We start from the raw sequence: 57,348 nt of genomic DNA, 5'->3' as shown, positions 1-57,348 counted from the left end.
GACAGGAGCAATGCTTTGATTTGCGGGTTGTCGGCCGTTTCGCGATTAACCTCGCGCTCGCCGCTGCGCAACGCTTGTTCCATCGAACTCTCTTGTGGCGTACGCTGTAGCGCTTCGGCGAAACAACCGACGCTGCCATTAATGCGGGCAGTATAGAGTGCGATAAGCCCGGCGAGCTGTTTATTCGGCGTCGCTCTGGTCAGCTTGTCGCAAATTTCGCCCAGTTCATTTAATTGCAAATGTTCATGTGCCAGCAGCGGGGCGAGCAGGCGCAGTTCCGGCAGCGGTTGCCAGTGAGCCAGCGACTCCATCTGCGGGGCGTTAGCAATGCGCAAATCCACGGCATCAATAGCGGGCTGCCATGTGATACTGGCATTAGCGAACAGCGAAGCATCGGCTTCCTGTTGTATCTCCATGCCTGGGATGACACGCACAGGCTGGCCGAGCACGGCCTGCAACATCGCCAGCACACGGGCCTGGAAAGCGACAAAGCCGATAATTTGCGTGATCACCACCACGTCATACTGCGTTAAACCGACATCTTCTAGCTGCTGCCGCGCACGGGAGTCAATCACTGACGGTGAAGCCGCAAGCTGGCGGGCATATTGCGTGATTTGCGCCAGCCGGTAGTTACTCTCCCGTGAAGAATCCGGGCCAGGTAGCGGTGCGAGTCGCGCTGCATAGTGGTTGCATAACCGTTGAATACCAAAAACCTGCGCCACGGTAAGCGCAGTGCTGAGGCGATCGTAGGTGCTGAAGGTGCGCAGGCGATTAACCGCCACGCGTTGCGGAAAGAGCAGGGCGTAGAGCTTGCGGGCGGGTGTCACAATACCGTCAAGACTGGCTGCCTGGTCTTCAGGCAGGGCGATATCGAGCAGGAAAGGGTCATTTACCGTGGCGGCTTCGGGAACCAGCGGTAGCGCCTGCGCACGGCTGGCACTCGACTGAGTCTCATGGTACCAGTGGTTTTTGCCTTCTGTCCGGCGTCGTTCCATGGTCGTTCCTTGGTCTGAAAGTGGCGATCCGGATTCGACGTCAAGTCTATACGCCGGATCTTTTTTGCTGCTTTATCCTGGCGCATGGTAAGTGAGGGATGAAAGATTGTTAGGTGATAATTAATATCAGAATGGCATATCGAAGGAAAAGCCCCTTCAGAAGAAGGGGCGAGGGGAAATTATTTTATTTCCAGTTCGTTCATCGCAGCGATGTTAAAGCCACCGTCTACGTGAACCACTTCACCGGAGATACCGGCTGAGAGATCAGAGCACAGGAACGCAGCGGAGTTACCCACGTCCTCGATGGTCACAGTGCGGCGAATCGGGGTAACCGCTTCGCAATGCGCCAGCATTTTACGGAAGTCTTTAATACCGGACGCCGCCAGCGTACGGATCGGACCTGCGGAAATACCGTTAACACGAACGCCTTCCGGCCCCATGGCATTCGCCATGTAACGCACGTTCGCTTCAAGAGAGGCTTTAGCCAGACCCATTACGTTATAGTTAGGGATAGCACGCTCAGCGCCCAGGTAGGAGAGCGTCAGCAGCGCTGAGCCCGGATTCAGCATCTGGCGGCAGGCCTTAGCCATTGCAACGAAGCTATAGGAGCTGATGTCGTGTGCGATTTTAAAACCTTCGCGGGTTACCGCGTTGACGTAGTCGCCGTCCAGCTGGTCACCCGGCGCGAAGCCAATAGAGTGAACGAAACCGTCAAATTTCGGCCAGACTTTCGTCAGGTCCGCAAACAGGGCGTCGATACTCTCATCCTTAGCAACATCACATTCCAGAACAATGCTGGAACCCAGCTGGGCGGCAAACTCTTCAACACGGCCTTTCAGCTTGTCGTTCTGGTAGGTGAATGCCAGCTCAGCGCCTTCGCGATGCATTGCCTGTGCGATGCCGTATGCGATGGAGAGTTTGCTGGCGACGCCAGTAACCAGAATGCGCTTACCGGAAAGAAAACCCATAGCTTTAATCCTTATATTCATTGTTGTGGCGAACGTCCTCTTCGTGGGGCGCTCGTCGTTAAAACGCGGCGATTCTATCATGAGTCGCCGAATGAGTTAATCCGACCACTGAATCTCGTCAATCAGCGGTCTTTGCGCCAGGCATCAGCGGTTAATGCTTCGCCAAAATGCCCGGCGATCAAACGTTTCGTTAAATCATGCAGCGGAGAGGCAAGCACATCTGCGGTGCTGCCACGCTCCACCACTTCGCCCTGATGCATGACCAGCACCTGGTCACTAATGTGCTTCATCATCCCGATATGTTGGGTGACATAGATATAAGAGATACCCTGTTTTTCCTGCAATTCCAGCATCAGATTAATTAACTGCGAACGCATCGACATATCCAGCGAGGCCAGTGCTTCATCGGCGATGATCACTTTCGGCCGCAGGATCAGCGCCCGCGCCAGGCCAAGGCGCTGTTTTTGACCTGGAGCCAGCATGTGTGGGTAGTAGCTGACATGATCCGGCAACAAACCCACCATATGCAGCGTTTCCAGAATGCGTTTTTGTCGTGCTTCCGGCTCCAGCTCCGTGTTCAGCCGCAGCGGGAAATCAAGAATTTGCGACAACCGCTGGCGTGGGTTAAGCGATGTTGTGGGATCCTGAAAAATCATGCGAATGCGCTGGCTACGGAAAGTATAGTCACCGTAATGCAGTGGCTGATCGTCAATCACCAGCTCGCCAGAGGAGGGTTCCACCATGCCCGCCAGCATTTTCGCCAGCGTCGATTTTCCGGAACCGTTCTCGCCGATAATCGCCAGCGTCTGCTTTTCACGCAGGGTAAAACTTAACGGCTTAACCGCTTCCACGGTTTGGCGACGGAACCAGCCTGTACGGTAGCGGAAGGTTTTGCTCAGGTTACGCACTTCAAGCAAGGTCTCAACCATCATTCGCTCTCCATATTCAGCGGGAAGTGGCAGGCATAAAGATGGTTTCTCGCACCGGTCAGACGCGGTGTTTCGACGCATTTGCGTTGCGCATATGGACAGCGCGGCCCGAGGCGGCAACCAATCGGCAGTTGCTCAAGCAGTGGAATAGCGCCGGGCATCGTATTGAGACGGCTTTTATGCGGCATCGCGCTGCCAAAATCCGGGATCGCGCGGATCAGCGCCTGCGTATAAGGATGGTGCGGCGTGACCACCAGCTCCTCGCTGGGCGCGGTTTCCACCGTTTGCCCGCAATACATCACATTAATGCGGTCTGCCCATTTGCTCAGCATTTGTAAATCGTGGCTGATCAGCATAATGGTGGTGTTGTTGTTCTGGTTAAGACGGTCGAGCAGGCGGAAGATCTGCGCCTGGGTGGTGGGTTCCATCGCGTTTGTTGGTTCGTCAGCAATAAGCAGGCGCGGCTGGTTAGCCAGCGCGATGGCGATCATCACTTTCTGACACTCGCCTTCGGTCAGCTCATAAGGGAAACTGCGCATCGCATCTTCGTGATCTTTAATCCCGACGCGGTGCAACAGCTCGATAGCCCGGCGTTTACGCCAGCCAAAGCGCTGCCACCAGCGGCCTTTCCACGTCCAGCCGGGAATGTTTTGCATCAACTGCTTACCGATACGCTCTGAGGGATCGAGACAGGATTGCGGCTCCTGGAAAATCATCGACACGTTATGGCCGAGCAGCTTGCGGCGTTCGCGCGCCGAAAGACGCAGCAGGTCGATATCGTCAAAGCGCATACGATCGGCGGTGACGCGCCAGTTATCTTTGGTGACGCCGCAAATCGCTTTCGCGATCAGGCTCTTACCCGAACCGGATTCGCCCACCAGACCGCGAATTTCACCTTCTGCAAGCGTCATGCTGATGCGATCGACAGCTTTAACCCAATCATCGCCGGTTTTCACTTCAATGGTCAGATTGCGGATATCAAGAAGTGGCATTATTCGACTCCTGCCGCGATCGCACGACGGATCCCGTCGCCGAGGATGTTAACCAGCAGCACGCTGATCATAATGGCCGCGCCCGGTAGCATCACAGCCCACGGCGCAACATAAATCAGTTCCAGCGCATCGCCGAGCATTGCGCCCCATTCCGGTGAGGGAAGCTGAGCGCCGAGATCGAGAAAGCCCAGCGCAGCGATATCCAGAATCGCCATCGACAGCGCACGGGTGATTTCCGTCACCATCCCGGCGGTAATATTGGGCAGCACGGCGTACCAAAGGATATTGATTGTTGACGCGCCATCAAGCCGGGCGGCCACCACATACTCTTTCTCCAGTTCGTCATGCACCATGCTGTAGACCGAACGCACCATGCGCGGCAGCAGCGCCAGCCAGACGGCGAACATCGCATGAGTAAGATGTGGGCCGGCAAACGCCACTACAATAATGGCCAGCAGCAGTGTCGGTAGTGATAACAGCGCATCGAGAATATGGTTCAGCACGGCTGAGCGTAACCCGTGCGTGGCGCCCGCAAAAATGCCGAGCACAAGCCCGCACAGCGTGGCGGCCAGCGTGACGATAAATGCAGCGCCAACGGTTGGCGCTGCACCGCTCAACAGACGACTCAGTACATCACGACCCAGATCGTCTGTGCCGAGGAAAAACGACACATCGCCATAGCGCGACCATGATGGCGGTAAAAGCTGATAACCAAGAAACTGCTGATCGATGCCATACGGCGCGAACCAGTGGCCAAAAATACACAGCAGCACCAGCGCGCCGCAGCCATACAGGCCGATCATCGCGGTGGTATCGCCATAAAATTTACGCCAGGCTGTGCGCAGTGTACCGGGCGGGCGTTTTTCGCTGTAAACGCTATCGTAAGGCATACCATTCCTTATGTTTCAACGGGTTAGCTAGCGCACCCAAAATATCCGACAGCACGTTGACAATAATGACCAGCGAGCCAATCACCATCACGCCGGCTGAAATCACCGCATAATCTTGCTGGCGAATGGCATTAATCAACCAGCGTCCAAGACCCGGCCAACTGAACACCATTTCTGTGATCATTGCCAGCGTCAGCATGGTGGAAAATTGCAGCCCAAGACGCGGGATCACCGGCGGCAGGGCATTATGCAGCACATGGCGGCGCAAAATCGTTACGCGTGAAAGACCGCGCGTCGCTGCTGCTTTAATGTAGTTTTTATCGAACACATCAATGGTACTGATTCGCATCAGGCGGATCACTTCCGTCGTTGGCGCTACCGCGAGCGTCATTACCGGCAATACCAGATGGCGCAGAGCGCTTATCATCATCTCATCGCGCCACGGCGAGTCCGAAAGCCAGGCATCAATCAGCGAGAATCCGGTCACTGTTTTTACCTGATAGAGCAGGTCAAAGCGTCCGGACACCGGCAACCAACCAAGGTTGAGCGAAAAGAAAAGCGTTAGCAGTAGCGCCAGCCAGAACACCGGGATGGAAAAACCGAGCAGCGCAATGGCGCTGATCAGCGAATCCTGCCACTTACTACGCATCACCCCGGCGAGCATCCCTACCGGGATACCGATCACCAGCGCGGAACCAAAAGCCAGCAGGCAGAGTTCCATGGTGGCGGGGAACACCTCTTTTAACTGTTCCGAAATAAGTTGGCCGTTAATGCTTGATACGCCAAAATCCCAGTGCAACAGACCGTTAAACCAGAACACCCATGCGTTCCACAATGAGGCACCCTGTAGCGGTGCGTGGGGAGTGAAATAGCTCAGACTGAAGCCGACAAACGTCAGCAAAAAGAGGGTCACCAACAGCAGCAACAGACGACGCAAAGTAAAGATAATCATGGCTTCGACACCTCTTGTTTATCCCGCGAGACCCCGGCAAAAGAGGCGCTGCCAAACGGACTCAGCACCAGTCCTTTAATATCATAGCGATACGCCTGCAAACGCAGTGAGGAAGCCAGCGGCAGCACCGGCAATTCGCGGGCGAGGATCTGCTGGGCTTCATCATAATTATCAATTCGCGCAGCAAGTTGCTGTGACGCAAGCGCTTTTTGCAACACATCGTCGAATTCATGATTACACCAGTGCGCAAAGTTGGTCTGCGAGTTTATTGCTGCACAACTCAGCAGCGGGCGGAAGAAACTATCAGGATCGTTACTGTCTGTCGCCCAGCCTGTGAGCGTTAAATCATGATTCATATCCATCAATCGCGCTTCCTGGAAGCGGCCTTCGACCGGCATGATCACCACTTTAACGCCGACTTGCGCCATATCGGCCTGGATAAGCTCGGCGGTTTTCAGCGGGCTTGGGTTCCAGGGCTGTGAGCTGGCGGGCACCCACAGTTGTAATGTGAGATTTTCCAGCCCCAGCGCTTTTAGCTGTTCGCGCGCCTGAACCGGATCGTACCCGGTTATTTTGGCTTCATTATCATAAGCCCAGGAGGCGCGGGGCAGAATTGACGCTGCCGTTTCCGCTGTGCCGTAGTAGATAGACTGCATCAGGCGTTGGTTATTGATCGACAGCGCCAGCGCGTGCCGTACTTGCGGGTTATCCAGTGGCGGTTTGTTGGTATTAAACGCCAGATAGGCGATATTCATCCCTGGACGCAGCGTCAGGCGCAGCCGTGGATCGTCCCGCAGAATGGTCAATTGACTGGCGGCTGGCCACGCCAGTACATCACACTCGCCGGTCAGTAATTTTGATAAACGGCCCGTTCCGCCGGAGCCTAAATCGACAACCACCTGTTGCATCAGCGGCTTACCGCGCCAGAATTTTTGGTGACGTTGTAACCGAATGTATTGCCCGGCACGATACTCATCAAGCTGATAGGGGCCAGTGCCGATCGGCTGGCGATCGATAAGTTCTTGTCGATCTTTTTTCGCCAGTTCGTCAGCGTATTCTGCTGACATCACGGAGGCATAATGCGTCGCCAGATGCCATAAAAACGAGGCATCTGGTTTTTTCAGGCGAAACTCGACGGTGCGGTTGTCCAGCTTGCGCACGCTGTCGACGGAATCGGCAAATTGCAAACTGTCGAAGTACGGGAAACTATCACCGTTGACGTTATGCCAGGGATGATTACGGTTGAAAATGCGCTGAAAGGTAAACACTACGTCATCGGCATTTAATGCGCGGTGCGGTGTGAACCAGGAGGTGGTCTGAAAGGCAACGTTATCGCGCAGACGAAAACGGTAAGTTGCGCCGTTATCCAGCACTTCCCAGCTTTCCGCCAGCTCCGGCACCAGCCGGTAAGTGTAAGGATCGACGTCCAGCAAGCGATCGTAGAGTTGCGCGGCCAGCGTATCAACAATCAAACCGCTGCTGGCTTTCTGTGGGTTAAAGGTATTGACCTGGCCATTAACGCAATAAACAAAACCGCTGTCGCGAATATCCGCCAGCGGAGCAGGCGTACCTGCCGCATGGGCGATGCCTGCGATCAGGTTTGCGATCAACAGCAGAGAAGAGAGAACCGGACGCATGATTTATTCAACGTGTTTAAATTCATGAACAAAGTGTATCGCACTTGCTATGGCTTCGTACAAATGTCTGCAATCGACTGCTGTTATTGTCGACGATTTCAGCTTATTTGATGCTTTTTCAGCAGCGCACGTAACTGGTGATAGGTCAGCCCCAGCAATTCCGCCGCGCGTTTTTGGTTAAATTTCGCCTGTTGCAGACTCTGCTGTAATAGTTGCTTTTCCTGCTGGTGCTGAAATTGACGCAGATCCAGCGGCAGGGAGACAGGGGTCTTCTCCTCAACCTTCGGCGCGCTCAACGTACGGTTAAACGGATCAAGAATGATGGTATCAAGCGGCTCATCACTGCGCCCATGGCGATATACTGAACGCTCCACCACGTTTTTCAACTCGCGAATATTTCCGGGCCAGGTGTAATGCATCAGCACATCGCGGGCATGATCGGTAAAACCGGGAAACAGTGGCAATTTAAGTTCCCGACACATCTGAATGGCAAAGTGATCGGCCATCAGCATGATATCGCTCTGTCGCTGCCGTAGCGGCGGCAATAGCACCACGTCAAAAGCCAGCCTGTCGAGCAGATCGGCGCGGAAGATGCCGTCCTGCACCATTTGCGGCAGGTCGGCATTGGTAGCGCAGACCAGCCGCACATTCACCTGCAAAGGCTGGCTACCACCCACGCGTTCGAGTTCACCATATTCAATGACCCGCAGGAGTTTTTCCTGTACCAGCATCGGTGCGGTGGCCAGTTCGTCGAGAAACAGTGTTCCGCCATCGGCACGCTCAAAGCGACCAGGATGGCGTTTTTGTGCTCCGGTAAAGGCGCCAGCTTCGTGGCCGAACAATTCGGAATCCAGCAGATTTTCATTCAGCGCCGCGCAGTTAAGTGAGATAAAAGGTCCTTGCCAGCGCGAGGAGAGAAAATGCAGGCGGTTTGCAATCAACTCTTTACCGGTGCCACGCTCGCCGATGATCAGTACCGGTTTATCGATCGGCGCAAGGCGCGAAACCTGTTCCAGCACCTCGATAAAGCTATTGGCCTCACCGAGCAGGTTATCCTTGTATTCTGACATGATGAAATTCGCCATTAGTTGGTTTTATTAACCACTCTAAATGAAAAAATTGCTGTGGTAAAATTATTCAAATCATTAAAAATCAATTAAATAAAAAGCTGGCACGAAGATTGTAATAACAGGGCTATGTAGTCATGTAGCAGGGCCACGCCCGATAACAGAAATAGGAAGAGGAACTGATTATGGGTATTTTTTCTCGTTTTGCCGACATCGTGAACGCCAACATTAACTCGCTGCTGGAAAAGGCGGAAGATCCGCAGAAACTGGTGCGCCTGATGATTCAGGAGATGGAAGATACGCTGGTTGAAGTGCGTTCAACTTCTGCGCGCGCGCTGGCAGAAAAAAAACAGCTGACGCGCCGCATCGAGCAGGCCACCGCCCAGCAGGATGAGTGGCAGGAGAAAGCTGAACTGGCGCTGCGTAAAGATAAAGACGATCTGGCGCGTGCGGCGCTGATCGAAAAACAGAAAGTTACCGCGCTGATTGAGACCCTGGGCCAGGAAGTGACCTTGGTGGATGAAAGTCTGGCACGGATGAAAAAAGAGATTGGCGAGCTGGAAAACAAACTCAGCGAAACCCGTGCTCGTCAGCAGGCGCTTACCCTTCGCCACCAGGCGGCCAGCTCCTCGCGCGATGTGCGCCGTCAACTGGACAGCGGCAAACTGGATGAGGCGATGGCGCGTTTTGAATCTTTCGAACGTCGTATCGATCAGATGGAAGCGGAAGCCGAAAGCCACGGCTTTGGTAAACAAAAATCGCTGGATCAGCAATTTGCCGAGCTGCGTGCGGATGACGAAATCAGCGAGCAATTGGCGCAACTGAAAGCCAAAATGAAACAGGACAACCAATAATAAATAAGGCGGTATCAGAAGATACCGCTTCACTTGCTGTAAGGAGTACACATGAGCACGCTTTTTCTGGCTATACCCCTGACGCTATTCATCCTGTTTGTTCTGCCCGTCTGGTTATGGCTGCATTACAACAATCGCCAGCGCGGCGATCTGAATCAGAACGAGCAGCAGCGGCTCCAGCAACTTTCCGCCGAAGCCGTGCGAATGCGCGAACGTATTCAGGCGCTGGAAGATATTCTTGATGCTGAACACCCGAACTGGAGGGAGCGCTGATGGCAACGTTAGATCTGAACAAAAAATTATGGCGTATCCCGCAGCGCGGCAAACTGGGCGGCGTCTGCGCCGGCATTGCGCAATATCTGGATGTCAAAGTCAAAGTGGTGCGTATCCTGGCGATCCTGGCAATGTTTTTCGGCCTGTTTTTCTTTGTCGTCGCCGCCTATATCGTGCTGTTCTTTGTTCTCGATCCGCTGCCGGATAATTACGCGGAAGAGGAAAGCGTCCCCTCCAGCAGCGAACTGCTCGATACTGTCGATGCTCAATTGGCTGAAGGGGAATATCGCCTGCGTCAGATGGAACGCTATGTCACTTCCGATAGCTTCTCGCTGCGCAGCCGTTTCCGTCAGCTATAAGAGGTAAATCATGAATCGTCACTGGCAACAGGCACGCCAGCATGTCAAACCGGGGTTGAAATTCGCCGGTAAGCTGGTTTTGTTCACCGCGCTGCGTTATGGCCCGGCGGGCGTGGCCGGTTGGGCGGTTAAATCTGTTGCCCGCCGTCCGGCCCGAGTACTGCTGGCATTTGCGCTGGAACCGTTACTGAAACGTGCAGCGGATAAATTTTCTCGCCGCTTTATGGCCGAGAGGCATGTAAAATAAGTGATTTATGGCTTCACCCTAAGGGCAATGCTGCATGGCGATGGACCGATTTAAGAACGAACTGAATGCGCTGGTGAACCGCGGCATGGACAGGCATTTGCGCCTCGCGGTTACCGGCCTGAGCCGCAGTGGTAAAACCGCGTTTATCACGGCGCTGGTCAATCAACTTCTTACCCTGCATGCTGGTGCGCGATTGCCGCTGTTGAGCGCTGTGCGCGAAGAACGGTTGCTGGGCGTGAAACGCGTCCCCCAGCGCGACTTTGGCATTCCCCGTTTCACCTACGATGAAGGGCTGGCCCAGCTTTATGGAATGCCGCCTGCCTGGCCGACGCCAACGCGCGGGGTCAGCGAGATTCGTCTGGCACTGCGTTTCCGCTCGAATGATTCGCTTCTGCGCCATTTCAAAGAGACCTCCACGCTCTATCTGGAAATTGTCGATTATCCCGGCGAATGGCTGCTGGATTTACCGATGCTGGCGCAGGACTACCTGAGCTGGTCGCGGCAGATGACAGGGCTGTTACAGGGGCAACGCGAGGCGTGGTCGCAAAAATGGCGCGCGTTGTGCGCCGATCTTGATCCACTTGCGCCAGCCGATGAGAACCGTCTGGCGGAGATTGCTGCGGCATGGACGGACTATCTGCATCAGTGCAAACGTGAAGGTCTGCATTTTATTCAGCCAGGGCGCTTTGTTCTACCGGGCGATATGGCGGGCGCACCCGCGTTGCAATTCTTCCCATGGCCGGATGTCGATGGCGAGACGAAACTGGCGCAGGCCGATAAACACACCAATGCCGGGATGCTGCGCGAGCGCTACAACTATTACTGTGAGCATGTGGTGAAGGGCTTCTACAAACATCACTTTTTGAAGTTCGATCGCCAGATTGTGCTGGTGGATTGTCTGCAACCGCTGAACAACGGCCCGCAAGCGTTCAATGATATGCGGCTGGCACTGACCCAACTGATGCAAAGTTTCCATTATGGCCAGCGCACGCTGTTCCGCCGTCTGTTTTCGCCAGTGATCGATAAATTGCTGTTTGCTGCCACCAAATCCGACCATGTGACACTCGATCAGCACGCCAATATGGTGTCGTTGCTGCAACAGCTAATTCAGGATGCCTGGCAGAATGCGGCCTTTGAAGGTATCAGCATGGATTGCATGGGGCTGGCATCGGTACAGGCCACGCAGAGCGGCATCATTGAGGTTAATGGCGAGAAAATCCCGGCCTTGCGCGGGCATCGTCTGAGTGACGGTACGCCATTAACCTTTTATCCGGGCGAAGTGCCCGCGCGACTGCCGGGGCAGGCGTTCTGGGATAAACAGGGTTTCAGTTTCGAAGCTTTTCGTCCGCAGGCGATGGATGTGGATACGCCGCTACCGCATATTCGCCTCGACGCCGCGCTGGAGTTTTTAATTGGAGATAAATTGCGATGAGCGAGCCGCTAAAGCCAAGAATCGATTTCGCCGGGCCGCTGGAAGCAGAAACCGACGTGCAGTTTAAAGGCGCGCAAACTTTTGACGCGCATCAGGCGGAGAAATTCTCGCCACTCATCGCTGACGATTTGCCTGCTGAGGGGCAGGCGGAAGCTGTAGTGGAATCCGTGCTGCGCCCGAAGCGCAGCCTGTGGCGCAAAATGGTCAGCGCCGGGCTGGCGTTGTTTGGCGTGAGCATTATCGGTCAGGGTGTGCAATGGACGATGAACGCCTGGCAGACCCAGGACTGGGTCGCGCTCGGCGGCTGTGCGGCTGGCGCGCTGATCATCGGCGCTGGTGTTGGTTCGGTCGCCAGTGAATGGCGGCGGCTCTGGCATTTGCGGCAGCGAGCACAGGAGCGCGATGAGGCCCGTGATTTGCTGCACAGTCATGCCACAGGGAAAGGCCGCGCGTTTTGCGAAAAACTGGCACAACAGGCTGGCATTGATCATGCACATCCGGCAATGCAGCGTTGGTATGCCGCCATTCACGAAACGCAAAGCGATCGTGAAATTGTCAGCCTCTACGCTCACCTGGTACAACCGGTGCTGGATGCGCAGGCCCGGCGTGAAATCAGCCGCTCGGCGGCCGAATCCACATTGATGATCGCGGTCAGCCCGCTGGCGCTGGTGGATATGGCGTTTATTGCCTGGCGCAATCTACGGCTGATCAATCGCATCGCCACGCTTTATGGTATCGAACTGGGTTATTACAGTCGCTTACGGTTGTTCCGCCTGGTACTGCTGAATATTGCCTTTGCCGGTGCCAGCGAACTGGTACGCGAAGTGGGGATGGACTGGGTATCACAGGATCTTGCGGCGCGGCTTTCTGCACGCGCCGCACAGGGAATTGGCGCCGGGCTGCTGACGGCGCGTCTGGGAATTAAGGCAATGGAATTGTGCCGCCCTTTGCCGTGGCTGGATGACGATAAACCCCGGCTCGGCGATTTTCGTCGCCAGTTGATTAGCCAACTCAAAGAGACCTTGCAAAAGCGGCCTGCGGAATAAAAAACAGCGTTGCGCGCTTATCTTTACAGCGTAATGCCGCTATTTCCGGCAGGCTGTCAATATTTCTTGACAGACATCTTCCTGCCAGCAAGGAAGTGTCTTATCATCCTTTTATTACGTGAATGAAAAGGGTGGTTATTCCCATGCGTCTTGAAGTCTTTTGCGAGGATCGTCTTGGTCTGGCACGTGAATTGCTCGATTTACTGGTGCTGCGCGGTATTGATTTGCGCGGTATTGAAATTGACCCGGTCGGGCGCATTTACCTCAATTTCGCCGCGCTTCAGTTCGATACATTCAGTAGCCTGATGGCAGAAATTCGCCGTATTCCCGGCGTTACTGACGTTCGTACCGTATTGTGGATGCCTTCTGAACGTGAGCACCGCGCCCTTAGCGCACTGCTGGAAGCACTGCCGGAGCCGGTACTGTCGCTGGACATGAAAAGTAAAATTGAGCTGGCGAACCCGGCCAGTTGCCAGCTTTTCACGCAGGATATCGACAAATTACGCAACCACAATGCTGCGCAACTGATCCCCGGTTTTAACTTTCAGCGCTGGCTGGAGGGGAACCCGCATAACTCCCATAGCGAACATGTGGTGATCGGCGGACAAAACTTCCTGATGGAAATTACCCCGGTTCATCTGGAAGGGGAAACCGGCGAACCAATGCTGACCGGTGCTGTTGTTATGCTGCGTTCCACCGTGCGCATGGGGCGGCAGTTACAGAATATCAGTCCACAGGATATCAGCGCCTTCAGCCAGATTGTTGCTGCCAGCCAGAAGATGAAGCATGTTGTCGAGCAGGCACGCAAACTGGCGACGCTGACGGCACCGCTGTTGATTACCGGCGATACCGGCACAGGGAAAGATTTGCTGGCGCATGCCTGTCACCTTGCCAGCCCGCGAGCGATGAAGCCATATCTGGCGCTGAACTGTGCATCGATCCCGGAAGAATCGGTCGAGAGCGAACTTTTCGGTCATGCGCCGGAAGGGAAAAAAGGCTTTTTTGAACAGGCTAACGGCGGCTCGGTGCTGCTGGATGAAATTGGCGAAATGTCTCCGCGTATGCAGGTCAAACTGCTGCGTTTCCTCAACGATGGTACCTTCCGCCGCGTTGGTGAAGATCATGAAGTGCATGTTGATGTCAGAGTGATTTGCGCCACGCAACGTAATCTGGTGGAGCTGGTACAAAAGGGGTTATTTCGCGAGGATCTCTATTATCGTCTGAATGTCCTGACACTAAATTTGCCGCCGCTGCGCGAACGTCCGCAGGACATCATGCCGCTGACGGAACTGTTTGTCGCCCGTTTCGCCGATGAGCAGGGCGTACCGCGGCCGAAATTATCGCAGGATTTACCGCCGTTGCTAAACCGCTATAGCTGGCCGGGCAACGTCCGTCAGTTGAAAAACGCCATTTATCGGGCATTAACGCAACTGGAAGGTTATGAACTGCGCGCGCAGGATATTATGTTGCCGGATTACGATGCGGCAGCGGTGGTGGTAGATGAGGATGCAATGGAAGGTTCGCTGGATGAGATCACCAGCCGTTTTGAACGTTCGGTACTGACGCAACTTTATCGCAACTACCCCAGTACGCGTAAACTGGCGCGCAGGCTTGGTGTATCGCACACGGCGATTGCCAATAAGTTGCGGGAATATGGTTTAAGCCAGAAGAAAAGTGAAGAGTAAAGAAAACCCGGCAGCGTGCGCTGCCGGGCTGAAATATCAAGCTTTCAGTACGTCAAGTGCCGCGGTGTAATCCGGCTCAGTGGTAATTTCATTGACCAACTGGCTGAAGATAACCTTATCGTTTTCATCAAGCACCACAACAGCGCGTGCTGCCAGACCTTTCAGTGCGCCTTCAGAAATACCCACGCCGTAGCTTTCCAGGAAATCAGCGTTACGCAGCGTTGATAGCGTAACCACATTGCTCAGGCCTTCTGCGCCACAGAAGCGGGATTGCGCAAACGGCAGATCGGCAGAAATGCATAACACCACGGTGTTGTTAATTTCAGTTGCTAACTGATTGAATTTGCGCACAGAAGCTGCACACACACCGGTATCAATGCTCGGGAAAATGTTCAGGACTTTGCGTTTGCCCGAGAACTGAGAGAGAGAGACGTCAGACAGGTCTTTAGCCACAAGCGTAAACGGTTTGGCTTGTGCGCCAACCTGCGGGATTGCGCCTGCAACGGCAACCGGATTGCCCTGAAAATGAACGAGTTGTGACATAATATTTTCCTGTTTACATATAATTAACGTCGTGGCTAGTGTATGCCATCCGCTGAGATCACGGCAAACCAATTTTCATATCTATACTGGTTTACATTGCGGCAGAGGAGAGAGGAATGCGCAACGTTAAAGTTTACGAGGAAACCTGGCCGCTGCACACTCCGTTCGTGATCTCGCGCAGCGCCCGTAGCGAAGCTCGCGTGGTGGTGGTTGAACTGGAAGAAGATGGCATTAAAGCCTCGGGTGAATGTACACCGTATCCGCGTTACGGTGAGAGCGAAGCGTCAGTCATGGCGCAGATACTGACTATTGTGCCGCAACTGGAAAACAGACTCAGCCGCGAGGAACTGCAAACCCTCTTGCCGCCCGGTGCTGCGCGAAACGCTGTGGATTCTGCGCTCTGGGATCTGGCAGCGCGCAAAGCGAACCAGACCCTGACACATTATGCAGGCGTTACATTGCCGCAAAGCATCACCACGGCGCAGACTGTGGTGATCGGCACACCGGAGCAGATGGCGGCCAGCGCGGCGGCGCTCAGCGAGAAGGGCGCTCAGTTGCTGAAAGTGAAGCTTGACGATCACTTGATCAGTGAGCGGCTGGTGGCGATCCGCTCCGCAGCGCCCGCTGCGACACTGATTGTTGATGCTAACGAGTCCTGGCATGCCGAAGGTCTTGCGGCGCGCTGCCAGCTACTGGCGGATTTAGGCGTGGCGATGCTGGAACAACCGCTTCCGGCCGGGGACGATGAGATGCTGGCCAACTTTATCCACCCGTTGCCTATTTGCGCTGATGAGAGTTGCCATACGCGGGAAAGTCTGGCGTCATTGCATGGGCGTTATGAGATGGTCAACATTAAGCTGGATAAAACCGGCGGTCTGACGGAAGCGCTGGCCCTGGCCGACGAGGCCGCAAAGCAGGGTTTTGCGCTGATGTTGGGCTGCATGATCTGCACGTCCCGCGCCATCAGCGCGGCATTACCGTTGGCAAACCGTGTGCGCTACGCCGATTTGGATGGCCCGACGTGGCTGGCGGTGGACGTCGAACCGGCGCTGCACTTTACTACCGGCACACTTCATCTTTGAGGATCCCAGTGTAGTAATTCTGTCACCGCCGCGAGGTACTTTTCGCTCGCTTCGTCGGTGGAGATCGGCGGAAACTCAACGGTGATGCAGTGCAGACCGATATCCGCGCACCAGCTTCCAAAAGAGCCGGGCGTGTCGTAACCGACACTGGTGACCAGCGGCAGAGATAACGCGCTGGACAACCAGTGGCCAAGCACACTTTCCTGCGGATCTTCCACACATGCCAGCGGATCATGGAACGTCACGACCCATGCCGGGTGAATGCGATGAATCAACTGGCACAATGCCTGCGTTTCCGGTTCTGAACCGGGCGCATCACCGGTCAGTAGCACCACATCCCGTTCATCGGCGGCGCTGTTCCAGCGGTAAACCGTTTCACCTGCTTTCCAGTTGGCAGCGGGAAAATTCCGGTTGAGATCGACGCCATTGGCGTTCGCGCGTAGTCCAAGCTGGCAACCGTCCGGATTGACCGCCAGGATCACATGATGATGGCGCAGATCGGCCTTCAGCGTGCGCAAGGCGCAGGAAAGCGTGACGATCGAGGAATTTTCGTCGCCGTGCGTCCCGGCGATGATCAAACCGCTTTCGCGCGTGGCGACTGGTGCCGGGAACCAGATCAGCGGTGCGCCAAGCAGTGAGCGGCCATACTCTTCACTTCCGGGGGCAAAACGACCCCGCTGCGGACGTGGACGGGTGAAAGTCATAAGCTTCCTCTGTTCTGGTGTTTGCTTACAGCAAGTGTTGAGCAAAAAATCGGTGCGAGGCTAATCTTGCCACGGGGGTTAAATTACTGTCCATCATCAATTTTTTGACTGACCACGTTTGCATTCCGCTATGTTAAAACAAATAATTACATTTCTATTGCCGGGAAATGACATATCAAAAGGGGATCCTATGACGCATCAAGTCTCCACGCTGTGCTGCGCGCTCTGGCTGTGCGGTTTTTCTTCTGCATCGTTTGCTGCTGACGTTCCTCCAGGCACGCAACTGGCGGAAACGCAGGAAGTTGTGCGTCATCTGAAAGACGAACCTGCTTCGCTGGATCCAGCGAAAGCCGTTGGACTACCGGAAATTCAGGTACTGCGCGACCTGTTCGAAGGACTGGTGAATCAGGACGAGAAGGGCAACATTATTCCCGGCGTCGCCAGCAAATGGCAGAGCAATGATAACCGCATTTGGATTTTTACCCTGCGCGACAATGCCCGCTGGTCTGATGGATCTCCGGTAACCGCAGAGGATTTCGTTTATAGCTGGCAGCGTCTGGTGGATCCGAAAACGACCTCGCCTTTTGCCAGCTTTGCGGCGCTGGCGGGTGTGGCCAATGCGCAGGATATTACCGGAGGTAAAGCGACACCGGATAAGCTTGGCGTCAGCGCGGTGGATGCGCACACATTGCGGGTGCAACTTTCCCGCCCCGTACCGTGGTTCCCGAGTCTTGCGGCCAGTTTCGCGTTCTATCCAGTACAAAAAGCGAACGTTGAGAGCGGCGCACAGTGGACACGTCCGGGTCAGCTGGTCGGTAACGGCGCGTTTGTGCTGAGCGATCGTGTGGTGAACGAAAAGTTGGTGCTCAACCGCAACAAGCATTACTGGGATGACGGCAAAACCGTGATCGATAAGGTGACGTTTATACCCATCAACCAGGAGTCTGCTGCCACCAAACGTTATCTGGCGAATGGTGTCGACATTACCGAATCTTTCCCGAAAAACCTTTATCAGAAATTGTTGAAAGATATCCCGGGGCAGGTCTACACGCCGCCGCAATTGGGCACTTATTACTACGCATTTAATACGCAAAAAGGCCCAACGTCCGATCCCCGCGTACGCCTGGCGCTGAGTATGACCATTGACCGTCGGGTGATAGCGCAAAAAGTGCTGGGTACCGGCGAGAAACCCGCATGGCGGTTAACGCCGGATGTGACCGCAGGTTTCACCCCGGAACGTTCACCATTTGAATCGATGAGTCAGGCAGAGCTGGACGCGCAGGCGAAAATGCTGTTGCAGGCGGCAGGCTACGGCCCGCAGCGGCCACTTAAACTTCGGTTGCTGTATAACAGTTCGGAAAATCATCAGAAGATTGCTATCGCGGTGGCCTCAATGTGGCGACAGAGCCTGGGCGCTGATGTGACGTTGCAAAACCAGGAGTGGAAAACCTATGTCGACAGCCGTAACAGCGGCAATTTTGATGTGATCCGCGCCTCATGGGTCGGGGATTACAACGAACCATCCACGTTTCTGTCGATACTGACATCGGGAAGCAGCAGCAATATTTCGCGCTTCAATGATGAAAGCTATGACAAAGTTATTACACAGGCGGCGCAGGAAGCCAGCGCTAAGGTGCGGAATAGGGATTACAACGCGGCGGAGCATCTCATTGCCGAAAAAGCGCCGATTGCGCCGATTTATCAGTACACCAATGGGCGCTTGATTAAGCCGTGGCTGAAGGGGTACCCGATTAACAACCCGGAAGATGTGGCATACAGCCGCACGTTATACATTATTAAGCATTGATAAAAAAATCCCCTTACGTCACGGGAAGTAAGGGGAAACTCATTGATTACGGAATAATCCCTGTCTTAGCAGGAATGTTAAAAATTTTACTTAAGGAATGTGAAGGCACTATGAAGGAAATGTGGAACATCACGAAAATGTGAATGACCGTTCTCGGTGTGGCTCTTTTTTGTATGGCCGTCCAGAGTGGCATTTTTCACGGGTAAACCCGGCTCTTTTACGATTATGGTCAAAAAACAGGCAGTATTGGGTGATATAATAGTCGGGTGTTTACTACCTCAGAGGACATTATGGAGACTGAATTAGACCCGACCCAACTGGCTATCGAATATCTGCGTCGCGATCGTAGCGCGATGACACCAGCCGAGTACCTCAAAAAACTCAAACGACTCCGGCTGGAGTTTGCGGATCTGCTGACGCTATCGCATACAGAATTGAAAGAAGAGATCTATTTTGCCTGGCGGTTGGGCATTCATTAATGCCGTAATCACGACACAGCGCCCGAAAGAGGGCGCTTTTTTTGCCTCCGTTCAGGCAGCCTGCACCCGGTTACGGCCGTTATTTTTTGCGCGATAAAGCGCTTCATCAACGCGACGGAACAGGGTATCGAGGCTTTCATTTGGCAAATGGTGCGCAACGCCGATACTCACAGTAACGCCAGGCAGACCGGGCATGGCGATATTCGCTATTGCCATGCGGATGGCTTCCGCCTCGTCCAGGGCGGCATCCAGGCGGGTATCCGGCAACAACAGTAAAAACTCTTCGCCGCCCCAGCGAAAGACATAATCACCACTGTGGCTGTTGGCTTCCAGCGTATGTGCAAGTTCGACCAGCACTTCATCCCCGCACTGATGACCGAAATGATCGTTAATATGTTTGAAGTGATCCGCATCGACCAGCATGACGCAAAAATCGATCACGGTTGGCAGAACATATTCTGCCAGATGATAAAACTGACGGCGGTTCAAAAGCCCGGTGAGGGTATCGCGGTGCGCAGCGTATTCCAGCTCCTGCTCAAGCCGCTTCTGTTCGTTAATATCATGAACAATGCATAACATAAGCCGTTTGCCGTATATCTCAACTGGCCCAGAGTAGGTTTGTACATGTCGCGTTGAGCCATCAGCCAACCGATGAATAAAATTGAGCGGCTTATGCCCACCGGGCAGATTGGCGATTTCTGACATTACCGGCAAGACATTGCGCCCCATGGTGTTAATTTCCCATGTGTGTTTCTGGCACATTTTTTTATGATCGTAACCATAAAAGCGCAGAGCGGCGAGATTGGCATCCACGATCAGGCCATCGCGGGCGGGATCGATAAGCAGCATTGGGGCTGATGTCGTATAGAAAAAACGGGCGTAGAAGCCTTGCTTGCGCGACCGGTAAATGGATGAACGGCTGGCCTTGAGCGCGGCGGCAGTAGTGCTACCGGAAATGCCTTCGAAAATGAGCACTTCGCCGACAGTTTCAAGCTTGCACAGAACGGCACGGCAACTGATCGTACTCTCTTCACCGAAAGGGCAAATACTCCAGATTTCGACCACATCTTCCTGATTTTGCAGGCAGGGTAAATACATTGAGAGACTTTTTTGTGCAACGGCAGAAAAGCGGCCACTGCGCATTGCATTCAATGAACGACCCGCAGCCAGCTTCTGCGCCTGTGTGTTAGAAAATAGCAACGTTTCCGTGTCAGGAGAGACCACCCAAACTGGCGTGGCGAGGAGATTCAGCGCATCCAGGTTATATTTAAGCATGGCTACTCCATTTATCGCGCAGATTGCAATGTCACCGCTCACTAAACGTTGCGGCAATTTACTAACTTTATTGCAACCCACTTGAAATGTAGAGTCTTATGCAGGTTTTTTTTGTGACGGCTCTGAACATTCCAGTGACAACGAAAGGATTATGTTTAACCAGTGCTGAAATCTTCTCGACTGGTTACGGATGGGCAAACAGAAGGCCCTGTAAAATAAGCACAGCCCATCAGGCAGAGTCCATATTGATGAGCAACACATTCTGTTCTGCTCAATGTGCAGTTTCCCGGCGGCATGTCGGCAACACACGTCGGTAACTGCGCGAAAGTGGCGGTTTGGCGTAATCAGGAAAATGACTGACACTCCTTCTGAAGATATCCGCACTGAATAACAAGGGCCGGGGAAACGGGTTATTAATGTGCAGTTTGCGTGAATTTGTTAACAAATTCAGCGTGATGGTTGCTTAAGATTTTCATCCAGCTAGACTGACAGCAATACCTTGCTGATTTTGGAGGCGCTGTGGAAGTATTAAAAGGCTCCGGGGTGAATGTCCCGGATGCAGTTTTTGCCTTGCGGCTGGATGGAAAAGGCGGCGTTAAGCCGCTCGAAGACGATGACATTATTACTGAGCAAACACCGTGCTGGGTGCATCTGAATTACACCAATCGGGAGAGTGCGCAGTGGCTGGCCTCAACACCATTGCTGCCGAACAGCGTCCGTGATGCGCTTTCCGGCGAAAGTACGCGTCCGCGTGTCAACCGGCTGGGTGAGGGAACACTAATTACGCTGCGCTGTATTAACGGTAGTACCGATGAACGCCCTGACCAGCTAGTGGCCATGCGGTTATATATGGATTCACAGATGATTGTCTCCACGCGTCTGCGTAAAGTCATGGCGCTGGATGATGTGTTCAGGGATCTGGAAGAGGGATCCGGTCCGACGGATAGCGGATCCTGGCTGGTGGATGTTTGCGATGCATTGACCGATCACGCCAGCGAATTTATTGAATCATTGCACGACCGGATTATCGATCTGGAAGATAACCTGCTTGAGCAGCAAATCCCGCAGCGGGGAATTCTGGCGTTGCTGCGCAAACAGTTAATCGTTATGCGCCGTTATATGGCACCGCAGCGGGATGTCTTTTCCCGGCTTGCCAGTGAGCGTCTGGCGTGGATGAGCGACGATCAGCGCCGTCGGATGCAGGATATCGCCGATCGCCTTGGGCGCGGCCTGGATGAGATCGATGCCTGTATTGCGCGTACGGCAGTGATGACGGATGAGATTACCCAGGTGATGCAGGAGTCGCTGGCACGACGCACTTATACCATGTCGTTGATGGCAATGGTCTTTCTGCCCAGTACCTTTCTTACCGGCTTGTTTGGCGTCAATCTGGGCGGCATTCCAGGAGGTGGCTGGCAATTCGGTTTTTGGATCTTCTGCGTGATGTTGGTGGTACTCATTGGCAGTGTTGCATGGTGGTTGCATCGTAGTAACTGGCTGTAAAATTTAACTTTTTTAACATTCTTTGAACATAAAAACGCCAAATAATTTGAGCGAGGTCAATAAACATAATACCTATTCAGGGCAATATTTCTCTCGCAGGTGAATGCAACGTCAAGCGATGGGCGTTGCGCTCCATATTGTCTTACTTCCTTTTTTGAATTACTGCATAGCACAATTGATTCGTACGACGCCGACTTAATGAGTCGGCTTTTTTTTGCCTCTTTTTTACCTGCGTCTACCCTTAACAAGGTATCTCACGTAAAGGAGGCGATGATGGATACACGTAATTCCTCACATCTAAGCGATCCGGTTCCGACCGATCCGATTCCGATTCCGATTCCCGATCCTATCCCACATCCGCAACCGATGCCGGACCCGCCGCCGGATGAAGAACCCATTAAGATGTCGCGTAAACAGGGCAGATCTGAGAGGATACGCGCCTGCTGATCTCAGCCCTTTTATTGCGAGACTTTATTGTGACCGCTTTTTCAACCTTAAATGCTTTGCCCGCCGCCCAGCTCGAGAATCTTAACGATCTGGGCTATCTCTCCATGACTCCCGTCCAGGCCGCTGCACTGCCTGCCATTCTCGCCGGAAAAGATGTCCGCGTGCAGGCAAAAACAGGTAGTGGTAAAACAGCGGCGTTTGGGTTGGGCTTATTGCAACATATTGATGCCAGCCGTTTTCAGACGCAGTCCCTTATTTTATGTCCGACGCGTGAGCTGGCCGATCAGGTCGCCAGCGAGTTACGTCGTCTGGCGCGCTATATGCCCAATATCAAAGTACTGACGCTCTGCGGTGGCCAGCCTTTTGGCACGCAGCGCGATTCATTACAACATGCGCCACACATTATTGTTGCCACGCCGGGGCGTTTGCTCGATCACCTGCAAAAAAACACCGTCACCCTAGATAGTCTGCAAACGCTGGTCATGGACGAAGCCGATCGTATGCTCGACATGGGATTCAGCGAGGCGATTGATGATGTTACCCGTTTTGCTCCAGCCTCACGGCAGACCTTGCTGTTTTCAGCAACCTGGCCGGAAGCGATTGCCGCCATAAGCGGCCGCGTTCAGCGCGATCCGGAAACCATTGAAATCGATAGCGTCGATGCGTTGCCCGCCGTTGAACAGCAGTTCTTTGAGGTATCCCGTCAAGGCAAAGCCGCACTATTGCAAAAGCTCTTAAGCGAGCACCGTCCTGCTTCTTGCGTAGTGTTCTGTAATACCAAAAAAGATTGTCAGGAAGTGTGCGATGCGCTAAACGCCGCAGGGCAGGACGCACTGGCACTGCATGGCGATCTGGAACAGCGCGACCGCGATCAAACGCTGGTACGTTTTGCCAACGGCAGTGCGCGAGTGCTGGTGGCGACCGATGTCGCTGCTCGCGGTCTCGACATTAAATCGCTGGAGCTGGTGGTGAACTACGAGCTGGCATGGGATCCGGAAGTACACGTACACCGTATCGGACGCACTGCGCGCGCGGGTAATAGCGGTCTGGCAATCAGTTTCTGTGCGCCGGAAGAGGCGCAGCGCGCCAATATTCTCGCGGAAATGCTGCAACTGAAGCTGAACTGGTGCAACGCACCGGCTAACGTCAAAGTGGTGCCGCTGGAAGCGGAAATGGCCACGCTGTGCATCGATGGTGGTAAAAAAGCCAAAATCCGTCCTGGGGATGTGCTGGGCGCGCTAACCGGAAATATGGGGCTGGATGGCGCAGACATCGGTAAAATCACCGTACATCCGGCGCATGTTTATGTCGCTGTTCGTCAGAGCGTGGCACGTCAGGCGTGGAAGCAGTTACAGAACGGGAAGATTAAAGGTAAAAGCTGCCGCGTAAGGCTGTTGTAAAACCAGCCTCTCTGCACGCAGCAGAGAGGCTGTGATTTATTTCACTTCAATGACATTAAGACGCAGTTCATCGAGCTGCGCGTCATCTTCTTCCGGCTGCCAGCCAGCCGGTTGCAACGGGATCTCTTCACGGTCGAACGCCAGATCGCCGCCGTTGATCACTTCCGAACCGTGCGTAATGGCTTTAAAATCAAAGAGATTGACGTCACTAAGATGTGACGGTACCACGTTTTGCATGGCACTGAACATGGTTTCGATGCGACCCGGATAACGTTTGTCCCAGTCACGTAGCATATCGGCAATCACCTGGCGTTGCAGGTTCGGTTGCGAACCGCACAGGTTGCACGGAATGATCGGGAAACCTTTCGCTTGTGAAAAACGCTCAATATCTTTTTCACGGCAGTAAGCCAGCGGGCGGATCACTATATGTTTGCCGTCATCGCTCATCAGCTTCGGCGGCATGCCTTTCATTTTTCCGCCGTAGAACATATTCAAAAACAGCGTTTGCAGAATGTCATCACGATGGTGGCCAAGCGCAATCTTGGTCGCGCCCAGTTCGCTCGCTGTACGATAGAGGATCCCGCGACGCAGGCGGGAACAGAGAGAGCAGGTGGTTTTGCCTTCCGGGATCTTCTCTTTCACGATGCCGTAAGTGTTCTCTTCCACGATTTTGTACTCAACGCCAAGCGAATCCAGGTACTGCGGAAGAATATGTTCCGGGAAGCCCGGTTGTTTCTGGTCGAGGTTGACCGCCACCAGCGAAAAATTGACCGGTGCGCTCTGTTGCAGGTTGCGCAGAATTTCCAGCATCGTGTAGCTGTCTTTGCCGCCGGAAAGACAGACCATAATGCGGTCGCCTTCTTCAATCATATTGAAGTCGGCAATGGCTTCGCCAACGTTACGACGCAGACGTTTTTGTAGCTTGTTGAGGTTGTACTGCTCTTTCTTTGTAATCTCTTGTTTCTCGGTCATTATTTCTTTTCTCTGGAAGCATCGGGAGCACGACGTGGGCAAACCAAATCCACAAGGGAAAGCCGATCATTCCCTGTGACAGCCATTACCCCTGTCTATACACCATAAGCAATTTGCGCGTTTTTATGCCCCATCCGGCTGGCAATAAAATACAGATTAGCGCCAGCACTCAAAAGCCAGCAGGCAAAAGTATGCGCGTATGGTACGGATTCCGGCGACGAATGCCAGCGTGTTTTACGAGCGCATTTCATCTCGCCCTTGTACAGGATAAAGAATGATGCGGGAAATGCAGCTTTTGCCGCTGAACCAATGGACGAAATTCGCGATGAAGTTACGGGATGATGTCGCATATTGTTCGCTCCTTGTCGCCAGGGAAAACCGATTATTAACGCAGCCTGCGAAGGGTGCCATGCGAAATCCGGGCGTTTAAAAAGCCACCGGCGCTAACCGGTAGCTTTTAGGCAGTTCGTTTATTCTGTCGGGCTTTTCTCTGTTTTTCCGGCCAGTTGCGCGAGGAAGTCATAGCGCTTTTGCAGGTCGGCGGCAGCATCTTTCCACAGTTGTTCTGCCACTTCTGGCTGCTGCACATTCAGACGACGGAAGCGCTGTTCATTGAGCAGGGTTTCCGCCAGCGCGTCAGACGGCGGACGAGAATCCAGCGCCAGCGGGATTTTACCTTCCTCTTCGCGGCGGGGGTCGTAACGATAGAGCGGCCAGAAGCCAGTGGCGGTCAACTGACGCATTTGATCGTGGCTCAGCGCCAGGTCGTAGCCATGTTCTTCGCACGGACTGTAAGCGATGATCAGCGATGGGCCCGGATAGGCTTCCGCTTCCTGAATGGCTTTCACGGTCTGGTTCAACTGTGCACCAAGGGAAATCTGCGCCACATAAACATGTCCGTACATCATCATGCTGACGCCCAGATCTTTGCGTGTTTTACGTTTACCATGTTCGCCAAATTTGGTCACTGCACCCAGCGGCGTGGCTTTTGATGCCTGGCCGCCGGTGTTGGAGTAGCACTGGGTATCAAGCACCAGAATATTGACGTTTTCGCTCAGACTCATCACATGATCCAACCCTCCGAAACCAATGTCATAGGCCCAGCCATCGCCGCCAATCAGCCAGATCGATTTCTCAACCAGCGCATCGGCATCGGTCAGAAGTTGCCGCGCACCCTCAACATTGGCCAGCGCGTTGCGCAATCCGACAACTTGTTCGCGGCGAACGTCCGGCGTGGCCTCCTGATGAAGTGCAGCAAACAGTTCTGTCGGAATATGGTCGGCAAATTGATTCAGCAGACGCATCACGCGCTGGCGGTGCTGATCGACACTGAGACGGAAGCCCAGACCAAACTCGGCGTTATCTTCAAACAGCGAGTTCGCCCACGCTGGACCGCGCCCGTTGGCGTCTGTGGTATAGGGCGTTGAAGGCAGATTACCGCCGTAAATGGATGAACACCCGGTGGCATTGGCAATCATCATCCGATCACCATACAACTGGGTCAGCAGTTTAATGTACGGCGTTTCACCGCAACCGGAACACGCGCCGGAATATTCAAACAGCGGGGTGATCAGTTGCGAAGTACGGATATCAATGCGTTCCAGCGTGCTGCGGTCGATCTCCGGCAGGCTGAGGAAGAAGTCATAATTCACTTTCTCTTCTTCCACATGTTCAAGGCGCGACATCATATTGATGGCCTTAATGTCCGGGTTCTGACGATCTTTTGCCGGGCAGACTTCAACACACAGGTTACAGCCGGTGCAATCTTCCGGCGCGACCTGTAAGACATATTTCTGTCCGCGCATATCACGGGATTTCACGTCCAGTGAATGGAGCGTATCGGGAGCGTGTTCCATCGCCGCCGGAGAAACCACTTTTGCGCGGATCGCCGAATGCGGGCAGGCGGCGACACAATGGTTACACTGGGTACAGAGATCTTCTTTCCAGATGGGGATCTCTTCAGCAATGTTGCGTTTCTCCCAGCGAGTGGTGCCAACCGGCCAGGTGCCATCCGGTGGCAGGGCGGAGACCGGCAGCGCATCGCCAAGTCCCGCCAGCATGGCGGCGGTGACGGTTTTAACAAAATCCGGCGCCGCATCGGAAACAACCGGCGGGCGGTGCGGGCTTTGCGGGTTGACTGGCCCCAGCGGTACTTCGAACAGTGATTCTCGTGCCAGCGCCAGAGCCTGCCAGTTGCGCTCAACCAGTTCCTGCCCTTTGCTGCTGTAGCTTTTGGCGATCGCACCCTGAAGCTCAGCCAGCGCGCTGTCGCCAGGCAACACATTGGTCAGATGGAAGAACGCCATCTGCATAACGGTGTTAATACGCGCGCCGAGGCTGCATTCGCGGGCGATTTTCGCCGCGTTGACCACAAAGAAACGAGCTTTTTTCTGATTCAGCACCGCCTGAACTTCCTGCGGCAGACGCGACCACACTTCCTCTGCGCTGTAGGGCGTATTGAGAAGAAAAATACCACCCGGTTTCAGCCGTTCGGCCATTTGGTATTTATCGATAAACTGCAACTGATGGCAACCGACAAAATCCGCCTGTGAAATCAGATACGCGGAGTTTATTGGTCTTTCGCTGACGCGCAAATGTGAAACCGTGAGGCCGCCTGCTTTTTTCGAATCATAGACAAAATAACCCTGAGCGTACCACGGTGTGGAGTTACCAATAATCTTGATATTGTTTTTGGTCGCCGAGACGCTGCCATCGCTGCCCAGCCCGTAAAATAGCGCTTCCAGTATCGCATGTGACGGCAGGGTGTTTTCCGGCAGCGGCAGCGAAAGGTTAGTAACATCGTCGTAGATACCGACGGTAAAACGCGGTTTGGGGTTCGCCGTGCGCAGCTCATTGAACACCGCCAGCACGCATTCCGGGCCAAACTCTTTGGATGATAGACCGTAGCGCCCGCCAATCACACGGGGCAGGCTTTCCCGTTTTCCATGATTAAAGGCTTCCGCCAGTGCCGTCATCACATCAAGATAAAGCGGTTCTGCCTGTGCGCCCGGCTCTTTGGTGCGATCGAGCACAGCAACAGTACGCACGCTTTCCGGCAGAACTGCCAGCAGATGCGCGGCGCTAAACGGACGATAGAGGCGAACTTTCAGCACGCCGACTTTCTCGCCTCGCGTCAGCAACTCGTCAACCACCTCTTCGCAGGTACCCACCGCCGACCCCATCAGTACAATTACGCGATCGGCCTGCGGATGGCCGTAGTATTCGAACGGTTTGTAGCTACGCCCGGTGGCTTCGGCAAAATCGTTCATTGCCTGTTCGACGTGAGCGTAGACCGCGTTGTACCAGGGGTTTGTTGCCTCGCGGGACTGGAAGTAAGTGTCCGGGTTAGCCGATGTGCCGCGAATAACCGGATGCTCCGGGTTCAGCGCACGGGCGCGATGTTCGTCAATCTCCTGCTGTGGCAGCAGATTACGGATAGTGTCGTCCGCCAGCGGCGTAATCTTGTTGATTTCGTGCGAAGTACGAAAACCATCAAAAAAGTGAATGAACGGCACGCGGCTTTTCAGCGTGGCAATATGTGAAATCAGCGCGAAATCCTGTGCCTCCTGCACACTACCCGCAGCGAGCATGGCGCAGCCGGTCTGGCGCACCGCCATCACGTCGGAGTGATCACCAAAAATGGAGAGTGCATGGGTCGCTACGGTACGCGCTGCGACGTGCAATACAAAGGGCGTCAGTTGCCCGGCCAGTTTGTATAGCGTCGGGATCATCAGCAGCAGGCCCTGCGATGAGGTAAATGAGGTTGAGAGTGCCCCGGTTTGCAGTGCACCGTGGACGGCTGCAATAGCCCCGGCTTCAGACTGCATTTCAACAACGCGGGGCGTGTCGCCCCAGACATTCTTCAAGCCGTTACCAGCCCAGGCATCAGCCTGCTCAGCCATCGTTGAACTGGGTGTTATGGGATATATGGCGATAACTTCACTGGTACGAAAGGCCACTGAGGCCACTGCGCCATTACCGTCAATCGTGATCATATGGATGCTCTCATTACTTAATTATAAGGTTTACAACAAGCTTGCGCACTGACGCTTTCCATGTGGGGCTGCAGGAAGCAATTTTTAATTGATTGTGTCTGGCTGCTCACCGTGTCTTTATCAAGTATAAACAGCCAGTGAGAAGAGATACTTGATCTGATGTGCCCGGCCGGTATTTATTATGTTAATGAATTTATTGCGTTCCGGCGGATCGGGCTCAGGTTTAGCTTTCTTCATCAGTGCTATGCGTTCGAACGGTTTTTGTCTCTATCTTTCAATGCATTGCACGCCATCAGTCGATCCTTCAAACAAAAAACACATCGCCCATGTTTCTGATAACCGATTCACCGTTACGTGGCACTATCCCAGGAAAATACACTGAAATGCAGCCAGCAATTTTCCCGTAAGTAGCACTCTTTGACTTTGCCGGTGTTCATTCTGTGAGTGAGAGCGGTTACGCCGTTGCGACCAGGGCGCCTGGTACCCGCTACTGGCACCACATAGCGCGTTTGCAGGATGCAACAGATAGCAGCATAATGGTTGATTTTAGCCTCATGATAATTGCAATGTTCGCCGAAATTATCAGGATGCTCTTCTAACATTCGGCGTGGTTTTATTGTTAACGCCAGTTGTATGGCATCTCGCCTCGTGGGTTCGCATAAAATAAAGCTTGCTATAAGTTGGTATGTATGTGCCTAATGAGTGGTTGGTTTGGCCCACAGATGTAATAAAGCGGTTTAGTAAAGCAGTCCTCATCACAAGTGTTATCCATAGATAATTCTTCTTTTTGAGCCTCCTTATCGTTAATAATTTAATTCTGTGCGAAAACCCTTTTCGCCGAAAGGCTCTATGTATTGAGGAAATATTTATGTCTAACAAAATGACTGGTTTGGTAAAATGGTTTAATGAGTCCAAAGGGTTTGGTTTCATCACGCCTGACAATGGCAGCAAAGACGTATTCGTGCATTTTTCGGCCATCCAGAGCGGCGGTTTTAAGACGCTGAATGAAGGGCAAAAAGTAGAATTCACGATTGAAGATGGGCAAAAAGGCCCGTCAGCAGGGAATGTTTTCGCCATATAAATAGAACTCCCTGTCCGTCATTAGCTCAGCATGGTTAGAGCAATGCTTTATTTACAGGAAGTAGAGTCGGGGTTCGAGTCCTTGATGGCGGCCCAATTTTAACAAGATAACCCTGCCATCCTGGTGGGGTTATTTATTTTCAGCGTTTGGTTATATCTGTGCATTGCTCCTGATTCCGAGTTTCTTTATTTAAAGAATGCGTCCTGTGAATTTATTATTACGTTTCAATCCTCGTAATTGTTCATAGCTTCCTGGATACGTTTAAGTATCACATACAGCATTTTACTTTCATTGTTCCACTATGTTTTCGAATGCCAACAACATACGGGTTATGAATGATGAGTAAGTCGTTGAGAACTGCATGGTTTCTACTGTTTCTGTCATTTTGTTCAGTTGCAGGCTATGCAGGTTCTTCTCCTGCCTTGCTTCACGGGCAAAAAAGTAGCTACGTTCGACATTCTTCAGGAGAGGGGGATATTGCCGAGAACCCTGATGAGCACGTCCGTGAATCGACTGAGCAATTCTTCCGCAGGTTCCAGAGTTGAATTCTTCCTGTTCATTAAAAACACGCTATAAGATACCTGCTCACTGAGCAGGTTTTTTTATTTCCGGCGGCGGAAATCTACAACATGAATTCGTACAACCGGAGCCGATACCACCGCCACCAGGGAACCGGCCTGGAAGGCTTCGGAAAGGTCTTGCCGTGAAGATACAAAATGCATTTATTGCCTTCGTCCGGCGATAAAAACGCAAAAAAATGTTTCTGCAGCGCATAAAGATGACTTTCATCTCTCGACGTGTTGCGCTGTGCTGCCTATTATGCTTGGGTTTCGCTTTAATAAAGGGAGAAAAGAGATGCGTTCTGCGTTTGGGGTAGTGTGCGCCGTTTTATTGCTGTCGGCATGCAGTAGCGAACCTGTGCAACAGGCGACGGCTGCTCACGTTGTGCCGGGTATAAAGGCTGCGATGTCTAATCAAGGTCAGGCAAATTGTGCAATGATTGGCGGGTCGTTATCTGCCGCGCGTCAGCTTGACGGTTCGATGGTGGGTATGTGTGCATTGCCGAATGGCAAACGCTGTAGTGAACAGTCGCTTGCCACCGGAAGCTGCGGAAATTACTGAGCGTTAGACACGCGGGTATAAATCAAGGTCTGCGATGCCGTTGCCAGCGTTAACTGGTCGCCGGTCAAATCGATCTGCGCGCCATCATTTAGCATGGCCTGGATAGCATGATCCAGTTCGTTACGTTGCGGATCTGCGCACATCATCATGGTCATGCCCATGTGCTTCACGGTTAATGCGCCGTCAGAGAGTTTGCCCTGGCCCATAAAGCCGTTGCACATTTTGCCAGAGACGCGTAGATCCTTGTCAAAACCTATTTCCGGAACCGGGTTCTGGTCAGATGCCGTCAGTGCTTTGCCGTTAAACGTAGCCAGGACAAAACGCTGGTTAGCCAGTTGCTCCGGTTTAAGGGTATCAGTACGGGAACTGACACAGGCGGAAAGCGCAACGCTCAACGCAATTAAGGGAATAATTTTTTTCATCGCTTCGTCTAAGAATTTTCCATTAAAGGCGGGGGATTCTAACAGGGTTAAGCAGGGTGTCACTGGGTTTTAATCTCAAAACGGCTCCCCTGGCCGGGGAACCGCACAAACCGATTAAAACAGTGTGTTCGGGCAATTTTCACCGTCACGTAACTGGCGCAGGTTTTCCAGCGTGGTCTCAGAAATGCTGGTCAACGCCTCGGCGGTCAGAAATGCCTGGTGGCCGGTAAACAGCACATTATGGCATGCCGACAGGCGGCGGAACACATCGTCCTGAATCACATCATTGGATTTGTCTTCAAAGAACAGATCGCGTTCGTTTTCATACACATCCATGCCAAGCGCACCAATTTTCTGCGTTTTCAGCGCATCAATCGCTGCCTGCGAATCGATCAGACCGCCACGGCTGGTGTTGATGATCATCACACCGTCTTTCATGCGTTCAAACGCGGTGCGGTTCAGTAAATGGAAGTTTTCCGGCGTCAGCGGGCAATGCAGAGAGATAACGTCGGCCTGAGAAAACAGCGTATCAAGATCCACATATTCTACGCCCAGCTCCAGCGCCGCTGCGCTCGGCCAGGGATCAAACGCCAGCAGTCGCATACCGAATCCCTTCAGAATACGCAGCGCCGCAACGCCGATTTTGCCGGTGCCAATCACGCCAGCTGTTTTGCCGTACATCGTAAAACCAGTCAGACCTTCGAGCGAGAAGTTGGCATCACGGGTACGCTGATAAGCTCGGTGAATACGACGGTTGAGTGTCATCATCATACCAATCGCATGTTCTGCCACCGCTTCCGGTGAGTAGGCAGGTACACGCACCACTTGTAGGCCGAGCTCTTTGGCTGCATCAAGATCGACATTGTTGAACCCGGCACAGCGCAGCGCGATAAATTTCACGCCCATTTTTTTCAGTTCTTCCAGTACCGGGCGGCTACCATCATCATTGACGAAAATACAGATACCTTCACAGCCGTTGGCGGTTTTGGCGGTCTTTTCCGTTAACAAAAAGTCAAAAAATTCAAGATCGTAGCCATAATTCTCGTTTACCTGCTGCAAATACTTTTTATCGTATTGCTTTGTGCTATATATCGCGAGCTTCATAAGACTTTCTCCAACGGTTTCCTGTCGGCATTATCACCAATTAAAATTATTAAGTAAACTTTCAAATTTTATTGATAACTACAGGCATGATAAATGTGTCTGCTCTCAGTATAACTGCCAGCAGCGCCGAGAGTATTAGCGCAGTTGCCTGAGAGTGCTGTTGGAGGCCCAGTTAATGATAAAAGCCAGCAGTACGCTGATAATCCATGGAATTTTCGAGTCGTGAAATACATTTGCACTGAGATAATCACCAAACGTGAAACAGGTGAAAATGGTAGCGCCCGCAAACCAGCCGCGGATCAGAGAACCTTTAGTGAACATTCCTTAAACCTATAGCGTAATGATTTCGCAGCAATATCGTCCTCTGTTACTGAAAATGCAACAGCCAGACTATGATTAAAGCGGCTCACGCTTTTAACAGAGTGGTTAAACATGTCACAATATCCGGCAGAATTGGCTTAATCACACGATAAATCAGGATATTAGCTGCCCATGAAGGGTAAATACAAAGCCGCCATCGCACTGGTTTTATTATTGATACTGCTGCCGCTAACGTTGCTGATGACGCTGGCGCAATGGGTGCCGACCATTGCCGGGATCTGGTTGCCTGTTGGTACGCGCATCGCACTGGAAGAGCGTCCGCGCTTTACCCGCCTTTCACTGATTATTCCTGATCTGCGCTACTGGGTTGACGATTGCCAACTGGCGTGGCTCCAGAATGCTGAGCTTACCCGTCCCAGCCGCTGGCAGTTGCACGTGGGCACATTGACGATCAATAGCGCCTGCCTCAATAAGCTTCCTGCAAACGACGCGCCATCAACCGCGCCGCGTACGCTGAGCGAATGGCAATCGATGCTGCCTTACACCTGGCTTACTGTGGATCGGTTAACTGTCTCGCCGTGGCAATCATGGAGCGGCAAACTGTCGCTGGCGCTGACACCTGAAGTTCAGCACTTAAGTTACAACGGTGGGCGCGTGCAGCTTGAGGCCCGTCTGCAAGGGCAGGCGCTAAGCGTTAACCGGCTCGCGTTGCATCTGTTTGATAACCAATCGCCATTCACGCTCGGCGGCGAATTTACGCTGCCCGCAGTCCCAAATGGATGGCCGGTAAATGGCCAGATGCAAAGTACGATCACTTTGCCTCAACAACCCGGTCTGGTGGATGTTGATATGGAGTGGCGCGATAACCAGGGGCAGACGATTGTTATGTCGCGCGATAGCAGCGATCCGTTGCTTGACTTACCCTGGCAGGTGGACGACGAACAGCTCGCTATCAACGATGGTCGTTGGAACTGGCCGTATGCTGGTTTTCCGCTGAGTGGGCATGTAGGCCTGAAGATTGACAACTGGCAGCAGGGGCTGGATAAGGCGCAGATAAGTGGTCGGCTGAACGTGCTGACGCAGGGGAAAGCCGGTAAAGGTAACGCGGTGCTGACAATCGGGCCGGGTCGTCTAAGCATGATCGACAGCGCTATGCCGCTGCAACTGACCGGAGAAGCGAAGCAGGGCGATCTGGTGTTTTACGCCGTATTACCGGCGCAACTGAGCGGCAGTTTTGATGAACCGCAACTGACCTTTACGCCTGGCGCACTGCTGCGTTCGCGCGGGCGGGTAATCGATTCACTGAATATTGATGAGGTGCGCTGGCCGCTGGCGGGCGTAAAACTGACCCGGCAGGGCGTCGATGGGCGTTTGCAGGCTATTCTTCGCGCGCACGACAATGTGATGGGCGATTTTCTCCTGCATCTTGACGGGCAGGCACAGAATTTTTTGCCAGATAATGGCGAGTGGTGCTGGCGTTACTGGGGGGATGGTGATTTTACGCCGATGAATGCGCGCTGGGACGTTGCCGGTCGCGGTCAGTGGCAGGGCAACACCATCACGCTGACCGATCTTTCAACCGGTTTTGATCAACTTCAGTACGGTGCGATGCAAATCAGCGCGCCCCGGCTGGTGCTGGATGCGCCGGTTAAATGGGTACGGGATGAGAAGAAGCCGAAATTCAGCGGCGCGTTGGTGCTGGATGCCGGACAAACAACCTTTAGCGGCGGCAGCCATTTGCCCGCCTCGCAACTTAAATTCAGCGTCGATGGCGCCAATCCCACCGATTTTCAGTTTAAAGGTGCCCTGAGTGCCAATGTCATCGGCCCTGTGCAGGTGAATGGCCGCTGGGACGGCGAAAGATTACGCGGGCAGGCCTGGTGGCCGCGCCAGTCGCTCAGCGTTTTCCAGCCATTGATCCCACCAGACTGGAAGATGAAGCTGCTCGATGGCTCGCTCTACGCTCAGGTGGCGTTTTCTGCGGCGGCCGGGCAAGGTTTTGAAGCTGGCGGGCACGGCGTGCTGAAAAGCGGCAGCGTCTGGACGCCGGATAATGAAATCAGCGGCGTTGATTTTGTGTTGCCATTCCGCTACCGCAATGCTGCCTGGCAACTGGGTACCCGCAGACCGGTATCACTGCGTATTGGCGAAATTGTTAACCAGGTGACAGCCAAAAATATCACCGCTGATTTACAGGGCTCCTGGCCGTGGAGCGAAGAAAACCCGCTCATTTTGAGCGATGTCAGCGTTGATATGCTCGGCGGTAAAGTGACCATGCAGCAATTGCGCATGCCGCAGCACGATCCGGCGCTGGTGCGCATCAACCATATTTCGTCCAGCGAGCTGATAAGCGCGGTGAATCCGAAGCAGTTTGCGCTCTCCGGGCCTTTTGACGGCGCGCTGCCGCTGTGGCTGGATAATCCGCAATGGATAATTAAGGACGGCTGGCTGCACAATCCAGGCCCGATGACGCTGCGTATCGACAAAGATACTGCGGATGCTGTGGTGAACGACAATATAACGGCGGGCTCGGCTATCAACTGGTTGCGCTATATGGAAATTTCCCGTTCATGGACAAAGATAGATCTGGATAATCTTGGCGTGTTAAAAATGCGGGCTGCCATTCGTGGCACCAGCTATGTTGAAGGGAAGAGCAGCACCGTGAATTTGAACTATACCCATGAGGAAAACGTTTTTACCTTATGGCGCAGTTTACGTTTTGGCGACAATTTGAAGTCATGGCTTGAGCAACATGCCGCGCTTCCCCAGGTGCGCTGTGCGAAGGGCGAAAAGTGTGAGGAAAAACAATGAAAACCCCGATAGCCGTGCCAGTGCTGGCAATCACCACCTTGCTGGCTGGTTGCACGCCGCGCATCGAGGTGGCGGCACCGAAAGAGCCGATCACCATCAATATGAATGTGAAGATCGAGCATGAAATCCATATCAAAGTGGATAAAGATGTTGAAACCCTGCTGAAATCGCGCAGCGATCTGTTCTGAGGCAATCATAATGAAAAAACGAGTGCTGATGGTATTGCTGACGCTGAGCCTCGCCAGTACAACTGCGCAGGCATTGACGCTCGATGAAGCCCGCTCACAAGGTCGGGTGGGGGAAACCTTAACCGGTTATGTCGCGCCGGTAAGCCACGATAAAGAGACGCTGGCACTGGTGGATCGCATTAACAAAGCGCGTGCCGAAAGCTACCAGCAACTGGCCGATCGCAACAACATTTCCGTTGATGATGTGGCGAAAATGGCGGGCCAGAAACTGGTGGAACGCGCCCAGCCCGGCGAGTATGTGCAGGGCATTAACGGTAAATGGCTGAAGAAATCGTCAGTGGCGCATTGATTTTATCACTGAGGTGCTTCATGACATCTTTCCCGGGCAAGGCGAACAGTTCGATGGTTTTTTACAAACGATACTGACAGCGACGAAGCGCTATAGGGCAAGGTAGAGCGGGGAACCCCCCTCCCACTGGACGGTGAGAGGGAGAATATCTTATGCAGCAACCAGGCTGTCGATAGCCGCTTTGGCATCGGTCTGCGCTTTGGTAGCTACTTCCGGGCCGTAAGCGATGCCTTCAGCGAACACAAAGTTCACGTCGGTAATGCCGATAAAGCCGAGGAACAGCTTCAGGTACGGTGCAACCAGGTCAGACGGGGTGTCTTTGTGGATGCCGCCACGGCTGGAGAGGATCACCGCGCGTTTGCCTTTCACCAGGCCTTCCGGGCCCGCTTCGGTGTAACGGAAGGTCACACCAGCGCGAGCTACCAGGTCGAAGTAGTTTTTCAACTGTGTCGGGATGTTGAAGTTGTACATTGGGGCATTAATCACGATCACATCATGAGCCTGCAATTCAGCAATCAACTCATCAGAAAGTTTCAGCGCTTCCTGCTGGCGTGGTGTCAGCGGAGCATCGCTCGGACGCAGTGCACCAACCAGCTCGCCATCCAGCACCGGAATCGGGTTTGCAGCCAGATCGCGAACGGTGATTTGATCACCAGCGTGTTTCGCGCTCCACTGTTCAACGAAATAATCAGCCAACTGACCAGACTGTGAGTACCCTGCCAAAATACTGGATTTAAGAACTAACACTTTACTCATGGGTGGTTCCTTTTTGTATTGATATGGGGTCGCCCCGTATTTCGTGACACTGTATGCACAAAATTCTGCGATGAATAGCGCAATATATCGAACCCTATGTTCGAATTTCTTGAACAAGGCAAGCCGCGCCACGATGTGATATTCTACATCCATTAAGAACTTACGCAGTTTCCCGGCAGTGCTCTGCCCAATAACGTTATGACAGAACAACATACCTTAACGATTTCCGATCTATTGACGCGCCTCGCCCCCCTGATGTTGCGCGACAGACAACGCTTCGCTCGCCGTCTGCATGGCAGTAAGAAAGTTAAAAATCCTGAATCTCAGCAGGCGCTGCTGCGCCAACTAGCGCAAGAGATCACCGACGCGGCGGGAAAAGTAGCGCTGCGCGAAGCGGCTCGTCCGCAAATTGATTACCCGGAAAACCTGCCGGTCAGCCAGAAAAAACAGGCCATTCTTGAAGCGGTGCGCGATAACCAGGTGGTCATCGTCGCTGGTGAAACGGGTTCCGGTAAAACGACCCAGCTACCGAAAATTTGCATGGAGTTGGGACGCGGCGTGAAAGGCCTGATTGGCCACACGCAGCCGCGTCGTCTGGCGGCGCGCACCGTGGCAAACCGTATTGCTGAAGAGTTGAAAACTGAACCGGGCGGCTGCATCGGTTACAAAGTCCGTTTTAGCGATCACGTCAGCGATAACACCATGGTTAAACTGATGACCGACGGTATCCTGCTGGCGGAAATCCAGCAGGATCGTCTGCTGATGCAGTACGACACCATCATCATTGATGAAGCGCACGAACGCAGCCTGAACATTGATTTCTTGCTCGGTTACTTGCGTGAGCTGCTGCCAAAGCGCCCGGATCTGAAAATCATCATTACTTCTGCGACTATCGATCCGCAACGTTTTTCGCGCCATTTCAACAATGCGCCAATCATTGAGGTTTCCGGCCGTACTTATCCGGTGGAAGTACGCTATCGTCCGATTGTTGAAGAAGCGGATGACACGGAACGTGATCAATTACAGGCGATTTTTGATGCGGTTGATGAGCTCGGCCGTGAAAGCGCGGGCGATATTCTGATCTTTATGAGCGGCGAACGTGAAATTCGCGATACCGCCGATGCGCTAAGCAAACGCGATCTGCGCCATACCGAGATCCTGCCGTTGTACGCACGGTTGTCGAATAGCGAGCAGAACCGCGTTTTCCAGCCGCACGGCGGGCGGCGTATCGTGCTGGCAACCAACGTAGCCGAAACCTCGCTGACCGTACCGGGCATCAAATATGTGATCGACCCAGGCACGGCGCGTATCAGTCGCTACAGTTACCGCACCAAAGTGCAGCGTTTACCGATCGAGCCGGTTTCGCAGGCTTCCGCTAACCAGCGCAAAGGCCGCTGCGGACGCGTTTCGGAAGGGATCTGTATTCGTCTCTATTCGGAAGATGATTTCCTGTCGCGCCCGGAATTTACCGATCCGGAGATTCTGCGTACCAACCTGGCGTCGGTCATTCTGCAAATGACTGCACTGGGGCTGGGCGATATCGCCGCATTCCCGTTTGTTGAAGCGCCGGATAAACGCAATATTCAGGATGGTGTGCGCCTGCTGGAAGAGCTTGGTGCCATTACGACCGATGAGCAGCAAACCGCCTATAAACTGACGCCGCTGGGCCGCCAGCTTTCACAACTGCCGGTCGATCCGCGCCTGGCGCGTATGGTACTGGAAGCACAGAAACATGGCTGCGTGCGTGAAGCGATGATTATCACCTCGGCGTTGTCGATTCAGGATCCGCGCGAACGTCCGCTGGATAAAAAACAAGCGTCGGATGAAAAACATCAACGCTTCCACGACAAAGAGTCTGATTTCCTCGCCTTTGTGAACCTGTGGAACTACCTCGGTGAGCAGCAAAAAGCGCTGTCATCGAATCAGTTCCGCCGTCAGTGCCGGGTAGATTACCTCAACTATCTGCGCGTGCGCGAATGGCAGGATATCTATACCCAACTGCGCCAGGTGGTGAAAGAGTTAGGCATCCCGGTGAACAGCGAACCGGCAGAGTACCGCGAAATTCATATCGCTCTGCTGACCGGGCTGTTGTCGCATATCGGCATGAAGGATGCAGAAAAGCAGGAATATACCGGCGCACGCAATGCCCGTTTCGCTATCTTCCCCGGTTCGGGTTTATTTAAAAAGCCCCCAAAATGGACCATGGTCGCGGAGCTGGTGGAAACCAGCCGTCTTTGGGGACGTATTGCTGCCCGCATCGATCCGGAGTGGGTGGAACCGGTTGCACAGCATCTGATCAAACGTTCGTACAGCGAGCCGCACTGGGAGCGGGCGCAGGGTGCGGTGATGGCGACAGAAAAAGTCACCGTTTACGGGCTGCCGATTGTCGCTGCGCGCAAGGTGAACTACAGCCAGATCGATCCGGCGCTGTGCCGCGAGTTATTTATTCGTCATGCGCTGGTGGAAGGTGACTGGCAAACCCGCCACGCCTTTTTCCGTGAGAACCTGAAACTGCGTGCTGAAGTGGAAGAGCTGGAACATAAATCCCGCCGCCGCAACATTCTGGTGGATGACGATACGTTATTTGAGTTTTACGATCAGCGCATCAGCCACGAGGTGATCTCGTCCCGTCATTTTGATAACTGGTGGAAAAAGGCCAGCCGCGAAGCACCGGATTTGCTTAACTTTGAAAAGAATATGCTGATTAAAGAGGGCGCGGAGAACGTCAGCAAACTCGACTATCCGAACTTCTGGCATCAGGGCAACCTTAAGCTGCGACTGAGCTACCAGTTTGAGCCTGGCGCGGATGCTGACGGCGTGACAGTACATATCCCGTTGCCGTTGCTGAACCAGGTGGACGAGAGTGGTTTTGAATGGCAGATCCCCGGCCTGCGCCGCGAGCTAGTGATAGCGCTGATCAAATCACTGCCAAAACCGACGCGCCGCAATTTTGTTCCGGCGCCGAATTATGCCGAAGCCTTTCTTGGCCGCGTTACGCCGCTGGAACTGCCGCTGCTGGATGCGCTGGAGCGCGAATTACGTCGTATGACTGGCGTGACCGTTGACCGCGATGACTGGCACTGGGATCAGGTGTCCGATCACCTGAAAATCAGCTTCCGCGTGGTGGATGACAACAACAAGAAGCTGCTGGAAGGGCGATCGCTGGCGGAGCTGAAAGAGAGTCTGAAAGGTAAAGTGCAGGAAACGCTGTCTGCGGTGGCCGATGACGGCATTGAGCAGAGCGGGCTGCATATCTGGAGTTTCGGCACACTTGCGGAAAGCTACGAGCAGAAACGCGGCAACTATAAGGTGAAAGCCTGGCCGGCGCTGGTGGATGAACGTGACAGTGTCGCGATAAAGTTGTTCGATAATCCGCAGGAACAACAACAGGCAATGTGGCGCGGTATCCGCCGTCTGCTGCTGTTGAATATTCCATCGCCCATCAAGTATCTGCATGAAAAATTGCCGAACAAGGCCAAACTGGGCCTCTATTTTAACCCGTACGGCAAAGTGCTGGATCTGATTGATGACTGTATCTCCTGCGGCGTTGATAAGCTGATCGCTGAAGCGGGCGGCCCGGTATGGACGGAAGAGGGTTTTGCCGCGCTGCATGAAAAAGTGCGCGCCGAACTGAATGAAACGGTGGTTGAGATCGCCAAACAGGTCGAGCAGATCCTCACTGCGGTGTTCAATATCAACAAGCGTCTGAAAGGGCGTGTCGATATGACAATGGCGCTGGGGCTGTCAGATATCAAAGCGCAGATGGGCGGGCTGGTTTATCGCGGTTTTGTGACCGGCAATGGTTTCCGCCGTCTGGGGGATACGCTGCGCTATTTACAGGCAGTCGAGAAACGGCTGGAGAAACTGGCGGTCGATCCGCATCGTGACCGTGCGCAGATGCTGAAAGTGGAGCAGACGCAGCAGGCGTGGCAGCAGTGGCTGAATAAGCTGCCGCCCGCTCGCCGTGATGATGATGATGTGAAAGAGATCCGCTGGATGATAGAAGAGCTTCGCGTCAGCTATTTCGCCCAGCAGCTCGGAACACCTTATCCCATCTCCGATAAGCGCATTTTGCAGGCGATGGACCAAATCAGCGCCTGAAGGCGCTGCGCTTATGAGATGTACGGTTTGCTGCTTCCAGGCCGGACAGGGCGTTAGCCGCTATCCGGCCTTTTTAGATGGCGTTTACCCAGGCCAGCGTAAAGCCGTCCCAGCCCTTCACGCCGACGGTCTGCATGGACGTCACCGTCAGGCGCGGATCATTGCCTAACATATCAATAAATTTACGCACGCCCTGCACGCTGGCATCGGTGGAGGTTGGATTGGTCACTTCCCCGTTGCGCACCACGTTATCGCCAATAATCAACGTACCGGGACGAGAATAGTGCAGCGCCCATTTCAGATAGCTGGGGTTATTGGGCTTATCGGCATCAATAAAGATCAGATCGAACGGCGGACGCTCGCCGAGATTCTCCAGCGTCTGCAATGCCGGGCCTTCCGCGACGGTAACCAGGTTCGCTACTCCAGCAAGATGCATATTTTCGCGGGCAATCGCCGCATGCAGCGGCTCAGCCTCCAGGGTTAACAGTTCGCCGTTTATCGGCAGTTCGCGCGCCATCCACAGCGTGCTATAACCGCCAAGCGTACCAATTTCCAGAATTCGCTTTGCCCGTACCATACGGACTAACAGTGCCAGTAATTGCCCCTGCATGGGCGAGACATCAATCGCCGGAAGCCCGGCGCGCTGGTTATTCGCCAGTACCTGCTCTAAGACCTCATCTTGCGGGATCAGTTTTTGCGCTAAGTATTCATCAACTTCGGACCACTTCTGCTGCATAACATCACTCCTGATTAGTCAAATTCATTCAATTCCGGACCAGCCACCTCCCAGTGCCCGGTAGAGATCCACCTGCGCCAGCAACAGGTTATTTTTCACCTGCACCGCACTGAGTTGCGCAGAGTACAAGGTGCGCTGGGCATCCAGCACATCCAGATAGGCGGAATACCCATTGTTGTAACGGTTTTGCGCAATGCGTAGCGTCTCCTGCGCGACCTGCTGCTGCCCCTCAAGTTCGGCTAGTTGCTCGCCAAGGCGGGTGATGGCGTCCAGACTGTCATTCACCTCTTTAAACGCGTTACGCACGGTTTTCTCGTAGCTGTACAGCGCCTGATTCCGTTGCGACATAGAGACATCCACCTGCGCATTCAGCACCTGGCGGTTAAGCAGCGGGGCAAGAATGCTGCCGCCAAGGCTCCACAAACGTAATGGGTTATCAAGCAGGCCCGGCAGGGTTCTGTCCTGCATACTGCCGGTCGCCGTCAGATTGAGCGACGGCAGCAGTTGCGCCTGTTTTGAGGCCAGCGAGGCATCGGCGGCGGCGAGCTGGCGCTGTGCCTGCACAATATCCGGACGGCGGTTTAACAGCGAAGAGGGTAATTGCGATGGCAGTTTCAGCGGCGTCAGTTGCGCAAAAGTGTTGCGGCTGACCGCGCCAGGGTTGCTGCCGAGCAACAGACTCAGGGCATTTTCCTGCTGGTTTATCTGGTGCTGTAACACTGGTACCTGCGCACGGGTGGCGCGCAGTTCGGAATCCGCCTGCATCAGCTCCAGTTGAGAAGTATAGCCAGTCTCATACTGGCGACGGGCAAGAGCCCACGCTTCTTGCCGGGCTTTGAGTGTTTCTCGCGTGACGCGTAATTGTTCGTCAAGCGACAACAAGGTGAGATAACCGGAAGCCACATTAGTGGCGACGGTCAAATCAGCCGCCGCTGCCGCCGCTTTCTGCGCAGCCAGAGAGGCATCCGCTGCGCGTGCGGCGCTGCGGTTCGCGCCCCAGATATCAACATCGTAGCTGGCCGTCAGGCTGCCTTTATAGAGGGTGCTGTGAATCGGCAAACCGGTCGCTGCTGATTGTGAACGCGCGCGCGTGCCAGAAATCCCGGCATCAAGTTCCGGGAACAGCGCGCTGTTGGTGGCATAAACCCGCGCCTGGTACTCGTTGACCCGTTCGCGGGCAATCAGCACGTCGCTGTTATAGTGTAGCGCCTGATCAACATAACGGTTAAGCTGGCTGTCATGAAAACTGCGCCACCAGACGCTATCTGTTTTACTGATCGGGCCGCTGGCGTTGCGCCAGGCGGCCGGAATTTGCAATGTCGGTTGAGCCTGTTGCACATCAGCAGACTGGCAGCCCGCCAGCGTAAAGGCGAGGGCAAGAAAGAGCGAGAGGCGCCTCATTTTTGCGACTCCCGGGTATCGATGTACACCTGTACCGACATCCCAGGACGCAGGCGGGCAATATCATCTTCGTTACCGTCAACCTGAATGCGCACCGGAATACGCTGGGCGATTTTAACGAAATTACCGGTAGCGTTATCCGGGCTGATAGCGCTGAATTCAACGCCCGTTGCCGGGGAGAGACTCTCGACACGGCCGTGATAATTACGGCCATCGAGCGCATCTACCGTAAAACGTACTGGCTGGCCGACGACGACATCCGCCAGTTGCGTCTCTTTCAGATTAGCGATCACCCAGCGCTGTGACGGAACCAACGAAGTAAGGTGCGTACCGGCAGTGACATACGCGCCAAGCCGCACGCTGATTTGCCCCAGTTGCCCATCTTGTGGGGCGACAATGCGGGTGTTTTGCAGGTCGATTTGTGCCAGTTCCAGCGCCGCCTCGGCGTTTTCCACATCCGCTTGCAGTGAAGCACGATTGACGATTGTGGTTTGCAGATCCTGGCGCGACATCTCCAGCGTCGCTTCAGCCTGCGCGATACTGGCGGTGTTTTGCGCCGCTGTCGCAAGGGCGGCATCGCGCTCACGAATTGACAACGAACCGTCGGCAGTCAACGCTTTGACGCGTTTTAAATCCGCCTGTGATTTCAGATCCTGCGCTTTGGCGCTGGCCAGCGCCGCTTTGTTACGTTCAATCACCGCTTCTGCGCTTTTGCGCTGCTGAAGATTATTGGCCAGCGCGGCTTTTTTCATCGCCAGCGTTGCTTTGGCCTGATCCACACGCTGGCGATAAATGCGATCGTCGATCTGCATAATCAGATCGCCTTTCTTCAACCAGACAAAATCCTGTACCGGTACCTCGGTGATATAGCCATTGACCTGCGGGCTGATAAAGGTGGTTTGCCCGCGCACATAAGCGTTGTCGGTAAATTCTATATGGCGGGTGAACGGCGGCAATTGCCACGCATAGAGGATCACCAGCACACCGACGAGGCCAATGGCGGCGGCGGTAAAGAGGGAAACAATGCGAACATTATTGCGGGTGCTGGCGCGCTCTTTGGCGGCATCCTGCTGGCTCATAAACACTCCAGTAACATTATTATTTGCTTCCAGTCGCCCGCTTTAACGCGAGGCGTGCGGTAATATTCAGACGCAACAAACGCCATAAAATCCAGATAAGCGTGGCGGCGGCGATACTGGCCGTCAGCAGATAGGTATCGTTGTAGGCCAGAATGTTGGCTTCCAGCGTAGAGACCGTTTGCAGTTGCGTCACGGCCTGGGTGCTCAATAGCGAACTGTCGCCGAGCATGCTCTGGTACATCTGGCTGTAGAGCTGCAATCGCTCATTCACCAGCGGATTAAGGGTAGTGAGTTGGTCGGCGAGCAGGCTGGAGTGGTATTTCTCGCGCCATGTCTGGAACGTACCGAGGATTGCCGAGCCTAGCAGGCCGCCAATGTTCTGGCTCATGCCGAACAGCACAGAAAAGCTGACCAGATTTCGCGGCTCAGCTATCACGCCGCCAATGCCTGCGAGCATCGCTGGCGCAATAAAAAAGGCGCTGGCAAAACCGAGTAAAAACTGGCTGATGATGAGCTGGTTAGGTCGCGTAAGACTGGTGGAGTGGCTGTCCATCAGCGAGGCGATAATCATTAACACCAGCGAGGTGACAATCGGCCACGCCAGCCGCTGGGGCTTGATAGTCAGGCAACTGGCGGCAATGCCGCAGATGATTCCCGTCAGGATCGACCATGCCAGTTTCGTCATCTGATCATTCTGCAATCCCACGTATTGTAGCCAGCCGAAAACGCCGGTGTTCTGCTCTGCCAGCACGATGCGGATCAACAGCATAATCAGTCCCAAACGCACAATACTGCCACTGGAAAGCCAGCGAGTATTGAGCAGCGGGTTACTGCGGTTATGCTCAAACACAATGGCAGAAATGATCAGAACCACCGCAGCCGCCAGCGCCCAGCCAATCCAGGGTGCTTCGAACCACCAGTCGAGGCGACCCAGCGATAACACCGCGCACAGCAGCGCTATGCCCGGGGCCAGCAGAAAGAAGGTGATGAAATCCTTCTTTTCGAATACTTTTTTACGATCACCCGGCGGCAATTTCAGGGCGATCACGCAGCCCAGGGAGATGAGTGCCAGCCCCAGTTCAAACAGATAAAGCCCACGCCACTCATTAAGCTGTAGCAGTTCGCTGGAGAAGAGGCGGGCCATTGGGATCGCCAGTGACGAACCCGTAATACCAATGGTTAACGCCTTCAGACGATGCTTTGCTGGCCACGCCTGGATCTGATAGTAAATGCCGAGCGAACTGAGCGCGGCGGCAACCATGCCGTGTGCGGCGCGTACAAACATCGCCGAACTGAGATCGTTAATAAACAGGTGACAAAAGGCTACCAACACATACAGCACCAGAAATCCTTCCGTAAAGGCGCGCAGCCCATACTGCTGGCGGAACTTTACCAGCAGCAGGTTGATAGAGGCGTTGGTCATCACATATACCGCAGGCAGCCAGGCGATTTCCGTTGACCAGGCCGCGAACGTGCCCTGAAGGTTTTGCAGGTTGGCCGTCACCATTGCATTGCCGAGCGCGCCGGTCAAACAGACCAGCAGGCCAACAATACCGTAGGCAATACGGCGCGGCGTACTGTGGTAAGGCGTTGAGGGAGAACCCAACAACGTGGGTTTTTCGTGAGTGGCCCATTCGTGCGGAGCGTACGGATCGCTTGTCGGCAAACGCATTACTTCTTAACCTCGCGAAGCAGGTTTCCCTGCGTTTTGTCGTATGTGGCGGAGCGTAGCTGAAGACAGCAAAGTTCACAGTTATCCTGGAAAGCTTTTTATTTGTTTAATTGTTAGTGTGCTAATTATATTACTTGTGTAAATAAAGATGATGCAAGTGAATAAGAAAAATATAGGTTACCCGCGCAGGGTACACGGCTTAAATGATAAAAATAATCGTTCACATGTGACACTGTCACACTGAGTACAGTAACTATTTTAACTGGCCCACCGTACGATAAAGAGTGTCTGAGCGATGAGAAATCAGGACGCGCGGGTTTATCCCATGGCTACCGTTTTGCGTGCAACCCGGTTATTTTGGTTAGTCCCTGACGGGTTAAGCAAAGGAGATTTTGATGCAGATACCAACATTTCCCGCATTGCAGGAAACCACGCTGGCAGCGGCGAATACGCTGGGTGAATGGCTGGCGCAAAATGATTTTGCCGGTAAACCCACGCCTGTACACGCGGAGGTGGTGATCCTCGCGGGTAATGCGGTGATACCGACCATCGATGCGGCCTGTGCACTGGCAGCGGCGTTGAACACGCCGTTGCTGGTTACGGGGGGAGTGGGACACTCCACGACGTTTCTGTATGACGCTGTTGCGCACCATCCCCGCTATAACGTGCTGCACACGACCGGGCGCAGTGAAGCGGCGATCATGGCGGATATCGGGCGTCACTTCTGGAATCTTGATGATTCTCAACTGTTGATTGAAGATAAATCAAAAAACAGCGGTGAAAATGCACGATTTAGCATTGATTTGCTGCTTTCTAAGGGGATAAAACCGAAAACGGCAATGGTGGTGCAGGACCCAACGATGCAGCGCCGCACCGTCGCCACCTTTGCCCGTGTAAGCCAGCAATGTGCAGACGCACCGCACTGGCTAAGCTGGCCAGGTATTACACCCCGCTTATGCAATACGGCGGCAGGTCTGGCTTTCCAGCCGCAGCAGGAGGGGCTGTGGGCTGTGGATCGCTACCTGTCTCTGATGATGGGGGAAGTTCCCCGCCTCCGTGATGATGCCACGGGCTACGGGCCGAAAGGGCGTGATTTTCTGGTTCACGTTGATTTTCCACCCGCAGTGGAAGAGGCCTGGCAGGTGTTGATTGCCGATGAGATCCTTGCTGCCGTGCTCGCCAGCCGTTCCCTGTGAATAATGCCCGTTTGCGCTAAATATGTAGCAAACGGGCATTATATTCCTCGCACTTGCGATTTATTTGTTGCGATCTTGCGCTGTTTTTTATGAGTTCACTCACAAAAGCTGATGCTGCTCCTGAGCAATGCCGCGCCGGGGATAGCTTACTTAACAATAAGCGTTGCTGCCAGCGAGCGACCGGGGTTTACCCGGCTGCTCGACAGAATGGAAAATGGCGATGTGCTGATTGTCACCAAACTGGATCGTCCTGGACGAAATGCAATTGATCTCGGCTGTCGCTGAAGAAGACTCAGGATGAGTAAGCGATCGGAAATTATTGATGGTGCTCAGGCACCTTATGGAAACAGGGGGCTTGTTTATACAGAAGTTCTGGGATGGGTGGATCTGGAGCATGCTTAGGGCACAGATATTCGAGAGCTGTTGAGATTAATTGCTCAAGGTGAATCATCAGGGAAGGAATTTTATGATGTCAGGTATTCACAGGGAATGACTGGTCTGAGGGGGCAACTTCGGTCAGGAAAGGTGATGACTTGGCGGATACGGCGCGGCAGGCCTTACTGGGAACAGAAAAGCATTGCCTTGGCGATGATGATGACGATGGCACGCAAGTTTGAGGCATTTCAGGGATCGTTTCCCAATAACCTGGTGACGACACGGTTTTAGTGGTGAGGATTTGGTCTCTGATTTGCTGGGTTTTTATCGGGTAGTGTCGGTTCAGAATCCTTTCCCTCAGCTACGGGCTGTCAGCAAAGAAGAGGCGCTAAAGCGCTGGGATCACTACGGAAAAATTATGAGAAAATTTATAACCGTATTTTCTGTTGTGTTGCTGCTTGTTGGTGTCGCACTGACATTGAGCTGGCCGTATCTGACGATGGGATTCGCCAGCAGTGCTAATTATACCGAAAGAGACACGCGGGAATACAATTACTACACACCTGAATTGCTTAAGAAAATGCCACGTATATCTGATAACTACGAATTCAGTTATAGCAATATCAGTGGTCCACAAGCTTTTGTCTATGGTATTCAGTTCAATGGTACGACCGATACTAGTAAAATTCGTAACTACCTGATATCAGAAGGATATGAACAGCAAAAGCAATGTCAAACAGAAGCTGAATGTTGGCGATCTCCACGGAGTCAAGACGTTGTGTCGTTTTACAGCTTGTCTAAATTAGATTTGGTTAGTGTCGAAATTTATCGACGTGAGCATGCTGATTAAATTGATATATCTCTGGGGTACAGTTCGGCGATCCGGCGCAGCGTAACGACATTGCCATGGGGGCCACTTATCAATGCCGTCGCACTGGAACGTGTGGAACAGAAAGTAGCGCGTGTGGTGCTGGGTGACAAAGCGCCTATATTATTAACCGTGAGAACTTTGAAGCGATGCAGGGTTTCCACGCCGGGTGGCGTAAGTCCGGGATTGGCGGGGCGGATGGGCGTCATGGCCTGAACGAGTATCTGCAAACGCAGATGGTTTATCTGCAATCCTGATAATGTGTGACCCCGCCAGGCGGGGGCGCATGTCACACTTTTGTCGCTATCCATGCCATCATCAGTTCGGGCCAGGCGGCGGCAGGCAAACCCAGCGTATCACGAATACCAAAACCGTGTTTTCCCTGCTCAAACAGATGCATCTCTACCGGTACGCCAAGACGGCGCAGCGCGGTAAACATCAGCAGGCTATTCTCTACCTTCACCGCCGGATCGTCCACCGCATGCAACAAAAAAACCGGCGGTGTTTCGTTGTTAACATTCTGTTCAGGGGAATAGTGATGTACCTGTTCGTCAGCCGGTGACTCGCCAATCAGTTGCTGGCGGGAAATCGGGTGATCAATTTCAGCTTGCATGGTGATAACCGGATAAACCAGCGCCATAAATGCCGGGCGCGCACTCTGGTGGTCGATGTCGTCAGACGGCGGATAAACTACTTCGTCATAGCGCGTGCCGAGGCTGGCGGCGACATGACCACCTGCGGAAAAACCCATCACGCCGAGCTTTGTGGGATCCAGTTTCCACTCCCCGGCGCGGGCGCGGATCGTGCGCATTGCGCGCTGTATATCCGCCAGCGGCGCATCCGCGCCTTCAGCATGCTGATCTGCCGGGAGCCGGTAGGTCATCACAAACAAGGTATACCCTTTGGCATTGAAACAGGGAGCCAGTGCACTACCTTCTTTATCCAGTACCACCCGACGATAAGAACCGCCTGGCGTGATAAGGATCCCTACGCCGTTGGGGTTTTGCGGGGCGTAAACGGTGATTTCCGGGGCGCGAACGCCGGTGACTGAGCGGTCAAACGGTGTCGGCCCGGTGTGAAACGTTTCGAGTTGAAAACGCACCGGGCTGGCAGCGGCGCCTGGCGCTTCTCCCTGCGGCCAGATGGGAAACTTACTGGCGTGCTGCACTGCGACCTTCATTAACGTTAATAAATCTTCCGGGCTGATATTTCTCATGTCTTGCCTCGCCTGATGGCGCTTGTACTTACCTGGCCCGCACTCAGCACAGGCCAGGTAAACGTTGCATCATCCGGCTTATGTGAAGGTTAAAGCGCGCGGTATTTTTCCAGTACACGCACGAGTTGGGTGACAAAACCATACTCGTTATCGTACCAGGAGACAGTTTTTACCAGTTGTAGATCGCCTACTTCGGTAATTTCTGTCTGCGTGGCATCGAACACCGAACCAAAATGGCTGCCAATAACATCCGACGAAACAATCTCTTCATCGGTATAGCCGAAGGATTCATTATTTTCAGTGGCTTTTTTCAGCGCCTGGTGGATCTCATCGACGGTGACTTTCTTCTCCAGAATGGAGACCAGTTCAGTTACCGAGCCGGTTTTCACCGGAACGCGCTGTGCATGGCCTTTCAGTTTGCCGCTCAGCGCCGGGATCACCAGGCCGATCGCTTTTGCCGCACCTGTGGTGTGCGGGATGATGTTTTCCGCTGCTGCGCGCGAGGCTCGCAGATCTTTGCCGCGCGGCCCATCGACCAGCGCCTGCGTACCGGTATAGGCGTGAATGGTGGTCATAGTGCCGACTTTGATGCCGAAATTGTCCTATAGCGCTTTGGCCATCGGTGCGAGACAGTTGGTGGTGCAGGAGGCGACCGAAATAATGGTGTCTTCAGCATTGATGGTTTCGTCATTGACGTTAAACACCACGGTTTTCATCTCACCGGCAGGCGCGGAGATAAGCACTTTTTTCGCACCAGCTTCCAGATGCGCCTGTGATTTTTCAGCCGAAGTATAGAAACCAGTACATTCCACAATGATCTCAGCGCCGGCGCGGCTCCACGGGATGTGTTTCGCCTCTTTCTCAGCATAGACAGTGATGCTTTTACCGTTGACGATCAGCGAATCTTCAGTGAAATCTACGTTCCAGCCGAATGGACCGTAGTTAGAATCATGCTTCAATAAATAGGCCAGCACTTTTGGTGAGGTGAGATCGTTAATTGCGACAACTTCCGCGCTACTGTTGGTTTCCAGCAGACGACGCAGTACCAGACGTCCAATACGCCCGAATCCATTGATGCCAATTTTGCTCATAATTCACTCCGCTTTTCAGGTCATGATCATGTTATTGCACTCATCAGTGATAGCCTGGAGGGGATTGTTGAGCAAATGAATCGCGTTAAACGAAGGGTAAATGACTGAATGCTAAAGAGGAAAAGTTAATGAATTTTTAAGGAAATACGGCTATGTTGGCGTTCTGCTATTCTTTCAGGATCGTCTTATGCGCAGTAAATATTCCTCCGTGCAAATCACCCTTCACTGGTTGGTGTTTCTGCTAATCGTAACCGCTTATTGCGCCATGGAGTTTCGCGGATTTGCGCCGCGCAGCTACCGTCCGTGGTTTAACATGGTGCATATCTCCTGCGGTATTTCTATTCTTGTTCTCATGGTTGCTCGTTTGCTGGCGCGGTTAAAAAACCCAACGCCACCGATTGTGCCCAAACCCTCACCTATGATGACCGGGCTGGCGCATCTGGGCCATCTGGTAATTTATCTGCTGTTTATTGTTCTGCCTGTTATTGGCCTGCTGATGATGTACAACCGTGGCGAGCCGTGGATCGCGTTCGGCATGGTGATGCCGTATGCGTCGGAGGCTAACTTTGATCTGGTGGATACGCTGAAGGAGTACCACGAATTGCTGGCTAATCTGGGCTATTTTGTTATTGGCCTGCATGCAGCGGCGGCGCTGGTACATCATTACTACTATAAAGACAATACGCTGTTGCGGATGATGCCGAAAAAACACAGCTAAAGGTTTTCTGCCCGATAGTGCTAAGTTTATCGGGCTAAGCTTCGGGCGTCCTTCGCCACTCTATGGGGAACAGCAACAGGTGGTGCTGGAATGTCTTAACACTGGAGCAAGCATTAGTGCTATTACCAGAGAATTCGGCACCTCGCGCAGACTGTTATTCGTTTGCGGGATAAGGCCGGAGGTGAACATGCAGCAATAAGGCTGATGAGCATCAAAGTTAGTAGTCTGTGATAAACAAATTTTTACTTGATAAAAGGAGTTTCCTGATGAAAATCAGAGCATTATACATGGCGATGTTGTTTATCTCTCCTACCTGTCTGGCGTTGTCTTCCCCTGGAGAAAAGTATAAAACCACAGATCTGACGCATGTTATTTCTGATTACCGGATATCACTTGCGGCACTTCCTCTCGATTATTCTCTTCTGGAAAAAAAGCAACTCCCCGGGGTTATGCTGCAAAGATATAACCTGAATTCACAGGAGTGGTCCCCGCAAGGCGTCGTATCTCCGGAACGCTGGCAGAACGGGGTGGATATCTATATTCCTGATTCCGCCAGAGAAAATAATGCACTTGTTGTTATCAACAACGGCAGCAACAATAATGGCTCAGGCAGTCCCGTAGCGCCCACAAACTTCAGTGAGGAAGAACTTACACGCATTGCGGTGGCCACACGAACTGTGGTGATATCAGTCAGTAATGTTCCTAATCAGGTGCTTATTTATCAGGGGGTTACAACACCTCTGGCTGAAGATGACAGTGTGGCATATTCCTGGAAACTTTTTATTGATGATACTGAGAAATACCAGAACGCGTCCCTTCATATCCCTATGGCAGCGTCGGTATCGCAGGCGTTCAGGCTGGCGAAGAAAGAACTGACACAACAGAATATAACTAAATTTATTATCGCCGGAGCCTCCAAACGTGGCTGGGCCGCGTGGCTGACAGCGCTGTCGGACCCGGATGTCGATGCCGTTGTTCCTTTCGTTATGGATCTGCTGGATACTAAAAAGTCTCTTGAACACATGTATCGGTCGTATGGAAAAAACTGGCCAGTAGCCTTTTATCCCTATTATAAACAGGGCGTTGACCAGCAGATTGGTACGGATGAATTTGCAAGCCTGATGACGCTTGAAGACCCTCTGGCTTATCTGAATACCGATATGGGGAACCGCCTGAAAATTGATAAATATATTATTAATGCCAGCGGTGATGATTTCTATGTGCCTGACAACAGTCATTTTTATTATGGCCGGTTACCCGGATCAAAATCCCTGCGGGTTGTACCTAACTCCTCACATAACGGAATTCTGTCCGTTGCGGAGCCGTCGCTGATCACCTTTGTTAACCGTTTTCAGGAGAAGAAAAAGCTCCCTGAGATTACAGAAAAAGTACAGAACAGCGGGGACGGAAGAAAAGAGCTGGCTGTCAGTTTCTCAGAGAAGCCGACATCAGTTTTACAGTGGACAGCCAGGAACCCGGTAGCAAGGGATTTTCGTTATGCCTGTAATGTTAAATACAGTTCAGCCCCCGTCAGTCCGACGGACGGTGGAGATAAACTCAACGTTCCGCTGATAACCCCCAACAGCGGATGGCAGGCCACTTACATTGAAGCCACCTTCAGTGACGGGTATGTGGCCACAACACAGGTGTATATTACGCCTGACGAGAAATATCCGGAAACAGCCCCTCCGTCTGCTGGGGCAGCCTGCCAGACTCTTCCGGGGCGGGGATTGAACCCTTCACCTGTTAAGCAGTAATGTCGCAACCACAATCCATGTGTTTAAACCCGGTGGCAATAGTTGCCGGGTAACCTCTTCCTGTAAATGCCGTATTTTGTAGCAAAGCAGGGCGGAAATCACATTTTACGCCATCTGTGCTGTGCTGAATTCGTACAAGCTGTGTAGATAGTATATCTATTATAGAAACAGTTTGATGAGTGGAGGGGATATGACACAGCCTGTACAGGATGCTTTCGATAGGGTAGCCGAACAGGAGCAGGTGGCCGGATCGCGCAAATTACGCAAAGTACTATTCGCCACCGGGATCGGCCATTTTGTTGAATGGTTTGATTTCGGTTTGTACGGCACGTTGGCAGCGATTATCGGCCTGCAATTTTTCCAGTCCGGCACTCCGAGCGTTGCGTTGCTCTCATCATTCGCGGTATTTGGCGCGGGCTTTATTATGCGCCCGCTGGGCGGATTATTCTTCGGTTCGCTGGGCGATCGCAAAGGGCGACAGAAAGTACTGGCGACCGTGATCCTTCTGACCTCCGGGGCGACATTCGTGATGGGATTGTTACCCACTTACCATCAGGTGGGGATCACTGCCACCGTGCTACTGGTAATTACGCGCCTGATGCAGGGTTTTGCTGCCGGGGGTGAAAGTTCCGGGGCCACAACGTACCTTGCAGAATACGCATCGACAGAACGCCGCGGCTACTTTACCTGCTGGATCGATAACTTTGGCTTTATGGCGTTTGTGGTCGGTTCCGGGCTGGTTTTTTTGCTCACTGCAACACTTGGCGAAAGCACGATGAACGACTGGGGCTGGCGTATTCCGTTCCTGATTGCCGGGCCGCTGGGCTGGGTGGGGTTATATCTGCGAAAACATCTGGAAGATTCACCAGAATTTATTGCCGCCATGAAGAGCGGTAATACATCCAGCGCGCCGCTGCGCAAAGCAGTGACCACCGCCTGGGGGGCGTTGCTGTTCTGCGTTGGTTTTGTGGTGATCAAAGCTGTCGGACACTGGACGCTGCAAACGTTCATGCCGGGTTATCTGGCGACCGAGCTGCATTTTTCCAAACTCAATGCCTATGCTATCACTACTGTCGGTCTCTTTTCCGTCGCGGTGCTGGTGCCTTTTATGGGCTATTTGTCGGATAAATATGGCCGTAAGCCGTTGATGCTGACGGGTTGTGCCGGGTTTATCTTACTCACTTATCCGGCAATGATGGTGATGGCGAACGGCGATATGCTTTCGGCGATACTGGCGATGGTGATGCTCGGCGCATTTATTGCCGCCTTCGACGGTGCCTGTACGGCGGCGATGGCGGAACTGTTCCCGACCAGCGTGCGCTACGGCGGCTTGTCCATTGCTTATAACTTTGCAGTCGCATTTTTCGGTGGGATCACTCCCTGGTTTTCTGCGTGGTTGATTACCAGCACCGGAGATAAATTCTCACCAGCCTTTTACGTGATGGCCGCCGCGCTGATTACATTCCTTACCGTGCTACGCGCCCGGGAAACAGCTGGGTTACCGCTGAAACGTTGAATATCGTCCCGGTGAGACCATCCACCGGGTTTTTATGCATAAATATCAGGAGTTGAATAGGGTAAGCATAACAGTGCACACCCATAAAGATTATTTTATCGCAGAGTGAATAATTAAATTAATAATAATCACCTGGTCATTTTATACCATAAGGACAAATATCGAATTCGCAACTTTTTTGATGCTCACACGTTCTTAGAGAAATATCCTCATTGCCAGGACAGCGACAGCCTTTTCGTAGTGTGTGCCAGATGGAAGGGAAAAAGGGTAGGGTATGAATAATGTTAAAATCACATTTTTTTCCATCAACGGTGAAGTGTTCCTGGTACGTATGTAATATGTTATCAGGGCGTAAAAAATAACTACCCTTATACCAGACAATTACCGCCAACTCTGGCGTGTTGCGGGCCAGCGCAAAGGCGGTTTTGGTTGTCGGTGATACCAGCATTTCTGTAATATTCCAGCGCATACTTGCTCCTTGCGGCTAATTTTATCTCCTGAGTAAGAAAAAGTTTAACAAATAAAGAAGAAAGAACCTATTCCTTATTAATATATTTAATTTAAACAAGCGGAGTCGGAGTATATTTAATAAGCCTTGCAAAAAAATCCTGATGCAAAATAAACTTGAAATTTGTTGACTGTTATGTTGCGGTTTATTTAAATGGTGGAAATTAATTGCATTCTAATATTGTTAGCATGGCTAATTAAAATTCACGAAAACACAACATATAACGAACAATATTTTTCTTTATATAGTATAGCCGCAAGGTGATCCCACGGGTTGAACCTGATTCAATATTTCCTGTTGCTTCCATCAGGATCAGATTTGTACCAATTTGAAAACGAAAACCTCGCTCAGGGCCGCGTCTACTTTACACGGGTAGGATAACGAGGCTTCAGGCACCATGAAGCCAATGGATAGGATACGATTCAGTATGTTATAATCGGCCCTATGAAAAGCATAGGGTGGGTTAGAACATGTCCTCAAAGAAAGCAAGGGTTGCATTAGTTTCATTTTTCTTGTCAGCATACCGATTGATTAAGGGAAATACCTTATCTGTCGATAAATTTGAACCCAGTGAAAAAGTAGAAAGTATAGTAATATTTTCTACAACAGCCCTTGGTGATTTTATGTTCAACACGCCAGCTATTTTGTCAATCAAATCACGGTTTCCAAATGCACGACTAACATTGGTTTCAAGTAATAAAAATAAAAATCTTGTTGAGGGATCTCCTTGGTTTGATCGTGTGATTTTTTGGGACCAAAAAGTTAATACCATATTAAAAACCGTGTCTCTTTTAAAAAAAGATGCGCCTGATATTTCTGTTATGCTTCATTCAAAGAGTCCATATGATGTGGTTATTTCAACCCTTTTAGGCTCAAAATATATATTAAAGGATGCTTATAATGAAAGCGACCTTGCAATGAGGCGGTTTGTTACTTCATTGTCTGACATCAAATTTGATGGACATATTATCGAAAGGAAAATGTCTTTAATTCAATCTATTGGGTGCGATACAAAGAGAATTGAAATGAAAATTCCATTTTCATTTGAAGCAAAAACGAAAAAAGAGAATACCATTGTGATTGGATTTCAGCTCGGAGCATCCAGAATCCAAAGACAGTGGCCAATATTAAGATTCCAGGAACTTGCCAAACTATTAATCCATTCTGGACGCAATATTGAAATCGTGTTGATTGGCTCGCCCAATGAAGTTGAACTCTCAAAAAAATTTATGGAGGGTATGACGGAAGTTGAAAGTGAGTCTATTACAGATTGTGTCGGAAAGGTTTCATTGACTGAACTTGTAAGGACTATCTCTGGTTTTGACTTACTGGTCACTGGGGATACAGGACCATTGCACCTTGCTGTTGCATTGCAAATAAAAACGGTAAGTTTGTTTGTGACCGCGAATCCTGCACATACAGGCCCTCTGCAAGATCCTCATTTGCACAAGGTTATACATATTGGTAATCATAATGATGACCTTATGACCTCTGCGCAGCCTATGAGCATAATCGGTGCTGAGGATGTAATGACAGCAATCAGCGAAGTCATTGACGAGTGGTGACTTTGTGGGCATATACGCAGCACTTATTATTTTTACATGCATGAAGTAATAAAAAATGCACCTTACTCAGTTGGATGTCCAACTTTTGGGGTGCAGTTCACATTTGGCCGGTTTCAAATTGATCTGCTTGATACCCGCCTTGATCAGTCTGTTGTGACAATAAACATTTTTGCCTGCTGTGCCTGCCGACGTTCAGCCTTAATCGGTGCATATTTCTCTGAATTATAGAATTCCAGGGCCTGGGTCAGAGTAGGGAACTCAAATACCCCGGCAAAGGGTAAAGGCTTGTCATCTCCTTCAAGCACTTCTGCTACAGGACCAAAATGCAGTATCTTCCCTCCAGCCTCTTCCAGGGCCACCTTGAAACGCGGTGCGAGGTTGGCTTGTATTACCGGGTCAATAACACGAAGATTGATGTGGACATATGCGGTCATCATTATTCCTCTGAAATAATTAATAGTGTATATACACTATTTTATCTTGCTTCTTCTGTCGAGGGCAAATTATGAATAACGTTGATTTGGTACTACTGAAAAACATTCCAGAAACATGTCCGGGTTTTCAGGCGCGTGCTACGGCTCGGGCAATCACTCGCTATTACAATTCCTGCTTTAAACCTTATGGGCTAACTTCGGAGCAGTTCAGCCTGTTGGTTGGCATCGGTAGTGCACCTAATGAAACGGTCACTGAACTTGCAGCAAGAGCCGGGATTGATTCAACCACACTGAGCAGAAATATCCGCAGTTTAGAATCCCGTGGTGTCATTGCGTCAGTTGGAGGGCGTGGGCGCGCCGGAAAGAGGCTGAACCTGACGGAGGAGGGCTGGACACTTCTGACAACACTTATCCCTGTCTGGCAGTCT

At 52.7% G+C, this 57,348-nt stretch carries 49 protein-coding genes and 6 pseudogenes (2 of these 55 running past the window's edge); 30 read left to right on the top strand and 25 right to left on the bottom strand.

What is annotated here, in order from left to right:
- The 8 genes from GA0061070_RS05285 to pspF form a co-directional block, all read right to left on the bottom strand.
- Nucleotides 1–995: the 5' portion of a carboxymuconolactone decarboxylase family protein gene (locus GA0061070_RS05285; RefSeq protein ID WP_090134265.1), read on the bottom strand. The gene continues 178 nt to the left of window position 1, outside the view; 995 of the gene's 1,173 nt are visible here — the first part of the coding sequence; its start codon is at nucleotides 993–995; the stop codon falls past the left edge of the window.
- Between the two features lie 179 nt (nucleotides 996–1,174).
- Nucleotides 1,175–1,963 (bottom strand): enoyl-ACP reductase FabI, encoded by a 789-nt coding sequence (fabI, locus tag GA0061070_RS05280; protein WP_090120551.1) that lies wholly within the window; start codon nucleotides 1,961–1,963, stop codon nucleotides 1,175–1,177.
- A gap of 122 nt (nucleotides 1,964–2,085) precedes the next feature.
- Nucleotides 2,086–2,892, bottom strand: coding sequence for a putrescine export ABC transporter ATP-binding protein SapF (gene sapF, locus GA0061070_RS05275; protein WP_090134297.1), 807 nt, complete (start codon nucleotides 2,890–2,892; stop codon nucleotides 2,086–2,088).
- Nucleotides 2,892–3,884: a putrescine export ABC transporter ATP-binding protein SapD gene (gene sapD, locus GA0061070_RS05270; protein WP_090134263.1), complete on the bottom strand. Its 993-nt coding sequence runs from the start codon at nucleotides 3,882–3,884 to the stop codon at nucleotides 2,892–2,894. The genes sapF and sapD overlap by 1 nt, the downstream gene beginning before the upstream one ends.
- Nucleotides 3,884–4,774, bottom strand: coding sequence for a putrescine export ABC transporter permease SapC (gene sapC, locus GA0061070_RS05265; RefSeq protein ID WP_090134261.1), 891 nt, complete (start codon nucleotides 4,772–4,774; stop codon nucleotides 3,884–3,886). Before sapC ends, sapD begins: the two co-directional genes overlap by 1 nt.
- Entirely contained in the window at nucleotides 4,761–5,726 is a 966-nt protein-coding gene (sapB, locus tag GA0061070_RS05260) for a putrescine export ABC transporter permease SapB (protein WP_090134259.1), read from the bottom strand. Before sapB ends, sapC begins: the two co-directional genes overlap by 14 nt.
- A complete protein-coding gene (gene sapA / locus GA0061070_RS05255; RefSeq protein WP_090134257.1) occupies nucleotides 5,723–7,363 on the bottom strand; it encodes an ABC transporter substrate-binding protein SapA in 1,641 nt (546 codons plus the stop codon). The genes sapB and sapA overlap by 4 nt, the downstream gene beginning before the upstream one ends.
- Before the next feature lie 98 nt (nucleotides 7,364–7,461).
- Complete coding sequence (pspF, locus tag GA0061070_RS05250) at nucleotides 7,462–8,448, bottom strand: phage shock protein operon transcriptional activator (RefSeq protein WP_208598151.1); 987 nt, start codon at nucleotides 8,446–8,448, stop codon at nucleotides 7,462–7,464.
- Between the two features lie 167 nt (nucleotides 8,449–8,615).
- On the opposite strand from pspF, the gene pspA reads away from it, so the two are divergent.
- The 7 genes from pspA to tyrR all read left to right on the top strand — a co-directional run bounded on the left by pspA (nucleotide 8,616) and on the right by tyrR (nucleotide 14,326).
- Nucleotides 8,616–9,284 (top strand): phage shock protein PspA, encoded by a 669-nt coding sequence (pspA, locus tag GA0061070_RS05245; RefSeq protein WP_090134255.1) that lies wholly within the window; start codon nucleotides 8,616–8,618, stop codon nucleotides 9,282–9,284.
- Between the two features lie 51 nt (nucleotides 9,285–9,335).
- Nucleotides 9,336–9,557 (top strand): envelope stress response membrane protein PspB, encoded by a 222-nt coding sequence (gene pspB, locus GA0061070_RS05240; protein ID WP_090134253.1) that lies wholly within the window; start codon nucleotides 9,336–9,338, stop codon nucleotides 9,555–9,557.
- Nucleotides 9,557–9,916: an envelope stress response membrane protein PspC gene (gene pspC / locus GA0061070_RS05235; RefSeq protein WP_090134251.1), complete on the top strand. Its 360-nt coding sequence runs from the start codon at nucleotides 9,557–9,559 to the stop codon at nucleotides 9,914–9,916. The genes pspB and pspC overlap by 1 nt, the downstream gene beginning before the upstream one ends.
- 10 nt (nucleotides 9,917–9,926) lie before the next feature.
- Nucleotides 9,927–10,163, top strand: a complete 237-nt coding sequence (gene pspD, locus GA0061070_RS05230; RefSeq protein WP_090134249.1) for a phage shock protein PspD — start codon at nucleotides 9,927–9,929, stop codon at nucleotides 10,161–10,163.
- 40 nt (nucleotides 10,164–10,203) lie between these two features.
- Nucleotides 10,204–11,595 (top strand): YcjX family GTP-binding protein, encoded by a 1,392-nt coding sequence (locus GA0061070_RS05225; protein ID WP_090134295.1) that lies wholly within the window; start codon nucleotides 10,204–10,206, stop codon nucleotides 11,593–11,595.
- Nucleotides 11,592–12,641 carry a YcjF family protein gene (locus GA0061070_RS05220; RefSeq protein ID WP_090134246.1) on the top strand — a complete coding sequence of 350 codons (1,050 nt, stop codon included), beginning with the start codon at nucleotides 11,592–11,594 and terminating at the stop codon, nucleotides 12,639–12,641. Before GA0061070_RS05225 ends, GA0061070_RS05220 begins: the two co-directional genes overlap by 4 nt.
- Nucleotides 12,642–12,784: 143 nt before the next feature.
- Nucleotides 12,785–14,326: a transcriptional regulator TyrR gene (tyrR, locus tag GA0061070_RS05215; RefSeq protein WP_090134293.1), complete on the top strand. Its 1,542-nt coding sequence runs from the start codon at nucleotides 12,785–12,787 to the stop codon at nucleotides 14,324–14,326.
- Nucleotides 14,327–14,362: 36 nt separating this feature from the next.
- Here the strand turns inward: tyrR and tpx are convergent, their stop codons facing one another.
- The gene (tpx, locus tag GA0061070_RS05210) at nucleotides 14,363–14,869 is read right to left on the bottom strand and encodes a thiol peroxidase (protein WP_090134244.1); all 507 of its coding nucleotides are present in this window, start codon (nucleotides 14,867–14,869) and stop codon (nucleotides 14,363–14,365) included.
- 116 nt (nucleotides 14,870–14,985) lie between these two features.
- Here tpx and ycjG point away from each other — a divergent pair, with 116 nt between their 5' ends.
- Nucleotides 14,986–15,951 (top strand): L-Ala-D/L-Glu epimerase, encoded by a 966-nt coding sequence (gene ycjG / locus GA0061070_RS05205; RefSeq protein ID WP_090134242.1) that lies wholly within the window; start codon nucleotides 14,986–14,988, stop codon nucleotides 15,949–15,951.
- Here ycjG and mpaA read toward each other — a convergent pair.
- Entirely contained in the window at nucleotides 15,942–16,655 is a 714-nt protein-coding gene (gene mpaA, locus GA0061070_RS05200) for a murein tripeptide amidase MpaA (protein ID WP_090134240.1), read from the bottom strand. The genes ycjG and mpaA overlap by 10 nt on opposite strands.
- A 190-nt stretch (nucleotides 16,656–16,845) precedes the next feature.
- Between mpaA and GA0061070_RS05195 the strand changes: the two genes are divergently transcribed.
- Both GA0061070_RS05195 and GA0061070_RS05190 read left to right on the top strand, forming a co-directional pair.
- Complete coding sequence (locus GA0061070_RS05195; protein WP_090134238.1) at nucleotides 16,846–18,462, top strand: peptide ABC transporter substrate-binding protein; 1,617 nt, start codon at nucleotides 16,846–16,848, stop codon at nucleotides 18,460–18,462.
- Nucleotides 18,463–18,752: 290 nt separating this feature from the next.
- On the top strand, nucleotides 18,753–18,941 hold the full coding sequence (locus GA0061070_RS05190) for a YdiH family protein (RefSeq protein WP_090134236.1): 189 nt from the start codon (nucleotides 18,753–18,755) through the stop codon (nucleotides 18,939–18,941).
- Nucleotides 18,942–18,992: 51 nt separating this feature from the next.
- Here the strand turns inward: GA0061070_RS05190 and GA0061070_RS05185 are convergent, their stop codons facing one another.
- Nucleotides 18,993–20,216: a sensor domain-containing diguanylate cyclase gene (locus GA0061070_RS05185; RefSeq protein ID WP_090134234.1), complete on the bottom strand. Its 1,224-nt coding sequence runs from the start codon at nucleotides 20,214–20,216 to the stop codon at nucleotides 18,993–18,995.
- A 519-nt stretch (nucleotides 20,217–20,735) separates the two neighbouring features.
- Here GA0061070_RS05185 and zntB point away from each other — a divergent pair.
- From zntB to dbpA, 3 genes are all read left to right on the top strand, one after another.
- Nucleotides 20,736–21,719 carry a zinc transporter ZntB gene (gene zntB / locus GA0061070_RS05180; protein ID WP_090134232.1) on the top strand — a complete coding sequence of 328 codons (984 nt, stop codon included), beginning with the start codon at nucleotides 20,736–20,738 and terminating at the stop codon, nucleotides 21,717–21,719.
- Between the two features lie 270 nt (nucleotides 21,720–21,989).
- Nucleotides 21,990–22,166 carry a proline-rich small protein YnaL gene (ynaL, locus tag GA0061070_RS25935; protein WP_482183492.1) on the top strand — a complete coding sequence of 59 codons (177 nt, stop codon included), beginning with the start codon at nucleotides 21,990–21,992 and terminating at the stop codon, nucleotides 22,164–22,166.
- Between the two features lie 29 nt (nucleotides 22,167–22,195).
- A complete protein-coding gene (gene dbpA, locus GA0061070_RS05170; RefSeq protein WP_090134289.1) occupies nucleotides 22,196–23,566 on the top strand; it encodes an ATP-dependent RNA helicase DbpA in 1,371 nt (456 codons plus the stop codon).
- 36 nt (nucleotides 23,567–23,602) lie between these two features.
- Here the strand turns inward: dbpA and ttcA are convergent, their stop codons facing one another.
- The 3 genes and pseudogenes from ttcA to nifJ all read right to left on the bottom strand — a co-directional run bounded on the left by ttcA (nucleotide 23,603) and on the right by nifJ (nucleotide 28,533).
- The gene (ttcA, locus tag GA0061070_RS05165; RefSeq protein WP_090134230.1) at nucleotides 23,603–24,538 is read right to left on the bottom strand and encodes a tRNA 2-thiocytidine(32) synthetase TtcA; all 936 of its coding nucleotides are present in this window, start codon (nucleotides 24,536–24,538) and stop codon (nucleotides 23,603–23,605) included.
- A gap of 98 nt (nucleotides 24,539–24,636) precedes the next feature.
- Nucleotides 24,637–24,866, bottom strand: a pseudogene (locus GA0061070_RS25455) (site-specific integrase); the annotation flags it as partial.
- Nucleotides 24,867–25,008: 142 nt separating this feature from the next.
- Nucleotides 25,009–28,533 carry a pyruvate:ferredoxin (flavodoxin) oxidoreductase gene (gene nifJ / locus GA0061070_RS05155; protein ID WP_090134228.1) on the bottom strand — a complete coding sequence of 1,175 codons (3,525 nt, stop codon included), beginning with the start codon at nucleotides 28,531–28,533 and terminating at the stop codon, nucleotides 25,009–25,011.
- Nucleotides 28,534–29,401: 868 nt separating this feature from the next.
- Here nifJ and cspE point away from each other — a divergent pair.
- The 3 genes and pseudogenes from cspE (at nucleotide 29,402) to GA0061070_RS05140 (ending at nucleotide 30,736) form a co-directional block, all read left to right on the top strand.
- Nucleotides 29,402–29,614, top strand: coding sequence for a transcription antiterminator/RNA stability regulator CspE (gene cspE / locus GA0061070_RS05150; protein ID WP_043953526.1), 213 nt, complete (start codon nucleotides 29,402–29,404; stop codon nucleotides 29,612–29,614).
- Between the two features lie 14 nt (nucleotides 29,615–29,628).
- Nucleotides 29,629–29,709, top strand: a pseudogene (locus tag GA0061070_RS05145).
- Nucleotides 29,710–30,469: 760 nt separating this feature from the next.
- Entirely contained in the window at nucleotides 30,470–30,736 is a 267-nt protein-coding gene (locus GA0061070_RS05140; RefSeq protein WP_090134227.1) for a putative hemolysin, read from the top strand.
- Here the strand turns inward: GA0061070_RS05140 and hslJ are convergent.
- Nucleotides 30,730–31,158 (bottom strand): heat shock protein HslJ, encoded by a 429-nt coding sequence (gene hslJ / locus GA0061070_RS05135; protein WP_090134225.1) that lies wholly within the window; start codon nucleotides 31,156–31,158, stop codon nucleotides 30,730–30,732. The genes GA0061070_RS05140 and hslJ overlap by 7 nt on opposite strands.
- A 114-nt stretch (nucleotides 31,159–31,272) precedes the next feature.
- On the bottom strand, nucleotides 31,273–32,262 hold the full coding sequence (locus GA0061070_RS05130; RefSeq protein WP_090134223.1) for a 2-hydroxyacid dehydrogenase: 990 nt from the start codon (nucleotides 32,260–32,262) through the stop codon (nucleotides 31,273–31,275).
- Nucleotides 32,263–32,754: 492 nt separating this feature from the next.
- Here GA0061070_RS05130 and GA0061070_RS05120 point away from each other — a divergent pair, with 492 nt between their 5' ends.
- From GA0061070_RS05120 to GA0061070_RS05110, 3 genes are read left to right on the top strand one after another with little or no spacing between them, the layout of a single operon-like run.
- Nucleotides 32,755–35,394, top strand: coding sequence for a YdbH family protein (locus GA0061070_RS05120; RefSeq protein WP_090134218.1), 2,640 nt, complete (start codon nucleotides 32,755–32,757; stop codon nucleotides 35,392–35,394).
- Nucleotides 35,391–35,582 (top strand): YnbE family lipoprotein, encoded by a 192-nt coding sequence (locus GA0061070_RS05115; protein WP_007371989.1) that lies wholly within the window; start codon nucleotides 35,391–35,393, stop codon nucleotides 35,580–35,582. Before GA0061070_RS05120 ends, GA0061070_RS05115 begins: the two co-directional genes overlap by 4 nt.
- A 10-nt stretch (nucleotides 35,583–35,592) precedes the next feature.
- Complete coding sequence (locus tag GA0061070_RS05110; protein ID WP_090134216.1) at nucleotides 35,593–35,931, top strand: YdbL family probable chaperone protein; 339 nt, start codon at nucleotides 35,593–35,595, stop codon at nucleotides 35,929–35,931.
- A gap of 150 nt (nucleotides 35,932–36,081) precedes the next feature.
- On the opposite strand, the gene azoR is transcribed toward GA0061070_RS05110, so the two are convergent.
- Nucleotides 36,082–36,687: an FMN-dependent NADH-azoreductase gene (gene azoR / locus GA0061070_RS05105; protein ID WP_007371993.1), complete on the bottom strand. Its 606-nt coding sequence runs from the start codon at nucleotides 36,685–36,687 to the stop codon at nucleotides 36,082–36,084.
- Between the two features lie 198 nt (nucleotides 36,688–36,885).
- Here azoR and hrpA point away from each other — a divergent pair, with 198 nt between their 5' ends.
- Nucleotides 36,886–40,788, top strand: a complete 3,903-nt coding sequence (gene hrpA, locus GA0061070_RS05100; protein WP_090134214.1) for an ATP-dependent RNA helicase HrpA — start codon at nucleotides 36,886–36,888, stop codon at nucleotides 40,786–40,788.
- Nucleotides 40,789–40,861: 73 nt separating this feature from the next.
- Here hrpA and GA0061070_RS05095 read toward each other — a convergent pair whose 3' ends face one another.
- From GA0061070_RS05095 to GA0061070_RS05080, 4 genes are read right to left on the bottom strand one after another with little or no spacing between them, the layout of a single operon-like run.
- On the bottom strand, nucleotides 40,862–41,524 hold the full coding sequence (locus tag GA0061070_RS05095) for an O-methyltransferase (RefSeq protein ID WP_090134212.1): 663 nt from the start codon (nucleotides 41,522–41,524) through the stop codon (nucleotides 40,862–40,864).
- A 24-nt stretch (nucleotides 41,525–41,548) separates the two neighbouring features.
- Nucleotides 41,549–42,925, bottom strand: coding sequence for an efflux transporter outer membrane subunit (locus GA0061070_RS05090; protein WP_090134211.1), 1,377 nt, complete (start codon nucleotides 42,923–42,925; stop codon nucleotides 41,549–41,551).
- Nucleotides 42,922–44,004, bottom strand: a complete 1,083-nt coding sequence (locus tag GA0061070_RS05085; RefSeq protein ID WP_090134210.1) for an HlyD family secretion protein — start codon at nucleotides 44,002–44,004, stop codon at nucleotides 42,922–42,924. The genes GA0061070_RS05090 and GA0061070_RS05085 overlap by 4 nt, the downstream gene beginning before the upstream one ends.
- A gap of 19 nt (nucleotides 44,005–44,023) precedes the next feature.
- Nucleotides 44,024–45,676 carry an MFS transporter gene (locus tag GA0061070_RS05080; protein ID WP_090134208.1) on the bottom strand — a complete coding sequence of 551 codons (1,653 nt, stop codon included), beginning with the start codon at nucleotides 45,674–45,676 and terminating at the stop codon, nucleotides 44,024–44,026.
- Nucleotides 45,677–46,071: 395 nt separating this feature from the next.
- Here GA0061070_RS05080 and GA0061070_RS05075 point away from each other — a divergent pair, with 395 nt between their 5' ends.
- From GA0061070_RS05075 to GA0061070_RS26130, 5 genes and pseudogenes are all read left to right on the top strand, one after another.
- A complete protein-coding gene (locus GA0061070_RS05075; RefSeq protein WP_090134207.1) occupies nucleotides 46,072–46,872 on the top strand; it encodes a YdcF family protein in 801 nt (266 codons plus the stop codon).
- A 147-nt stretch (nucleotides 46,873–47,019) separates the two neighbouring features.
- Nucleotides 47,020–47,145: pseudogene (locus GA0061070_RS05070) on the top strand (recombinase family protein); the annotation flags it as partial.
- Between the two features lie 24 nt (nucleotides 47,146–47,169).
- A pseudogene (locus GA0061070_RS05065) lies at nucleotides 47,170–47,665 on the top strand (hypothetical protein); the annotation flags it as partial.
- Complete coding sequence (locus tag GA0061070_RS25930; protein WP_090134288.1) at nucleotides 47,666–48,097, top strand: hypothetical protein; 432 nt, start codon at nucleotides 47,666–47,668, stop codon at nucleotides 48,095–48,097. It abuts the pseudogene before it with no gap.
- A 143-nt stretch (nucleotides 48,098–48,240) separates the two neighbouring features.
- A pseudogene (locus tag GA0061070_RS26130) lies at nucleotides 48,241–48,372 on the top strand (hypothetical protein); the annotation flags it as partial.
- A 32-nt stretch (nucleotides 48,373–48,404) separates the two neighbouring features.
- Here the strand turns inward: GA0061070_RS26130 and GA0061070_RS05050 are convergent.
- The gene (locus GA0061070_RS05050; protein WP_090134204.1) at nucleotides 48,405–49,331 is read right to left on the bottom strand and encodes an alpha/beta hydrolase; all 927 of its coding nucleotides are present in this window, start codon (nucleotides 49,329–49,331) and stop codon (nucleotides 48,405–48,407) included.
- A gap of 89 nt (nucleotides 49,332–49,420) precedes the next feature.
- A pseudogene (gap, locus tag GA0061070_RS05045) lies at nucleotides 49,421–50,422 on the bottom strand (type I glyceraldehyde-3-phosphate dehydrogenase).
- Between the two features lie 187 nt (nucleotides 50,423–50,609).
- On the opposite strand from gap, the gene cybB reads away from it, so the two are divergent.
- From cybB to GA0061070_RS05025, 3 genes are all read left to right on the top strand, one after another.
- Nucleotides 50,610–51,140: a cytochrome b561 gene (cybB, locus tag GA0061070_RS05040; RefSeq protein WP_090134202.1), complete on the top strand. Its 531-nt coding sequence runs from the start codon at nucleotides 50,610–50,612 to the stop codon at nucleotides 51,138–51,140.
- Between the two features lie 266 nt (nucleotides 51,141–51,406).
- A complete protein-coding gene (locus GA0061070_RS05030; protein WP_090134200.1) occupies nucleotides 51,407–52,897 on the top strand; it encodes a PhoPQ-activated protein PqaA family protein in 1,491 nt (496 codons plus the stop codon).
- A 190-nt stretch (nucleotides 52,898–53,087) separates the two neighbouring features.
- Entirely contained in the window at nucleotides 53,088–54,413 is a 1,326-nt protein-coding gene (locus GA0061070_RS05025; protein ID WP_090134199.1) for an MFS transporter, read from the top strand.
- Between the two features lie 136 nt (nucleotides 54,414–54,549).
- Here GA0061070_RS05025 and GA0061070_RS05020 read toward each other — a convergent pair whose 3' ends face one another.
- Complete coding sequence (locus GA0061070_RS05020) at nucleotides 54,550–54,882, bottom strand: hypothetical protein (protein WP_090134197.1); 333 nt, start codon at nucleotides 54,880–54,882, stop codon at nucleotides 54,550–54,552.
- 509 nt (nucleotides 54,883–55,391) lie between these two features.
- Between GA0061070_RS05020 and GA0061070_RS05015 the strand changes: the two genes are divergently transcribed.
- Entirely contained in the window at nucleotides 55,392–56,486 is a 1,095-nt protein-coding gene (locus tag GA0061070_RS05015; RefSeq protein WP_090134195.1) for a glycosyltransferase family 9 protein, read from the top strand.
- Between the two features lie 143 nt (nucleotides 56,487–56,629).
- Here GA0061070_RS05015 and GA0061070_RS05010 read toward each other — a convergent pair whose 3' ends face one another.
- Nucleotides 56,630–56,923 (bottom strand): DUF1330 domain-containing protein, encoded by a 294-nt coding sequence (locus GA0061070_RS05010; protein WP_244153043.1) that lies wholly within the window; start codon nucleotides 56,921–56,923, stop codon nucleotides 56,630–56,632.
- A gap of 68 nt (nucleotides 56,924–56,991) precedes the next feature.
- Between GA0061070_RS05010 and GA0061070_RS05005 the strand changes: the two genes are divergently transcribed.
- A protein-coding gene (locus tag GA0061070_RS05005; protein WP_090134192.1) for a MarR family winged helix-turn-helix transcriptional regulator crosses the window boundary here: on the top strand, nucleotides 56,992–57,348 show its 5' portion. It continues 96 nt past the right edge of the window; only the first 357 of its 453 coding nucleotides appear in the window; it begins with the start codon at nucleotides 56,992–56,994; its stop codon lies off the right edge, out of view.

The organism is Kosakonia oryziphila (assembly GCF_900094795.1).
Lineage (GTDB): Bacteria > Pseudomonadota > Gammaproteobacteria > Enterobacterales > Enterobacteriaceae > Kosakonia > Kosakonia oryziphila.
Note: the sequence above shows the minus strand (reverse complement) of the source record. Positions and strands in the feature narration are given on the sequence as shown.

Excerpts from the sequence above, each read along its gene's own strand:
- sapB (WP_090134259.1), bottom strand. The coding sequence starts at position 5,726 with ATGATTATCTTTACTTTGCGTCGTCTGTTGCTGCTGTTGGTGACCCTC.
- cybB (WP_090134202.1), top strand. The coding sequence starts at position 50,610 with ATGCGCAGTAAATATTCCTCCGTGCAAATCACCCTTCACTGGTTGGTG.
- GA0061070_RS05120 (WP_090134218.1), top strand. The coding sequence starts at position 32,755 with ATGAAGGGTAAATACAAAGCCGCCATCGCACTGGTTTTATTATTGATA.
- sapD (WP_090134263.1), bottom strand. The coding sequence starts at position 3,884 with ATGCCACTTCTTGATATCCGCAATCTGACCATTGAAGTGAAAACCGGC.
- pspC (WP_090134251.1), top strand. The coding sequence starts at position 9,557 with ATGGCAACGTTAGATCTGAACAAAAAATTATGGCGTATCCCGCAGCGC.
- tpx (WP_090134244.1), bottom strand. The coding sequence starts at position 14,869 with ATGTCACAACTCGTTCATTTTCAGGGCAATCCGGTTGCCGTTGCAGGC.
- GA0061070_RS05020 (WP_090134197.1), bottom strand. The coding sequence starts at position 54,882 with ATGCGCTGGAATATTACAGAAATGCTGGTATCACCGACAACCAAAACC.
- GA0061070_RS25930 (WP_090134288.1), top strand. The coding sequence starts at position 47,666 with ATGAGAAAATTTATAACCGTATTTTCTGTTGTGTTGCTGCTTGTTGGT.
- GA0061070_RS05050 (WP_090134204.1), bottom strand. The coding sequence starts at position 49,331 with ATGAGAAATATCAGCCCGGAAGATTTATTAACGTTAATGAAGGTCGCA.
- GA0061070_RS05220 (WP_090134246.1), top strand. The coding sequence starts at position 11,592 with ATGAGCGAGCCGCTAAAGCCAAGAATCGATTTCGCCGGGCCGCTGGAA.
- GA0061070_RS05110 (WP_090134216.1), top strand. The coding sequence starts at position 35,593 with ATGAAAAAACGAGTGCTGATGGTATTGCTGACGCTGAGCCTCGCCAGT.
- GA0061070_RS05090 (WP_090134211.1), bottom strand. The coding sequence starts at position 42,925 with ATGAGGCGCCTCTCGCTCTTTCTTGCCCTCGCCTTTACGCTGGCGGGC.
- GA0061070_RS05085 (WP_090134210.1), bottom strand. The coding sequence starts at position 44,004 with ATGAGCCAGCAGGATGCCGCCAAAGAGCGCGCCAGCACCCGCAATAAT.
- GA0061070_RS05010 (WP_244153043.1), bottom strand. The coding sequence starts at position 56,923 with ATGATGACCGCATATGTCCACATCAATCTTCGTGTTATTGACCCGGTA.
- hrpA (WP_090134214.1), top strand. The coding sequence starts at position 36,886 with ATGACAGAACAACATACCTTAACGATTTCCGATCTATTGACGCGCCTC.
- GA0061070_RS05195 (WP_090134238.1), top strand. The coding sequence starts at position 16,846 with ATGACGCATCAAGTCTCCACGCTGTGCTGCGCGCTCTGGCTGTGCGGT.
- GA0061070_RS05140 (WP_090134227.1), top strand. The coding sequence starts at position 30,470 with ATGCGTTCTGCGTTTGGGGTAGTGTGCGCCGTTTTATTGCTGTCGGCA.
- ynaL (WP_482183492.1), top strand. The coding sequence starts at position 21,990 with ATGATGGATACACGTAATTCCTCACATCTAAGCGATCCGGTTCCGACC.
- sapF (WP_090134297.1), bottom strand. The coding sequence starts at position 2,892 with ATGGTTGAGACCTTGCTTGAAGTGCGTAACCTGAGCAAAACCTTCCGC.
- pspB (WP_090134253.1), top strand. The coding sequence starts at position 9,336 with ATGAGCACGCTTTTTCTGGCTATACCCCTGACGCTATTCATCCTGTTT.
- GA0061070_RS05015 (WP_090134195.1), top strand. The coding sequence starts at position 55,392 with ATGTCCTCAAAGAAAGCAAGGGTTGCATTAGTTTCATTTTTCTTGTCA.
- ttcA (WP_090134230.1), bottom strand. The coding sequence starts at position 24,538 with ATGACCGAGAAACAAGAGATTACAAAGAAAGAGCAGTACAACCTCAAC.
- hslJ (WP_090134225.1), bottom strand. The coding sequence starts at position 31,158 with ATGAAAAAAATTATTCCCTTAATTGCGTTGAGCGTTGCGCTTTCCGCC.
- cspE (WP_043953526.1), top strand. The coding sequence starts at position 29,402 with ATGTCTAACAAAATGACTGGTTTGGTAAAATGGTTTAATGAGTCCAAA.
- GA0061070_RS05130 (WP_090134223.1), bottom strand. The coding sequence starts at position 32,262 with ATGAAGCTCGCGATATATAGCACAAAGCAATACGATAAAAAGTATTTG.
- sapA (WP_090134257.1), bottom strand. The coding sequence starts at position 7,363 with ATGCGTCCGGTTCTCTCTTCTCTGCTGTTGATCGCAAACCTGATCGCA.
- GA0061070_RS05025 (WP_090134199.1), top strand. The coding sequence starts at position 53,088 with ATGACACAGCCTGTACAGGATGCTTTCGATAGGGTAGCCGAACAGGAG.
- azoR (WP_007371993.1), bottom strand. The coding sequence starts at position 36,687 with ATGAGTAAAGTGTTAGTTCTTAAATCCAGTATTTTGGCAGGGTACTCA.
- nifJ (WP_090134228.1), bottom strand. The coding sequence starts at position 28,533 with ATGATCACGATTGACGGTAATGGCGCAGTGGCCTCAGTGGCCTTTCGT.
- GA0061070_RS05095 (WP_090134212.1), bottom strand. The coding sequence starts at position 41,524 with ATGCAGCAGAAGTGGTCCGAAGTTGATGAATACTTAGCGCAAAAACTG.
- GA0061070_RS05075 (WP_090134207.1), top strand. The coding sequence starts at position 46,072 with ATGCAGATACCAACATTTCCCGCATTGCAGGAAACCACGCTGGCAGCG.
- mpaA (WP_090134240.1), bottom strand. The coding sequence starts at position 16,655 with ATGACTTTCACCCGTCCACGTCCGCAGCGGGGTCGTTTTGCCCCCGGA.
- sapC (WP_090134261.1), bottom strand. The coding sequence starts at position 4,774 with ATGCCTTACGATAGCGTTTACAGCGAAAAACGCCCGCCCGGTACACTG.
- GA0061070_RS05080 (WP_090134208.1), bottom strand. The coding sequence starts at position 45,676 with ATGCGTTTGCCGACAAGCGATCCGTACGCTCCGCACGAATGGGCCACT.
- ycjG (WP_090134242.1), top strand. The coding sequence starts at position 14,986 with ATGCGCAACGTTAAAGTTTACGAGGAAACCTGGCCGCTGCACACTCCG.
- fabI (WP_090120551.1), bottom strand. The coding sequence starts at position 1,963 with ATGGGTTTTCTTTCCGGTAAGCGCATTCTGGTTACTGGCGTCGCCAGC.
- GA0061070_RS05225 (WP_090134295.1), top strand. The coding sequence starts at position 10,204 with ATGGACCGATTTAAGAACGAACTGAATGCGCTGGTGAACCGCGGCATG.
- pspF (WP_208598151.1), bottom strand. The coding sequence starts at position 8,448 with ATGGCGAATTTCATCATGTCAGAATACAAGGATAACCTGCTCGGTGAG.
- pspA (WP_090134255.1), top strand. The coding sequence starts at position 8,616 with ATGGGTATTTTTTCTCGTTTTGCCGACATCGTGAACGCCAACATTAAC.
- GA0061070_RS05115 (WP_007371989.1), top strand. The coding sequence starts at position 35,391 with ATGAAAACCCCGATAGCCGTGCCAGTGCTGGCAATCACCACCTTGCTG.
- tyrR (WP_090134293.1), top strand. The coding sequence starts at position 12,785 with ATGCGTCTTGAAGTCTTTTGCGAGGATCGTCTTGGTCTGGCACGTGAA.
- GA0061070_RS05030 (WP_090134200.1), top strand. The coding sequence starts at position 51,407 with ATGAAAATCAGAGCATTATACATGGCGATGTTGTTTATCTCTCCTACC.
- pspD (WP_090134249.1), top strand. The coding sequence starts at position 9,927 with ATGAATCGTCACTGGCAACAGGCACGCCAGCATGTCAAACCGGGGTTG.
- GA0061070_RS05185 (WP_090134234.1), bottom strand. The coding sequence starts at position 20,216 with ATGCTTAAATATAACCTGGATGCGCTGAATCTCCTCGCCACGCCAGTT.
- GA0061070_RS05190 (WP_090134236.1), top strand. The coding sequence starts at position 18,753 with ATGGAGACTGAATTAGACCCGACCCAACTGGCTATCGAATATCTGCGT.